Genomic DNA, 57671 nt, shown 5'->3' on the forward strand with positions numbered 1-57671 from the left:
TGCGATCACGCCTCCATCCCCGCAAACAATCCCAAATGCTGATTTAGTAAGAAGAAGAAAACTTCCCGGTTTCAGTTTGCTCGTCTGTTCGGACAAATGTGCCTTTGAAATTTTAAAGGGCTTCCCTTCAAGCGTTGTGTAAGCCGTCGGAAAAGGAGAAAGGCCACGTATTTGATTGAATACATCGCGAGCAGGTCGCCGCCAATCAATTTTTTCTTGTTCACGTGTAATATTTCGTGCATAACTCACCTCAGACTCTTGCTGCGGAATCGCCGTGAATTCCCCAGCAAAAAAAGCAGGTAAAGTTTCCATCAAAAGTGTTGCCCCAACCTCTGAAAGTTTTTGGAACATCACGCCTGTGTCATCTTGATCCGTAATCGGGATCTTGCGCTGGGCAATCATATCTCCTGCATCAAGTTGCTCCACCATATACATAATCGTGACACCCGTTTCTTTTTCCCCGTTCATCACTGCATAATGAATCGGCGCCCCACCTCTATAAGCAGGAAGAAGTGAAGCATGCACATTAATTGCTCCATATTTTTCCGCTTCAAGTAAACGCTTCGGTAAAATTTGACCGTACGCTGCAGTTACAAGTAAATCTGCTTGTAAATCGATAAGCGTTTCAAGTGCTTCCGACTGCCGTAATTTTTCTGGTTGAAAAACAGGAAGTCCGAGTTCTTCTGCCTTCTTTTTCACAGGCGGAGGTGTTAAAACTCGTTTTCTTCCAACTGGGCGGTCAGGTTGCGTGACAACCGCTACCACCTCGTATTTATTTGCCAGTTGTTCAAGAACAGGGACTGCAAAATCCGGTGTTCCCATAAAAATGATTCGTTTCATGTTTGACCTCCTACATTAAAACATATGGCTGAACATCAATTGAAATCGTGAGTCCTTTAGCCTGTTCTTTTTGATAATGATCGAGCAATGTCTTTAGTTCTTTTTTTTAATTCAGGTTCAACTTTATATTTAATCATGCACTGATAGCGATACTTATTATTAATACGACTAATTGTACTAGGCACAGGACCAAGTATCAAAGACTTCTCAGTTAATTTTGTTTGTAAATAGCGACTCATTTCTTGAATTGTTTGAATGGCTTTTCGTTCATTTTGATCGCTTACGCTAATTAAAGTTAAATAATAAAATGGCGGATATGCCCCTCGTTTTCGCATTCTCATTTCATGTTGATAAAAGCCTAAGTAGTCATGTTCTTTTGCAAAACGAATACTGTAATGTTCAGGCGCATAGCTTTGAACAACAACTTCGCCTGGTAGCTCGTGCCTTCCCGCTCGTCCACTTACTTGTGTGAGTAGTTGAAAGGTCCGTTCTGCCGCTCTAAAATCAGGTAAAAATAACATCGTATCGGCATTTAGCACCCCAACCAGTGTGATATTCGGAAAATCGAGTCCTTTTGCAATCATTTGCGTTCCAAGTAAAATATCTGCCTCTTGGTTTTTAAATCGGGTCAATAATTTTTCATGTGCACCTTTTGTCCGTGTAGTATCAACATCCATTCGAATAATCCGCGCTTCTGGAATCAACTTAGTGAGGCTCTCTTCAATTTTTTGAGTTCCCGTTCCGAAATAGCGAATATGTTCACTCCCGCAAGAAGGACAATTTGAAGGGACTTGCTCTTCATGACCGCAGTAGTGACATTTCATCCTGTTTCCAGCTTGATGATAAGTTAGAGAAATGTCACAGTTTGGGCATTCCATAACAAAACCGCAATCGCGACACATGACAAAAGAGGCATATCCACGCTTATTAAGCAAAAGCACAACTTGTTCTTTTCTTTCGATTCGTTCTTTTATTTTTTCAAGCAAATCCACCGAAAATTCCGTGCGATTTTCACTGCGCAATTCTTCTCGCATATCCACCACTTCAACTTTCGGTAACACTTGTTGATTAATGCGTTCTGGCAGTTCTAGTAAGGTGTAAACCTCTTTTTGAGCTCGAGCAAAAGATTCAAGCGAAGGTGTGGCGCTGCCGAGCACAACCGGACAACCGTAACGCTTTGCCCGCCAAATCGCGACATCGCGAGCATGATAGCGCGGATTTTCTTCTTGTTTATAGCTTGATTCATGTTCCTCGTCAATAATGATAATGCCAATATTTTCAAACGGCGCAAAAATCGCTGAACGAGCACCCACTGCCACTTTTGCTTCTCCTCGTTCAATTTTACGCCACTCATCATATTTTTCGCCATGTGAAAGCGCGCTATGCAGCACAGCCACTTCTTCACCAAAACGACTTTTAAATCGCTCTACCATTTGCGGCGTAAGCGAAATTTCTGGAACAAGCACAATCGCTTCTTTTCCTTGTTCGAGAACTTCCGCAATGGATTGCAAGTAAATCTCTGTTTTCCCGCTCCCCGTCACCCCATGCAGTAGAAAGGTTTCAGCACTTCGGGCTGCAAGAATAGCATCAAGTGCTTTTTGCTGCGCCGGCAAAAGAGCGAGCGGCTCACTTTGTTCAAACTGTCTTCCTTTATAGGGATCACGCCCAACAACTTGTTCCGTAATCCGAATAAGCCCCTCTTTTTCTAGGCTCGTAATCGTACTTGCTGAAGCCTTCGTTTTTTCCCGAAGCTCAGAAAGCGGTAAAGTGGCATTTGTTTGCTCGGCAAGAAAAAGTAGAACGCGCGCCTTAGCTTTCGCGTTTTTAGGAAGGTCTTGAATAGTTTCATCTATCCGTTCCACGCTCGCAAGTCGTTCCACAACTTTTGCTTTTTTCTTCACGGCCTTATTTTTCACTTCATAAGCGATTTCAATTTCGCCATCATGTAAGTAACGTTTTAACGCAGGAAGCAATTCGTTTTGTTCTGCCTTTTTGAAATCGAGCGTCTCTGCCCCTTCAAATAAAGCTTCAAGCTCCTCGTCACTTTCGTCAAGCCGAATAAAATACTTTTCATATTTTGCTCGGAGTGCAGCAGGTAGCATTGCTTGATAAACCGAAACACGGAAAGAAAGGGTCTCAGCAGCTATCCAGTCTCCAAGTTCTAGCAATTCTTGATTAAGTACGGGTACAATATCCATCGCAGCATCAATGGTCTTTAATTTATCTGTATCTGCTTCGCTTTGGATTGCAACAACAAATCCCTGTACCTTTCGGTTGCCGAAAGGTACAGAAACACGCGTCCCTACTTGAACAATTTCTAAAAGTTCTGTTGGAATCAAATAGTCAAACGGGCGATCAACTTGTCTAGCCGGAACATCGACGATGACTTTGGCTACTTGGTTCATTTAAGCACTCCCCAATTTTCTTGCAAGTTTTTCCGTGATTTTTTCCGCAACCTCACGTTTTTCTAGAAGTGGCAGTTCTTCTTTGCTTCCGTCTGCTCCATAAATCGTCACGATATTTGTATCCCCTTCAAAACCTGCTCCTTCTCGTGAGACATCATTTGCTACAATGTAATCGGCATTTTTCGCTTCTAGCTTCCGAAGTGCGTTTTCCTCCACATTCTCCGTTTCAGCAGCAAATCCAAACACCACTTGCGTAGCTCGCTTCGTTTTTCCAACCTCAGCTAAGATATCTTTCGTTCGTTTCATTTCAAACGTTTTATCGCCCGGCGTTTTTTTTCATTTTTTGTTCAGAAACATGAGCTGGCGTATAATCTGCAACAGCCGCCGCCATCACAAAAGCGTCTTGCTTATCCGCTCTTTCCATCACTGCCTGATACATATCTTCTGCTGAATCAACAGCAACGACTTCCACTTGATCTGGGAGTAGCGGATTTTTAACAGCGGTCACAACCGTTACATGAGCCCCGCGAAGCAAGGCCTGTTCAGCGACTTGAAAGCCCATTTTCCCACTCGATCGATTGGTTAAATACCGAACTGGATCGATTTTTTCGCGAGTAGCTCCAGCTGTTACGAGGACACGTTTACCAAATAAACTTTTCTCTTCTTCTTGAAAAAAGTGGTGGATGTGGTCTACGATTTTTTCTGGTTCTTCAAGCCGCCCTCTTCCGACATAGCCACACGCAAGGTAGCCTTCTTCTGGCTCGATAAAGCGCACGCCATCCCGGTATAGACGCTCGATATTCCGAACAACTGCTGGGTGCCTCATCATATGCACATTCATAGCAGGAGCTACCCACACAGGGGCTTCCGTTGCAAGAATGGTTGTTGTGACCATATCGTCAGCAATGCCATTCGCCATTTTCCCAATGACATTGGCGGTAGCTGGTGCAACGATAACAAGATCTGCCCAATCCGCTAAATCAATGTGCGCAACAACGGCAGGATCTTTTTCATCAAATGTATCTGTATAGACATCATTTCTGGATAAAACTTGAAAAGAAAGCGGTGGAACAAATTCCTGTGCGTGACGTGTCATCATCACTTTTACATTGGCACCTGCTTGCGTGAGTTTACTCGTTAGCGCTACTGCTTTATAAACTGCAATGCCGCCAGACACTGCAAGTAGAATATTTTTTCCGTTCATGTTTTCCACCCCTCTAGCACAAAAGTTTACTGTTATTATAACATGATTCAGCCAAAGAAAAACGAAACAAATTTCCCCAAAGATAAAGGAAAACTCCACATGCAATCTTTACATGCGGAGTTCATTTTTATACTTCGTGATCATCCAGAACGAGCTTGCCGGCATAAATTTCCTCGAGTGCTTTACCGACATATTTATGTGATTCATAGCTTGGAAGAACACCTGGGTCATTCGTAGCTTGCATCTCGCGAGCACGACTTGCAGAAACCGTCACAAGCGAATATTTAGAATCAATCTTTAAAAGTAAATTATCAATCGATGGATATAACATCATTTTAAAATCCCTCCAGCATATTTTGGTAACGGTGAAGTATCCGTTCCGTTTTTAAATGTTCCGTTTCAACGATACCTTTAATTTTACGTACCGCTTCACTAACAACATCATTTACAACAGCATAATCATAGGAAGCCATCATTTCAATTTCAGCACGAGCTGTTTTCATACGCTCGTTAATGACTTCAAGCGGTTCTGTTCCCCGACCAATCAAACGGTTCTTAAGCTCCGCAAGATCGGGCGGTGTAAGAAAGATGAAGATTCCTTCCGGCATGCGTTCTTTCACCTTCATGGCACCTTTAATTTCAATTTCAAGAAAAATATCAACACCACTTGCTAGTTTTTCTTCTACGTAATCAAGAGGAGTGCCGTAATAATTACCGACATATTCCGCATATTCGAGCATGCGACCTTCTTTAATCGCCGCTTCAAATTGTTCGTGGTTTCTAAAGTAATAATCGACGCCTTCTTTTTCACCTTCACGCGGTTTTCTCGTTGTCATCGAAATCGAATACTCAAATTTTGTCTCCGGATCTTTAAAAATGGCTTCTCGAACCGTGCCCTTTCCGACACCACTCGGACCCGAAAGAACGATCAACAGACCTCTTTCAGCCATGCTCTTTTTCCCTCATTTCTTCATCTATTCCACATTTTGAACTTGTTCGCGGATTTTTTCAAGTGTTGTTTTCATTTCCACGACACTTTGCGTGACTTGAAGAGACATCGCTTTTGAGCCCATCGTATTGACTTCCCGGTTCATTTCCTGAATCAAAAAATCAAGTTTTCTTCCAATCGCGCCTTCCTGCGTAAGTATACTATAAAATTGCTTCAAATGGCTAGCAAATCTTTCAATTTCTTCATTGATATCCGCTTTTTCTAGTAAAAGAGCGAGTTCACTTAGCACGATTTTTTTATCAAACTCCGCACCAACAAGCTTATTAAGCCGGTCTTCGAGTTTTTCACGATAAGCTTTTTCCATTTCAGGAAGTGCCGCTTTCACCGCTTCAAGAAAGCCCTCAAGCTTCACTAAGTGCTCCTTCAAGTAAAGCGCGAGTTCCGCCCCTTCTAGCGAGCGCATGTCATCCAGCCGAGTCACTGCTTTTTCTAAAACAGACGTAATAAGGGCAGGAAGCTCGGGGTCTGCTTCGCTCGATTCATTGACTGTTAAAAAAGCCGGATCACTGAGGAGCGCCTTGAAGTTCACCTCTTCTTGAATCGTATAGCGTTCCTTCGCTTGGCGTAAAAAACGAACATAATGGTCAAGCAATTCCCAGTCTACAGAAAGATGCTGCTGAGCTACTTTTGCCCCTTCAACAGAAAAAAAGCATTCCAGCCTGCCTCGTTTCACTTTTTGTGCAACAACCTTTTTAAGTGAAGCTTCCATATAGTGAAACTGCCTTGGAAGTCTGAACACCGTTTCTAAATAACGATGGTTCACCGCTTTTAGCTCAATCGTCACTTTAAAATCTTCTGTTTCTTTTGAAGCACGTCCGAATCCTGTCATACTTTTGACCATGTATTTCGCCACCTCAATCCTTTTTTCACCCCATTATTATAGCAAAACTGCAGTTAAAATCCTAGTTAAACGTGAATTGAAAGATTTTGTGCTACAATAGATGAAGACTACTTTGGAAAAGGAAGAAAAATAATGGCTTTTGATGCAATGTTCTTAAAATCAATCACTCAAGAAATCAAGGAAAGTGCCGAAAGCGGCCGAATTATGAAAATTCACCAGCCATTTCCGCATGAACTGATTCTTTATATTCGTAAAAACCGCGAAAATAAGCGGCTTCTTATCTCTGCTCATCCGAGCTATTCAAGGCTGCAGTGGACAAGTGATATCCCACAAAATCCTGCTGAGCCTCCCATGTTTTGCATGTTGCTCCGAAAACACTTGGAAGGCGCAATTATCGAAAACATTCAGCAAATTCCAAACGAACGAATTCTCATTTTTGAAATCTTAAGCAAAGATGACATCGGTGAAAAACGCTACGTTGACCTTTATATCGAAATTATGGGGCGACATAGTAATATTACTCTTGTCGATCGTGAGAAAAAAACCATTATCGATTGTATTAAGCATCTCTCTCCCGCTCAAAATAGCTACCGGACGTTACTCCCTGGAGCTCCTTACGTACTTCCTCCAGCAGGGGATAAAAAAGATCCTTTTGAAGTAACACGCGAGGAATTTGAAGCAGAAAACTTTGAAGTTGAGGTGAACCTTTCCAAGCAACTGGTTGGAAAGTTCGCTGGATTTAGCCCACTTCTTGCGGGGGAAATCGTGCTTCGCTATCAGGAAACGAACGATTTATTTCAAGCCTTTTCAAGTGTTGTCGCTGAAACTAGCCGATTCTTGGGAGAAAATGCTTCTCCTAATGAATTTACTCGAGCGGGAAAAAGTGATTACTATTTTATGCCGCTTACGTCCGTTTCAGACCGACAAACATTTCCTTCGCTGAGCGCGTTGTTAGACCACTTTTATAGTGGAAAAGCAAGGCGTGACCGGGTTCATCAAATGGGGCATGACCTCGAACGAATGCTTTCGACTGAAAAGGCCAAAAATGATCTAAAACTGCAAAAACTTGAGCAAACACTAGAAAGATTCGGAAAAAGCGGATCGCTATCGCATCATGGGAGAGCTTCTCACAAGTAATCTTCATCTCGTCAAAAAAGGAATGAAGGAAGTAACTGTTCAAAAATTTTTTACGAGGAAAATTCACCAGAAATGGTGATTCCGCTTGATCTCCAGCTTTCGCCGTCACAAAATGCGCAACGTTACTTTACGCGCTATCAAAAACTGAGAAATTCGGTTTCTCATGTCAATGAACAAATAAAACAAACCAACGAAGAAAATGCTTACCTCGAAGAAATTTTGTCGCAGCTAGAAACTGCTGAGCCCGAAGATGTAGAAGAAATCAGGCAAGAACTGGCGGAGGAAGGCTACTTACGACTTAAAAAATCCAAACAGCCGAAAAAAGAAAAAATGCCGCGCCAAAACTCGACAAATACCGCTCTTCAACCGGACTTTTGATATTAGTTGGAAAAAACAATAAGCAAAATGACTATTTAACGAATAAACTAGCACGAAATCAAGAATTGTGGTTCCATGTGAAAGATTTACCTGGGTCACATGTTGTCATTCAATCAACTGAACCAGATGAAACCTCTATCCAAGAAGCCGCCATGATTGCTGCTTACTATTCAAAAGCACGCCTTTCAGGAAGTGTGCCTGTCGATGCAACACTTGTTAAAAATGTCAAAAAACCAAATGGTTCTAAACCTGGATACGTGATTTATGACAATCAAACCACTTACTTCACAACGCCAGACGAGGATACTGTGCTTAAACTACGTGAAGCTTAAACAAACCCTGCCGCACTTATGCGGCAGGGTTTGTTATTTTCCAATGAAAAATCGATTTTTAGTTTTAGTTTCCGCGAGCTGTTTCAAAAAAACAAGTCGTTCTTGTGGTGTTTTACGCGCATCTAGTGCGGCATCTAACTTGGCAAAAGAGAAGGTATCCGAATCCCGTTTAAAACTAAAATCATCCGTTTCTTGAGTGAGTGAAGCTTCGGTTTCTTTTTCTTTAAAGGCATGGACGGCCGGTCTCATCCAAAAAACGTTGCGTTTCAACACTTTGGCTGGATTTCCGCCGATGCTCGCATTTGAAGGGAATTTCTTCGTCAAAACGGCAAACCCTGCTGCAATCGCCCCCGACCCGATTTGCGTACCCTTCAAAAACTTCGCTTCCTGTCCAACCCAAACATGATCGCCGATAAAAATACTTTGGCTTAAGTTAAGACGCTTCTTTGTTTCGACATCATAAATCAAATGTGGATCAGCATTTCGGAACAATACATCATAAGAAAACATATTATCATCTCCAACGAACAAATGCTTTTGCTCCGAAAGAATAATCCGCGTTTGCCCGTTAAAGGAATTATCTCGTCCAAAATGAAGCACATTGTCATGGTGAAGATCGGCTTCAAGTTGATAAGGCCAAGCAGATTTCGCGAGATAAACCACGGAATTGTTTCCTGCAAACAGCAGTTTTGTATCCACGATTTTGGCTCCATCTTCTACAAAAAGTACATTCCCTGTTCCTTTAAAGCGTACGCTACTATTTAAGAAACAACTAGCTTCTGTTTGATTCAAATGAATGGTATTTGATTGAATGCTTGCGACATCTTGATAACTTTCCACTACTTCCAAGTTTATCCCTACCTTTATCGCTTCGATTTCACGCCTTTATCATACCATTTTTTCTGTTCGCATCTAAATGATAGCTCCTCTAACTAAATAAAAGACTTAATCTCACGATTTCTCGTGTAGCGATAAGAAGCTAAGCTAATGAAAAATAAAGTATAACCGAGTAACACGAGTATATTAAGTCCTAAATCAAGAAGGCTTCCCTCTTGTTGTAACTTGCTCACCGCATCCATGACCCAAAACTGTGGCATAAATTCCGCCATTTTTTGCATGAATTTTGGCATAATCTGAATCGGAATGAGTGCTCCAGATAGCAATGTCGAAAGCGTGAAAATGGTTGTTTGGATAGCAGACAAACTTCTTCTGCTTTTAAAAACGAAGCTAAAAGCAAGCGAAATCGAGATGGCAAAAACAGCAAAGAGCGACAAAATGACAAAGAGTGATCCAAGAGATGTGCCAGGGTCAATTTGAAAAACAAATCGCATCGCCAGTAAACACAACACAATTTCAGCGAGTAAAGTTACAAGCGAAAATAAAGCGGTTCCTAAAATATATTGTCTGCTACTAATTGGGGTAGACATCAATCGATAAAATGTTCCTTCTTCCCTTTCCTTTAAAAGTAGTTCACCAAGGCTTCCTGCTGCGTAAAGTAACATCATACAAAAGAAACCGATAATTTGAGCGGACATGCTCTTAGCTATTTCACTTTCATTCGATAGATTTACATTTTTTATAGTGAGTTGTTCGTTTTGGTAAATGGCAAAGCTTTTGTTAAAGTCTTTTCCTTCGCTCATGCGCTCTATTTTAACTAACTTTTCGAGTTGTGAAGCAAGCATTCGCTCAATTGATTTCGCCGTATCTTCACCTTGCAATGCCTTAACCCTAAAATGAGCCGGCTTCTCGAGTTCAAGTGAGTCATTTGCGCCTTGTTCCATTATAATAAGTGCCTCTTTTTGCCCACCTAAAAGCTCCTTTTCTCCTTGAGCTTTTGAAACTTCGGTCACTTTTACATTCTTTTCAGACTTTAAAAGTGTCGTAAGTGCTGTTGTATATGTGCCTTTGTCTTGATTTGCAACACCTATTTCAATCGTGTCATTCCCAACGCTTGAACCATAAGCAAAGAAATAAATGAGAATGCTCACAATCGGAATGCCTACTAATAGTATAAGTCTCACTTTAGACTTTTTAAGCATCTCGAAGTTATGCTTAAAAATCCACCAAATTGGTTCCATCTTCTTAGGCCCTCCTTCTTTTTTGAACAAACAGCACAAGCAGTAAAAGAATAAATGTCATGCCAAGGTTCATCGTAATTGGGATAATCATTGCACTTAAATCGTGATTATAAAGGATTTCTCGACTACTAATATTCGCCCAACCAATTGGAGAAAACTTCTGTACTGTCGGGGAAATCATCGGGAAATAAGCACCACCAATAAAAGCGAAGATATTCACGATAATTGTTGAAGCCCCAGCAATTGCAGAATTTCCGTTACTAAAGATATCAAGCGACATGCCAAGAAAGACTGAGAAAATACCTAAGCTTAGAAAAATCGCAAAAATAAAGATGCCATATTCGCCCCACTGGACACCAAAAATAAATTGTGAGACTAGCATCAAAATAATTAACGCTAACACTTGGACCGCCAGTTCACCTAAAAAGTTGCCAAACAGAATTTGTGTTTTTCTAACGGGAGCTGTTTCCAAACGAACTGCCGTATTTCTCAGCTTTTCACTACGGTAACTATTAATTCCATATGCCAGTCCCATCATCATTGTCATACTAATCATACCAATCGCATAGTATTCGAACGATGAAATATGGCTACTGTCCGATACTTTTTCAGTAACGATGGCCTCTTTTGGAAGCTTGACTTGCTGAACTGCTTTTTCAATTTGAGCGGGATTAATTTGAGCGGTTCCTTTTATGAAACTGTACTCCGATGAAAAAGCACCTATATAGCTATCAAGCATCACTTTTTCAACGCTATCCGGGTAATTCGTCGCTACGCTCAGTTCCTCATTTTCCGTCCTTACAAAGGCCGTTGCTTGACCATTTCGCACTTTCTTTTTACCCGCCGCTTCACTTTTCACTGCCGTAAAAGTTACATTTTTTGATCCAGCCGCTTTCGCAAACTGTTCAAACGCTTGTCCAAGTTGACTAGAACCATTTTGCTCGTAAACAATTTGCAGCTTAACTGAAGCATCTTGACTAAATGAACCGGAAAGTAAATTCCCGAGAACAAAGATTAAAGCTACCGGAAAAATAAGTGTAAAAATAAAATAATTTTTATCACGTAAAGTTAACTTGATTTGTTTTGCCAAATTGTGAAAAATCATTTAATTTCCTCCTCTTATTCATCACGCAAGTTTCGACCTGTTAAATTTAAGAAAACCGTTTCTAAATTTATTTTTTCTTGATTAACTTCCAAAATCTCAAGCTTTCTTTCAAGTAGTAAAGCTAGGATTTCATTCAACACATTCGTTTCATTTTTAGCGATAATGTTCAAAGTGCTTGTCCCCGTCCAGTTCGCTTGTTCCACACCTTTGATTTGCTCAATCGTTTCCTTTATCCCATCCATTTTTTCCGAGACGACGATATTGACCTCTTTAATATCCGTAACCAAACTAACAAGTTCTTGTTCTGTTCCTTCCGCAATCACCTTGCCATGATCCATAATCGCAATGTAATCACAAATTTCCTCGACTTCTTCCATGTAATGGCTCGTATAAATAATCGTTGTGCCGGTTTTATTTAGCTCGCGGATAGACTCTAAAATATAGTTGCGCGACTGTGGATCAATCCCAACAGTGGGCTCATCCATTACAACTAATTCAGGAGTATGAGCAATCGCGCAAGCAATATTGAGTCGTCGCTTCATGCCACCTGAAAACTTGTCTGGACGCACGTTTTCCTTATCCGAAAGCCCAACAAAGCGAAGTGCATCTCTACTTTTTCCGATTAATTCTGCCCCACGAAAACCGTATAAACCAGCAAAAAACTTCACATTTTCAAGCGCCGTTAATTCCTGATAAATCGCTAAGTCTTGCGGAACAAGTCCAATTTTCTTTTTGATATCAAGGGCTTCTGCCTTTAGAGGTTCTCTAAACAAATGGATTTCTCCTGTTGTTTTTTTGATTAAACCGCATAACATATTAATGGCTGTACTTTTTCCTGCCCCGTTTGGCCCAAGCAATCCAAAAATTTGCCCCTTCTCAATTGAAAAAGAAAGTTGATCTGTTGCGATGACTTGATCAAATTTTTTTGGTCACATCTTTCATTTCCACAATTTTCATTTGGTTTCCTCTCCTCGCGCTTATTTCTTTTATTATAAAAAAAAGTGAGAGTTGCAACTAGTGCAATTTCTCACTTACTTAGCGTGAATTTCTCACGACTTACTGTATTGGAATGACGGTTGTGACTAAAAAGCCGTTTTTGGCACGAAACGTGACGGAACCACCCAGTTTCGCGGCACGCTCTTCCATTCCCACTAATCCTAGACTTTTAGTGAATTGTTCAGGTGCCTTACCATCATTTTGAATTTCAAAACGAATAAACTTATTTAGTACGACTAGACGGACAGAAACTTTTACCGGCTCCGCATGTTTTAGAATATTCGTCAACCCTTCAGTCAAGTTTTGCTGCAAACAATGCCAAATGGGTGGCGTGATTTTTTCAAGTACACCTCGCGCCTCTAAAAACGAACGAATGTGGTAGTCCATTTCAAATTGCTTGAGTTCTTGTTTAAGCCTTGTTACACCTAAGCTTTCTTGCGGAGGTTTTATTTCCTTAAGCGTTTCGCGAATCGATTCAATACCTGCTTGATTAATTTGAATGGCATTTGTTAACAATTCCTCTGCTTTTTGACTATCCTTTTGGAGAATTAGTTTCGCAGCTTCTAACTGAATTAACCCACCTGAAAGCGAATGCCCTAATTCATCATGAATTCGGTGAGAGAGCGCATTCCGTTCTTCGAGTTGAATGAAATATTTATCTTCCAGTCTCTGCGCTTCAAGCATGTCCAGCTGTTCCCTAAGCTTTCCTGCCTTAATCCGTAACCGCTCGACTTCTCGCTCTTTCCTTGTCAGTTGAATAGTCGTTTTAACAAGCAAAAACTGAACAAAAATCGTTCCTAGAAGAAAAAACATATAAATTAATTGAAACCAGTCATCATGTTCTAATATCAGCGGTAAAACCCCTAAAATGCTTAGTATCGTAAGTTTCCTCCAAGAAAAGGCTTGCTCTTCTTGCCTTAAAAAGGTTAAGAGCATCGACGGGAAAAGCAAGCAATAATAAGTTAATCCAAGTGGAAAGCTCACAATCAAAAGGATAAAAAGTCCTAATTGTAGTAGAAGTTGATAACGAGAGAAAAATTCCATGCATATAAGTAGTGTCAAATAGAAGAGGACAAAAGATAAATATAAGGCCATTTTCATGCTTGAAACGTGCAAATAAAATGAAAGCAGCAAAACAGCGAGCCCTGAAAACCCATCCACTATTAATTTATAGCTTCTCATAACGCCCCGCCTTTTTTTCCAGTAAAGTAGAGAATGGCTAGTTGCGTTCTGTGCTCAAGTTCAAGTTTGCTTAAAAGAGCGGAGATGTTGTTTGCGACAGTCCCCTCTGAAATATGAAGGTGTTCCGCAATTTTACGATTCGAATAGCCACTCGCAACCGCAACCAAAATATCTTTTTCACGTGGAGTCAAACTAAACTGGTTTAAATCAACATGTTGTGGCTTACTAGAAAAGCCCGTTTCACGAATTTTATTCCAAATCTCATCTTGAATAATGCTTTGTCCCTTAAAAACACTTCGAATCGCCTGAACGATTTCTTTTGGATCATTATTTTTAAGTAAATAGCCCTTTGCCCCATTTTGAATGGCTTCAAAAATATAAACATCATCATCAAACGTCGTAAGCATAATCACTTTTGTATTTGTTTGTTCCGTTACAAGCTTCGTTGCAAGAACTCCGTCCATGACAGGCATCCGAATATCAAATAAAGCCACATCAATTTGATGTCTTGCGCAATAATCCACGGCTTCCTGTCCATTTTTGACAGCCGCAACCACTTCAATATCTGCTTCCATATTCAAAATAATTTCCATTCCACCTGTAATAAATGAATTATCATCAGCAAGCAGTACTTTGATCATCTACGTACCTCCCTGGAAAGCTTGTTGTATAAGTTAACGCTTCAAAAATCCCGTCAAAACAGAAATCGCAAACGGAATTGCTTCTTCTTTCGGATCAAGTTTTGCATGGTGAAGTCCATACGGAGAATCCACACCTAGCCAAAACATCATACCTGGAATTTCGTCTAGAAAATAGCCAAAGTCTTCTCCTGTCATCGCGGCACTTGCTTCCACGTAAGCATCTGGAAACTCCTGCTTAACGAATTCAACAAATTGTTTCGTTTCAGAAGCATGATTGTATACTTCAAGATAAGCCGAACCTGGCAAAAACTCCACTTCACATTGAAAGGCTTCCTCCATGCCACGCGCTAGTGCTTTAAGGCGTGTCCAAATCAGCTCCATCGTTTCTTTCTTTGCGGTACGAATCGTCCCCTCAAGTAGCGCTGAACCCGCGATCACATTTTGCACATCACCGCCTGTGATTTTCCCTACCGTAATAACCGCCGCATCCATAGGATCCACATTCCGACTGATAATCGTCTGAATTTGACCGACAAACTGACTAGCCGCAACAACCATATCATTCGCCAAATGAGGATAAGCGGCATGCCCGGATAAACCTTTAAACGAAATAAAAAGTTCAGCAGTATTGGCAAACAAGAGCCCTTCTCTTGTCGCAATTTGTCCAACTTGATACTCTGGTGCGATGTGGAGGGCATAAATTTCGTCTGGACGAAAATCTTCAAATTCTGCGCTTTCAAGTAGCGGCTTCGCCCCACCAGGGCCTTCCTCTGCTGGTTGGAAAATAAAGACCAAATGATTTTTCGGTTGATTTTTTGCAAAAAAAGCGAGCACGCCGAGTGCAATACTCATATGAAAATCATGCCCACACGCATGCATCTTCCCCTCATGTTTTGAAGCAAATGGTAAACCCGTTTCCTCTTTAATCGGAAGGGCATCCATGTCCGTTCGGTAACCAATCGTTTTTTCTGGCATAGTCCCGCGAAGTCGAACCAAAATCCCCGTGCGCCAAGTCCTTAATTCCAGAAAATCGCAGTTCAAGTTTTCAATAAAGTCGAGCAAGTAGCGCTGTGTTTGCACTTCCTCAAACCCAGTTTCCGGAATTTCATGTAGTTTTCTTCTAATCTCAATAAATTGATCCATCGCTTATTTGCTCCTTTTCATAAAAAAAGCCGGATTTAGCCTATCACGCCAAATCCAGCCATTTTTCCTATAATTGACGCAAGCCTTGCATGATCTCTGTTTTCGAAGCTGTCTTTGCATCTAGCTCCTTAAGCACACGTGCTGGGATTCCTGCAACGACTGTTCCCGGCTCAACATCTTTTGTGACAATTGCGCCAGCTGCTACGACTGCTCCTTTTCCAACGCGAACGCCTTCTAAAACAACAACATTTGCGCCAATCACAACGTCATCTTCAATCACAACCGGATTAGCGGATGGTGGCTCGATAACGCCTGCAAGCACTGAACCAGCTCCAATATGACAGTTTTTACCAACCGTCGCCCGACCACCAAGCACTACGTTCATATCAATCATTGTGCCTTCACCAATCACAGAACCAATATTGATCGAAGCCCCCATCATGACAACAGCATTATCGTGAATGGTTACTTGATCACGAATAATCGCACCAGGTTCGATCCGCGCATTAACCTTTTTAAGATCAAGCATTGGAATCGCTGAATTTCTACGATCATTTTCAATCACTGAGTCAATAATCTCAGCTTCATATTTTTTAAGAAGGGGTTCAATAACGGCCCATTCACCAAAAATAGTCCCCACTTCATCCTGAATAAACGTTTGAACACCTTTTGGAAAATCTATTTTTGAAAGATTCCCTTTCAAGTAAACCTTGACAGGTGTGCTTTTCTCACTATGTTGAATAAACGAAATAATTTGATGCGCATCCATTTGTTCCATTAACTAATCCTCCTAAAGTTTCATCTTGCTTTAAGTTTGCCATAGCTACAGATGAGTTGCAAGATATTCATTCATCACTTTCATAAAAGCATCCACTTGCGGAAGTGCGAGCGACTGCTCATAGGCAAGCAAAGTCGTTTCTCTCCCAAGAACAGAACCATCTTTTTCAACAAGCGAAATCTCATTAATCCCTTCTGTATCCCCTAAAAGCGTGATTTCTGGCAAAATCGCAAATCCAATGCCGTTTAATGCCATCTGCCGCGAGGTTTCCATTTGATCAACAAACATAGCTTGTTTCGGCATTTTGCCAAAATTTCGTTGCCAATAGTCTTGAATCACTTGATAATAGTTCGAATCACTTCTAAACTGAATAAACGGTCGCTCCGACTCAAAAACCTCTTCAATCCGCTCAATTTCCTGATCCACCAAAACGAGCTTATCCTTGAATAAGGGCTTTCTCACACTTTTCCAGTTTGTTCCCCCACGAACGATCCCAAAATGAACAACTCCTTGTGCAAGAAGCTGATGAACTTCACTACTCCAACCTGTTTGCAGAGAAATCCTGACTTTCGGGTAACGCGCTGAAAACTCCTTCAACACCCGCGGTAAAAACGACTGAGCGACAACGCTTGCGCATGCAATTCGTAGCGTTCCGCGAACCACGCCTTCCATTGCTTCCAAGTTTTCCTGAATCTCACGCTCTTTTTCAATCACACTGGCCGCATGTTGAACGATCGCTTCCCCTTCTGGTGTTAGTAACAATCCTTTTTGTGTCCGTACAAAAATCTTGGTGTTCCATCGGCTTTCGATCGTTTGTAGGCGCTGAGAAAGAGCTGGTTGGCTTAAGAAAAGCTTTTCCGCACTTTTTCGCATATTAAGTTCATCGGCGAGACAAACAAGCAGTTCATATTCTGTTACAATCATGTTCTGTCCTCCACTTTAGAATGAATAAACCGGTTCACTTGTTTTAAAATAACGCGCCGAGTGAGAATCCCTTGAAATTCTCGTTCCTCATTTACAACACTGATAAAAGGGGCATCCACAAGCATACTAACTACACGTTCAGCGTCAAAGTTTTCTTTAACAACAGGGATATCCGTTTGCATAACATCTTCTACTTTCATCGTTTCCAGTCGTTCAAATTCAATCTTTTCAAGTCCTAAAATGGCTTCTGTAATCATTGCAGCACTGATTAAGCCATAAAGTTTAAAATTATAATCCAAAACAGGAATCACAGAATAACCGCATTTTGTTAATACTAAAAGCGCATGCTCTAAGTTATTTCCAAGCTGTACATGAGCGACTTTTTCGGCAGAGATCATATTTTCTTCAAGTTGATTCTTTATAAAAAATCCAAATTGATTTGAAATCATTTTCATCTTTCCTCTTCTCAAGTATTCTCTTGAATCTTTTTCTCTTTTCCTTCAAACGCTTCCACTTAAACATTCGCTTTCATTTTACCATAGTCAGTTGATGATTTCCTCTCTAATAAATCTTTTTTCAGGCAAAAAAAATACTAGAACAGAAAAATCTGTTCTAGTTGTTTCTGCTTAATTTTCTTGTAGAGCTTCGAAAATTTCAATTGCTGTCATATCAATATCATCAAAATTATACTTACTGTTTGAATCGTGAATTTCGATTTCAAAAGACTGGGAAGGCTCGAAATATTTTACCTCGCAAATCACCTTTCCATCTTTTTCAAATCGTCTCGATTGTGTTTCAGCAGCATCATCGTTCTGCATGGCCTCCAACCGTTGAATTATTCCTTTTAACTGAGACATAGTACATTCTCCTCTCAAAATCCACCTGATGAGTTTTGCTCATCCACTACTTAATAATACTATCAAATTTTAGCGCAAATCACACCCAATAAGCAAGCATTCTTTCAAAATTTCACATAATATTTTTTTAGACTGCATGAAGCAAAGCAAAACCGCCTTGATTTTCAAGGCGGTTTCTCTATTATTGATCTGTTTTTTCATTTTTAACAGATTGAAGTCTTAACTTAACAGCTCGCATAATGGTTTTTTTGCGATTAAAACCCTTTACACAAATAGTTTCAGAACCAAGCGTTACGAACACTTCTCCCCATGAGCCACATGGATTAAAACCATAAGCATGCACTTTTAGCAAGCCTTCTCTCGTTGGGAAAAACAACATTTCATAATTTCCAGCCTTTGACATTCGCCAAACTCCTTCCTCCTACAATTTGAGCAACTAGCGATTGAAAATGATTCTCAATTATTATAGTCTTCATTTTACGGGAAAGAAGCAAAATATGCAACTTTTTCTTCAAAAAAAAAGGAGCTTGTTCGGCTTAAGCTCCTCTCTTTCCTTTACAATCCAAATGCCGCATAGAGTTTCTCAAAAAATTCTGTTTCATTCTTGATCTCCCACTTTTCATGATTATCCTCATCACGTTTTAAGCGAAGTGTTACTTTCGTTTCCTTTTTCTTAGCTGGACTGTTTAAATAAATATACTCAAGCATTTCGAAGCTCGTTTGATTAACTAGTTTTTTCATCTCATCATCTGTACTATCAGCCGTAATTTTTGATTCCACGTTTTTTACTAGTTCATCCGTTTTGGCTTGTACAGCTTTATCATTTAAATCAAGCCCCTTAACATTAACTGAAACTACAGCTTCTTTATTGCTTTCTTTTTTCACATCAACTGTATAGCTCGTTGTTTTCTTTAAATGAGCAATAAATTTTTGATTGAGTTGGGTGATTTTTTTCTTTCTCAACCCCACTAAGTTCGCTTTCGACAGATGTCACGAATTCATTTTCATTTTCTTTTTGAATCCGCGTATCATCAAGTCCATAAATCTCTTGTAATTCTGGAACATCTTCTTGATAGATATAACTGTCTACAAGCGCTTTTGTCGATACATCTGCTTTTTCAGGGTGACTACAACTGGCTAGCAGAAAAATCGCAGCACATAATATACCGAAAAAAAATACCTTTTTTCATTTGTTCCTCCTAGTGATGACTCTGATTATAATTTTTCTTTTCTTGGATGATTTTTTTGACGCTCTGAATCTGAAAGATTAGGATCTCCCAATTTTTTCCCGTATTCCCGGTTTTTCTCTCCAATTTCACGGCCTCTTTGGCTGGCACTTGTTGTTGCATCGCTTTTAGAATGAGTTGATCCATTACTACCAGAGGTACTATTTGAACTCCCCGTTTGTGGAGCTTTGTTTGAACCGCTTGCTGCTTGATCTCCCCCTGTAGACTGAGCAGGCTCTTTATGTGTGGCTTTATTTTGCTCAGATTGCTTGCTATTTTCAGCAGCTGCTATTTGCGCTTTCTTTTGTTCAGCCACTTTTTTTTGCTTCCGCTTGTTTTGCTTCTGCTTGTTTTTTTTGCAACTTCTTGTTTTTTCACAGCAACTTTTTCTGTATGGACAGCCTTTACTTTCGATTCTACTCGTGAACGAATTGAATTGATTTTTGCTTGAAGAGCTTCCCGTTGTACTTTTGAAAAACTAGAAAGTGGAGCTGCTTCAACGGGCTGAATGTGACTCAACCCAAAAAAGATTCCTGCTGCAAATACTAAAAACCACATTCTTTTTTTCCTTTTCATGGTGTTTTCCTCCTAAATAATAATTATTTTAACCAATAGTCCGGGGTATAAAATACCTTTTTCCTATTTGGATAATATGCACTTTTAAGTCCATTTTTAGATGGATAATGTCGTAAAGAAGTTTTTGGATTATAAGTAAATAGGTTCCCTCCATTTAAACGAGGAGAGTCCCACCAAATCGAAAAAGCTTTAACCGTTCCAGAAAACTTATCTGTTCCTTTAACCGGCTTCAACCCGACTACCATGGAATGATAGATATAACCACTCATCCATTTTCCATTCACTTGGACACTTGTCTTATACCAATACGAAGAATATTTTCGCACCTGAATTTTTGTCCCCGTTCGCCACATTCGAAGTGGAGTTTTATCATTAAAATTCGTGCTGTGAAGAAGCGGAGCTCCGTCTACAACACTCGCCTTGATACTCGTTGAACTTTGTTCAGCATTAAATGCTTCTTTGTCCCAAGCATCCAATTGATATTGCTTAATTAATGAAATCAGTTTGTTTGCATATTGTGGATCTGTCGCATAACCGTCTTGTTTCAATCTGTTTGCGACAAGTTGATAGTCTTTCACATTAACAATATTTTTATAGCGTGATTTCTGTAAAAACGCTCCATGGTCTTCAATGCTTACATTTTTATTTGGATATTTACGAAATTTAGCTTGTACAGTGATCCATTTTCCATTTTGATATTCAAGCGTTGGCATTACAACATATTGCCCATTATAATCCCCTTTAACTCCAAATAGGTTATGAGCTCGCGTTGCAAGTTCTGATTTTCCCCAGCCACTTTCAAGAATAGCTTGTGCACTTGTAATAGAAGGTAAAATTTTATATTTTTTCCATCCACTGATAGACCCTTGCTTAATACTTGCTAGAAAAGCTGATGTATTTGTTGCAGCACGTGTTTCTCGCGCTTCAGTTGTAGAATAATAGCCTGGACCTAATTCACTGTTAGGTTTTAAAGTGGCTATTTGAGTTTCTTCCGCTAAAACCGGCTGCAATGAAAGAATGGATGAGAAAGCTAAAAAGCAAGTAAGCAAACTGATGATAAGTATTTTTTTTCATTACTTCTCCTTTTTTTATGAGAAAATGACTCGATCGATTCAATCGAGTCATTTTCATTTGTGTATCTATTTTAAAGATTGAATAGCTTATTTAATTTTAAATTCAAATTCGGATTTGTTTGGGAATTCTACTTCATATTTGAATTTCTTGAAGTTGTTTTTTAGTTTAAGTTCGCCAAGTACGTGACTTACGATTTGATTTTTATTTTTAGACTTCATATTGAAATCAGCAAAGATACCTTCAATAATGCGTTGTGCTTTCGCACCTTTCACTTCTACGCCAGTGAATTCATTTTCATATTTCGCTTCAACTGTACCATTTTTCTTCACTTCATATTGTAATTCCACGTCAAAGTTTTTGTACTCGATGTCAACATCAAGTTCTTTAACTGCTAATTTACCTGCAGAAGGTTTCACAGATTCATTGTTGTTTGAGTTATCTTCAACATCGCCACCTGGTGCAACGATTGTTCCGTTGTCATTTCCTTCTTCAGTATTACCTTCGTTTTCTGCATCCCCGTATCCACCAGTATATTCAGTACCGAAATTAATTTGCTCATTCCAAGCTTTATCTACATAAATTACTTTCAGACTCTTATTGCTGCTTGCTGCGATACCGCTCAAGATTCCTTTTAGTTGGTAAGTATACGCACTTACACCTTGAGCAATTTTTGTTGCTTGTGCTTTTGAATAACCTGCATCTACCCAAGTAGCTGCCTTCGTCAATTTGTTATAAACTGAGTCAACATTTTTTGCTGTTAGCGTGATTCCTGTTAGTGTTTGTAAGTCTGACTTGCTGAAAGTCTTGATTGTTTTGTAAGCGTCCTGATAAATAGTGTTTCCTTCTACGCTTGCTGCTTCCGATACTACTGGTGCGAGTGTTGCTACCCCCATTGTAAGAGCTAGCCCTGTTGCTGCTGTAACTTTAACTAGTTTGTTCATAATTGTATTTCTCCTTTATGGTTTTATAGTTTGCATAGTATTGTTTTATTTATACTAGCTGAATTAACTATAACTTGAATAAATAAAAACGTCAACCTTTTTCTACTTATTTTTTTTTATAATAGTATTTTAGTAATTGCCTTAAAGCATTGATAATGCTATACTTATAACTACCTAAACTAATATAAAAAAATGAATAGTATTTCGCAGGAGGAATAAAGAATGCGTCCAACCGCTCAATTTAAAAAAGGCGTTTTAGACATTTGCGTGTTGTACTTATTACAATACAGTGATCAATACGGGTACGATCTTACACAAAAAGTTAACAAACACATCCCGATTACTGAAGGTGCGCTGTATCCTTCTTTGCGTCGACTTGTAAAAGATGGTTATTGTTCCACTTATTTGCAAGAGTCTCCAAACGGTCCTTCCAGAAAGTATTACCATATCACGAATACAGGCAGAGTTTATTTACAAGACATGCTTGAGGAGTGGGACCACTTTGTTACAAGTTTTAAAGACTTACGAGAGGAAGCTGATCAACATGGATAAGCAAAAATTTTTTAAAAGAATTGAATAAAGCAGCTTCAGGTCTTCCAAAAGAAGAACGTGAAGAACTTTTACAATACTATGATGAATATTTGACTAGTGCATTATTAGAAGGAAAAAGTGAAGAAGAGATTCGACAAGAAATTGGTTCACCTACTCAAATAGCGGGTGCCTTTATAGAAGCAAGTAGTGAAGAAGAGATTGAAAAAAAAAGCCTATAAACGCGTGGCAAGAATTGGCTGGCTAAAGCGAACAGGTATTTCTACCTGGTTTGCTTTTCTAGCGTGCCTCCTTTTTCTTTTCTTGTTCGGGGGAATTGCAAGTATTGTTTTTCTCGGAATTGATGTGATTTTGTTTCAACAAATCCATGTTTTCCAAATTTTTTATGGCTCTATTTTGCGCGGGAATTAGCTATTTAGCCTTTTTAGTACTTAAAATTCTCTACAAATTCTATCTCACACGAAAAGGACGATTTTCATGAAAAAACAAATTGGAATTGCTTTTATACTTATTTTCATCGGACTTGCCGGTTTAATTGCCTGCTTTATAGCCAAAAATAGTCAGGATATTGGACAAAACTATTATAAAGAGTGGAATATTTCAGCGAACCAAACTAAAAATCTGCAGATAAGTAGTGAAAAAGATACTGATTTACGTGTAAAGCGTACCTCAGATAACAAAGTTAGTTTGCGGGTAGAAGGAAAAATGGCGAAGGCCGAAGTGAAAGACCTTAAGGCTCTAACTGGAACAAAAAACGCTTTTCATTTAACACTAGGAACAAAGCACAACTGGCTTGAAAAATGGCACCGCCCTCATTACGGAGTTCAAAAAGTGACTTTGCTGATTCCTGAAAGTATGTCACTTGGAGAACTGAAAGCAGATTTGAACAAAGCCAATGTTCGATTGGATAAAGTACAAGGAAAGAAACTTGCGATTACTATTTATGATGGTGAAGTAATCGGCTCACATGGTCGCTTTGATGTCACAAAAATTGATACAAAGAAGAGTTTAACGGATTTGAGCTATTGGGATGGGACTATCTCGATGTTTTCTGAAAAAGGCGATCAATTTCTTAAAGACTCATCAGGCAATTTTGCATTACAAAATCAATCGGGGTTGTCTCAAGTTCATCGTCACGGGGGAACAAAGGGAGAAATTCTTAACTTCTCTGGGAAAGTGATTGCGACGGAATCGCACTTAGATCATTTAACGATCAATTCCACTGAAGGAACGGAAATCGTGCAGGGCCTTCGTGGCGATCTTCTCCTCAGTACGAAGAAAGGAAAAAGCATTTTGCGGGATAATCGTGGTGAGCAGCTGGTTAGTAGCGAAAATGGTGATGTGATTGTGAGTCAAACCCATTTGATGAAAAAAATGAATGTGAAAAGTAAGAAAGGGCTAATTAAGTTAACTTTAAACAAGTCCTATCAGAAGCAGCCTATCACAATTAATGCCCCACTCGGTTCAGTCGAATCTGATTTTCACTGGCAATCCAAGCAAAAAAAATGCTCAGATCGTATTAACAACAACGAAAGGTGAAATAAAAGTTTTTCAGGAAGAATAAGGCTACCTTTGGAAAAACTACGCTACAAAAAAGTAGCGTAGTTTTTTTTCTTCGCACAAATTGCTATAGCCTCTCCCCACTTTCTCGTTAAAAATTAGGGTTTTAACTATTTTTTTAAAATCTCTATTAAAAATTCTTCATCTTTTTTCGCTTTCGTGATAAAATGAACTTGACTGATAATGATTCTCAGTAGATGGGCAACATAGGAGGAAAAAATATGCAACTGAATGAAGCAGCTGTTGGTGATCACGTTACGATTACGCATTTAAATGTTTCAAGCGACTTGCTTAAAAAACGGCTTCTTGCACTTGGATGTGTGGAGGGTTGTGAACTTTGTATCAAACAAAAGGGGTTTTTTTCGTGGTCCCTGTACTTTCGAAACAAAGGGGCAGCACATTAGTATCAGAAACTGCGATGCCTGTGAAATCATGGTAGAACTTCATGGGAAATAGCAGGTACTGTTTACTTGGCAATCCCAATACGGGGAAAACATCTTTATTTAATGCACTTACTGGTTCTTATGAATACGTGGGGAATTGGAGCGGTGTCACGGTTGAGAAAAAAATCGGAACGCTACGCGAGAAAAAAGGCAAATTAGTCGATTTACCTGGCGTTTATGATTTAAATCCGATTTCGCGTGATGAAAGCGTCGTTGCTCGCTTCTTATATGAAGAGTCTTTTGATTCTATGCTCAATATTGTAGATGCTTCACAAATTGAACGAAACTTGAATTTGACGGTGGAGCTACTCGAATACGGAGCACCTGTCGTTATGGGACTTAACATGGTGGATGTGGCTCTTTCTCGGGGTATTAAAATTGATATTCCTCGCCTTACAAAAATACTCAAGATCCCTGTTCTTCCTGTTATTGCTCGCTCGGGAAAAGGAACGGACGATTTGCTTTCGGCTCTTACAGAAAAACATCCCGCGCCTCAAAAACCTTTGCTTCTGCAGTACGGCGAATTAGTGGATGAAGCTATTTCCAAACTTTCTGGGTTATTTTTGGGTATACGCGTAAAGAAAGAACAACGCTGGCTTGCCCTTCAGTTTTTGAGTAAAAACCCTGTTATTCACGAAAAATTACAAGCAGAATCTTTTTATGAACAAGCGGAACAAATTCGACTTGAAGTCGAACAAAAGCTTGAAGTTCCACTTGCCGAACATATTCATAAAGTTCGCTCTGCCTTTATTGCAGATATCTGTTTAGAAGCTGTTATTTACACGAAAAAGGCACACCTTCCTTTTTCTGATAAGCTTGATAAACTAGTCACGCACCGTTTTCTCGGGATCCCAATTTTTCTTGCCATCATGTGGCTTGTTTTTCAAACCACCTTTGCTTGGGTTGGAACGCCCATTTCTGACTGGCTCGACAGCATTATCAATGGTCCTTTCAAAGAAGGTGTCGCAAGTTTTCTCACTTCAATCGGAGTCATTGATTTTCTCGTCAAACTTGTCACTGATGGTATTATTGCCGGAGTGGGCGGTGTCCTAGTCTTTATCCCACAAATTTTGATTATTTTCTTTTTCATCTCGCTACTAGAAGATTCCGGTTATATGGCACGAATTGCCGTTGTCATGGACCGGATCATGGAACTATTTGGGTTAAATGGGAAATCATTTATTCCCATGATTATTGGATTTGGTTGTAATGTTCCTGGCATCATGGCCGCTCGTTCGATTGAAGAATCCAAGGAACGAATGATCACGATTTTAATTACACCATTTATGTCTTGTTCCGCACGACTTCCTGTATACGCTTTATTTGCCGGTGTTTTTTTTCGCTAAATATCAAGCGCTTGTAGTGTTGTCACTTTATGTGATCGGAATCATTATGGCTCTTCTCATTACAAAGCTACTATCAAAAACGATTTTAAAAAAATGAAAACTCTGTGTTTGTCGTTGAATTGCCACCCTACCGTATCCCTTCGCTACGCACATTATGGCGAAGCACTTGGGAAAAAGGAAAAGGTTTTCTCAAGAAAGCTGGAACATTTATCTTTGCTGGTTCAGTGCTCATTTGGCTACTTAACTATGCAGGGCCTAGTGGCTTTGATGTTCCAATGGGCCAAAGCTTCCTAGCTATAATCGGCGGGTTTCTTGCGCCAATTCTTGCACCTCTAGGTTTTGGAACTTGGCAAGCTGGAGCCACATTAATTCCAGGTTTTCTTGCAAAAGAAGTTATTATTTCAACCATGGCGATTATTTATTCGGTTAGTGAAAATAGCCTAACCCAAATCGTCATGCAGTTTTATACGCCTCTTTCTGCTTATGCCTTTATGTTATTTATTTTACTTTACATTCCTTGCTTGGCTACTGTTGCGGCGATTCGAAAAGAAACTTCTTCCTGGAAATGGACGATTTTTGCAATCATCTACCCGCTTGTAACAGCTTATGTACTCACGCTGATTTTCTACCAAGTAGGACGTTTATTTTTCTAAGAAAGGATGACAAAAATGCTTACTCTTTTACTCAATATCTTGCTTGGGGCATTCATTTTCGGCTACACCGCCTATGCGCTCATTCGTTTTGTAAAGCGTAGCAAGAAAGGTAAGTGTGCGGCCTGCGAACTTGAAGAGACTTGTGAACATGAAACTTCTTTACCTCGTCATCTAAAACCTTAATAAACAAAAACCGGAATTTGGCGAGTAGGCTAAATTCCGGTTTTATTTGTCGTAAGGACGATACTTATCTCGAAGAGCTGTTTGCTTTTCGCGTCGAAGTTCAAGGTCTATCCGGTGAAAGAGCGTCATCTTTCCTTTCTTGCAGAAAGGAATCTTATGACGTTTAGCTAGTGACAAAAGCGCTTGCTTGGAAATCCCTAAAAACGCTGCTGCTTCTTCAGATGTCAAAAAAGTTTCATTTAACCACATTCGATCTTTTTCTTGCGAATTTATTTCCATCCGAGCACCTCTTCTCTTTTCTAGTTTAGAAAAACAAACGAGTTTTTTCAAGTAAATCATTAACAGTTTCCCCAAAAAACGCTATACTTAAAGAAAATATACAGATGAGGTGATCGATTTGAATCCTGTTATTCTTCAAATGATGAAACATCGCTCCATTCGTTCTTACAAAGCGGGTGAAACCATTCCAGATGAAAAACTTGACCAAATTATTCGGGCGGCGCAAAGTGCACCTTCCTGGATCAACGGTCAACACTATTCCATTATCGGTGTAAAAGATAAGGCACGGAAGCAAAAGCTTGCAGAATATACCAAAAATCCTTATGTGGCTGATTGCTCTGTTTTTCTCGTTTTCGTTGGCGATTTTTATCGTGTGGAACTTGCAAGTGAAAAACATCAAAAACACTTTACAACAAGATCAGAGGAAGACTTGTTGCTTATCGCTTCTGTTGATGTTGGACTAGCTTGTCAAAATGCGTTAACAGCTGCTGAAAGCTTAGGCTACGGTACTGTTTGCATCGGTGGAATTCGCCGCAATATTTCGGATGTAGCAGACTTTCTTGGACTTCCAGAAATGACGTTCCCAATTGTCGGTCTTTGTATCGGGGTTCCAGATCAAGATCCACCTGTGAAACCGCGTCTACCTAAGGAAGCTGTTTATTTTGAAGAAGTCTATCAACCGGACACTTTACCGCTTCTTGAAGCCTATGACAAAACTATTATTCCCTTCTCAAAACGCGAGGGAAGCATTGGATTCACAGAACGAATGGCAAATTTTTATGACAAACCTTATTATAGCGGGATTACAGAGTTTTTGAAAAAGCAAGGATTCCTAAAGGGTTCCAAGTAGCTTTTTTACGAAGGCTAGTATATACTTTTAATCGAAAATGAGCTTTAATGGCTCAAATTTGGAGGTTAGACGATGGAAAAGGAAGCACTATTTTTAAAACCTGTTTTTCAGGAGCGCATATGGGGCGGTACGAAGTTGCATGACTATTTCGGCTATCAAATTCCGACAGATAAAACTGGTGAAGATTGGGCCATTTCTGCTCATCCAAATGGTCCTTCGACGGTGAAAAATGGGACCTATCAAGGGGAAACTCTGGATACACTTTGGAAAACGCACCCCGAACTTTTTGGAAATCCAAGTGAGCCTGTTTTTCCTCTTCTCACTAAAATTTTAGATGCGAATACGGATCTTTCTGTGCAAGTGCATCCCGATGATGCCTATGCGAAAGTACATGAAAATGGAGAGCTTGGGAAAACAGAGTGCTGGTATATTATTGATTGCGCAAAAGATGCGGAAATCGTTTATGGGCATAGCGCGGAGTCGAAAGAAGCCTTTACCGAGATGGTTCAAAATGGCGAATGGGACAAATTACTCCGCAAAGTAAAGATTAAACCAGGTGACTTTTATTATGTTCCTAGTGGAACGATTCATGCGCTTGGAACAGGTACGCTTGTCCTAGAAACTCAGCAAAGTTCGGATACGACTTACCGGGTTTACGATTATGATCGCACGGATAAAGATGGAAATAAGCGAGAACTTCATCTTGAAAAAGCGATTGATGTGACGACGATTCCGCATGTAGATGCCAAGCTAGATATTCAAACAGAACAACGTGACCATGCGTCAATCACAACCTTTGTTTCCAATTCGTTTTTCAGTGTGTATAAATGGGAAATAGCTGGTAAAGCTTCATTTGAAAAGATAGCTCCTTATACACTTGTCAGCATTTTAGATGGCAAAGCGGAACTTATCATTGATGGCAAAGCGGAAACTATTCAAAAAGGAGATCATTTTATTTTACCTTATGCCGTTACAGATTGGACAATTGATGGCAACGTGACAGCTATTGTTTCAACACCCCCACTTCATCATTAAGTTTCTAGCTCCTCTTCGGGGGAGTTTTTTTGTGCATGATTTCCTGAGCCTTTTTCACTGTGGTAGTCCCACCTCCTGTTCCAGTCATGAAAAAAGACTTTGAACTCGAGGTGTGATAAAATTAACATTAAGTGAAATAACATACATAAAGGAGTGTCTTGCATGAATGAAGCTGTAAAAACGTTAGATGGTTGGTACTGTCTACATGATTTCCGCTCGGTAGATTGGACGAGCTGGCGCGAACTTTCAGAAGCTGAACGGTCACGGATTTTAACGGAATTTAGTAAATTTCTTTCTGAACTTGAACTAACTAAAAATATTGGGGAAGGCGAGCAAACTTTTTACTCTATTGTTGGTCAAAAAGCCGATTTTGTCTTTTTCTTGCTTCGCCCAACGCTTGAAGATATCAATGCGATTGAAAACCGCTTGAACAAACTAGAAATTGCAGATTTTCTTATTCCAACTTATTCTTATGTTTCGGTTGTTGAGCTAAGTAATTACTTAGCGGCGCACATGGCAGGTGACGAAGATCCATATGAAAATAAACACGTTCGTGCGCGTCTTTATCCAGAGCTTCCACCGAAAAAACATATTTGTTTCTATCCGATGAACAAAAAACGTGAAGGTAATGATAACTGGTACATGCTCGACATGGAAGAGCGTCGCCGAATGATTCGCGATCATGGTTCAATTGGTCGAACTTATGCAGGTAAAGTCAATCAAATTATTGGCGGATCGATCGGTTTGGATGATTACGAATGGGGCGTAACTTTATTTGCAGATGACGCGCTAGATTTCAAACGAATTGTAACAGAGATGCGCTTTGATGAAACAAGTGCTCGATTTGGCGAATTTGGAGCTTTCTTTGTTGGAAACCTCCTTCCACTAGAAGAAATTGAAGCTTTCTTTAAAATTTAAAAGATACAGGCGCGTCCCGTAGTGGGACGTGCCTGTTTTTATTTTGAAGGTTGAATCAAGACGTTGCCACACTGATATTTTTTGCGCTACAATAGAGCAGAAAAAAAGCTTCAGCATTCAAACAAACTAGTCAAGATGACGAATTTGTAAGGGTGGCGTGTCTTTTTGTCATCTTATAAGCAGGCAGAATGATACGTTTTGCAGTAAACTGATACTGGAGATCTTTTTAGGAGGAAGCTATTATGGAACCCGTTTTAGAAGCCAAACATGTTCGTAAAGTTTACGGAAGTAAGGGAAATGTGTATACTGCACTCGCGAACATCAGTCTAGAAATATACGAAGGCGAATTTGTTGGAATCATGGGGCCTTCTGGTGCCGGAAAGTCCACACTTTTGAATGTGCTTTCAACAATTGACCAACCGACATCCGGCGAAGTAATGATTAATGGTCGTGATTTAGAAGACATGGATGAACAGGAAATGTCTTTATTTAGACGTAATCAGCTTGGCTTTATTTTTCAAGACTACAATTTACTGGATACTCTTTCACTTCGCGAGAATATCATTTTACCACTTGCGCTTGCCAAACATTCAGTTGCAGAAATTGAAGAACATCTTGATTTCGTTGCTGATGTTTTTTCTATTCGGCCTATTCTTGATAAATATCCAACCGAAGTATCTGGTGGGCAAAAACAGCGCACCGCTGCAAGCCGAGCGATTATTGCAAACCCTAATTTAATTTTTGCTGATGAACCCACGGGCGCGCTAGATTCAAAATCAGCAGCGGATTTGCTTGAAAGTTTTTGCAGTCTTAATGAAGAAAGAAAATCGACCATTTTGATGGTTACTCATGACGCTTTTGCAGCAAGTTTCTGCAAACGGATTTTATTTATTACAGATGGAGAAATTTATACAGAAATTTATCGTGGATCAAAAACTCGCAAAGAGTTCTTCCAGAAGATTTTAGATATTTTAGCTAAACTCGGAGGAAATATGAATGACATTATATGATCTAGCTAGAAAAAATATTAAGCATAATTTTATCCACTATTTTCTTTATTTTGCTTCTATGAGTTTTTCTATCATGATCTACTATACGCTCGTGGTTCTTTCCAAGGATCCGACTGTGACGGCAAGAATTAATCGCTCTGAACGGCTATCGGCTGCTTTTACAGCGGCTTCTATCATTCTATTGATTTTCATCATTATATTTATTTTATACTCCAATAATTTTTTTATGCGTAAGCGAAAAAAAAGAAATTGGGCTTTATAATCTGTTAGGTCTGCGAAAATTCGAAATTTCTCGGATGCTTTTTTATGAAAATTTTATCATGGGGATTGGCTCCCTCGTTATAGGCATCATTCTTGGAACTTTTCTTTCCAAGCTTTTTGTAGCCATTTTATTACGCCTTATGAACGATGCCCTTCCAAGTCGCTTTATTTTTTCTTGGAGTGCCGTTATCAATGCTAGCCTTGTTTTTGTTTTAGTAACCCTCATTACTTCGCTTCTCAGTTTCTGGACTATTTACCGAAATTCATTATTAGATTTATTTCATTCGGAAGCAAAACGTGAAAAGGCACTGAAACCCTCACTTTTATGGACATGTATCGCCCTTACTTTCATCATTACCGGCTACGTCATTGCTTTGCAGCCATTAACTGTCCAAAATTCGATTTGGAGCATACTTGGGGTCCCCCTTACGTCTTTACTTATTTTATTTTTCACCATCGTGGGCACTGTTCTTTTCATTAGTTTTTTCTTACCATATTTTTTAAAAAAAATTACGCACTCGAAAAGCTTCATTTTATCGTGGGACGAATCTTGTAACAAATGCACAGCTTTCTTTTCGCATCTCTTCAAATGCCAAGACGCTCTCTGTCATTGCGATTTTAAGTGCGATCACGCTTTCTGCAATAGGAGCCATTGGCAGCGTTTATTATAACATCAATCAAAGTGTGCAAAAAGAAGTTTCGACCTCATTTGAATATACGATTCCATCAGATTCTAAAAAAGCAAACAAAGCACTAGCAGTTGTTGAGTCAAATCCTTCTCACCCTGTTACATTTAAACAAGCAACCACTATCTATCTTTTGAAACCAGATAAACCTACAAAAAAAAATAAACGATATTTTCCTTTATGAAGATCAGTTTCAGGTGATGAGTGAAAGTCAATATAAACGGCTTTTCCATGAACTTTATCCCAAGGAAATGTCTACAAATTTAGGTAAAAAAAAGGCGCTTTTCATTTTACCTACGAGTGTAGCTGAGCTAGACAAAATAAATCAAAAGCCAGCTACGATTCATCTTGGCAAATCAAATACATTTCAAGTGAGTTACGATAGCCGCGCAGTCTTACAGAGCCTATATGGTGGCATCCTCGTTTTACCTGATGGGGCAATCAAATCACTACATCCAGAAAAGTATCTTCACATCCAGTCCATTAATATTTCAAATGAAAAACAAGCCTTCGATCTCAGTAAAAAACTAGAAGCGCAGCTTTCCTCAGATGCTGGTCTTCTTAGCTATCCTGAAACATATCGTTATGTCATGAACACCATGGGCGTTTTATTATTTATCGGATTGTTTATTGGACTTGTTTTTTTTAGCGGCAACAGGTTGTATTATTTATTTTAAACTTTTGACAGAAGCCTATAGTGACAGAGAAACTTATGTCATTCTTAAAAAAATTGGCGTAACAAGAAAAGAAATTCGCTTCAGCATTGCAAGACAAGTTCTAATTATTTTTCTGATTCCACTTGTTCTTGGTATTATGCATAGTAGCGTTGCTCTACTTTGTTTAGCCAACTTAATAGAAGTGGACTTAACACGTCCTGTTATTCTAACCACAGTGATCTATACCTTGATGTATATTATCTATTATCTCCTAACCGTAAACAGTTACACTAATATCGTGATTGGGAAAAACAAATAAAAAATCTCTCCAAATTGCGCCTTCACTTGACACAATTTGGAGAGAAATAAAAAAAACGGAAAGCGTGCTTTCCACTTCGATGTCCCCTTAAAAATCCTTTTGAAACCCCATTCGTTCTAATTCCCAATACAGCAGTTTTCCTTTGTCAGTAATAAAATATGTCTTCTTTGATTGAATAAACGGTTGTTTGCGAATCACAAAGCCCTTCCACTCCAACCAGTAAATCGTGAGTAAGAGTTCGTTACGAGAAGGATAGCTTTTATCATGACTTATTAGCGCATCAAACCGTTCTTCTTGGAAGTTTACGAAATAAAAATTGGGATCATAGACATAGTTCAACGTAATCCACTTCAATTTTTCTGTTGGTTCTTTCAAAATGCGCTCACCCTAATATGCTTGATTTAATCCTATTATAGCAAAGCCGGCCAATAAAAGGAATTTTTGTTTTCGAGAAAATTTATTTGAGCAATCTTCCATTAAAAATTTTTTTAATGGAAGCCACAAGTTATTTCTATTTGCGAACAGAAATAAAAACTTGCAATTTTTCGATAACCCGATATAATTAATGTCTAGACATGCATGTCTAGACATTAATTAAAAGGTGGTTTTATCATGACTAATTATACTTTGATTACTGGCGCTTCATCTGGCATTGGAAAAGCATTTTCGGCTTACTATGCTAAAAATAAGGAAAACTTAGTTTTAATTGCACGCTCGAAAGAAATATTACAAACAATGAAAGCCGAGTATGAAAAAAAAGTTTAACATTCAAATCAAAATTTTAAATGTTGATCTCGCTCAAGAAAGTGCTCCACAAAAAATCTTTAAAGAAATCCAAAATCAGAATTTACTTATCGATCGTTTAATAAACTGCGCTGGCTTTGCTACAAGTGGAAATGTCTATGATACAGACTTCTCAAAGCAACACCAACAAGTAATGCTCAATGTCACCAGTTTATTTGATTTAACAAAGCTTTTTGTAGATGGTATGATTCAAAGAAATCGTGGACAAATTATTAATATAGCCTCCAGTTCTGCCTATCACCCAATCCCGACAATGGCTGTATATGCAGCAACAAAGGCTTTCGTTTTATCGTTTACAGAAGCCCTAAGCCTTGAATGTCGGGACAAAAATGTCCAAGTATTAGCGATTTCTCCTGGAGCGACTGATACAAATTTCTCTTCCGAAAGCGGTGGGGTAGCAGTCGGTAACTTACGAACTCCTGAAGGCGTAGTAAAAGCAAGCATCGAAGCTTTGGAGAAAAAGAAAATATCCAAAATCGACGGTTTCAATAACTATTTTACAAGCGCTATCCTTCCCCGCCTCCTTACGAGAAATAGAATGGCCAATCTTGTTTATGGTATAATGAAAAAGCAACTTAAATAAGTAAGAGAGGTTGAAATCGTAAATGGATAAGATAGAAGAACTGAGATACCTAATTAAAGCTGCGGACAGAGAAGGAGAAGACATTTATCGCAAAATGTTAACTTCTTTGCATATCACGCCTAGCCAAAATGAAGTATTAAAAATACTCTCGTTTAAAGATGGTCTTTCCATTTCCGAAATTGGTGATCTTTTAATTTGTGGTTCTGATAGCCCTAGCCGCATTGTTAAACGACTAATTGACAAAGAATATGTTGTTAAAAAAGGAAACCCTAAAGATGTTAGAAAATCCGCCATTCACCTTACTCGTTCAGGTGCAGCGATTTTAAAAGAAGCCACAAAAATTGAAGATCAATTTAATACACGTATTAGAACTTTACTCGCTGACCAAATTGATATTGATTTATTAATAAGCGTCCTAACTAAGCAAATTGAAGGTACAAAAACAGAGCAGCAGATAAACCAACGAAAAAAAGTTTTAGCTTCACTCTTTTAGTTTCTTTCTTCGCATGCTCGTAGGTAAAAAAACAGACTTCCCCTTTTTAAGGATAGTCTGTTTTTTGAGGACTTTGACGCTTTCCTCTTACATACAGGGAAAGCGTCAAACAGTCGATTTCTTTACTGTTGTTTTTGGTGAAGGGAGCGCTACAAAGGAAAGACCTTTTCCAAAAAGAAATAACTTCACATTTTTCAAACGCCAGTAACTAACAATTTAAATGCTCCAACTCCTTTTGGCAATGATAGCTCGCCCCAAGCAAGTTTGCATCATTGAAAAATTGCGCTGGTAAAATTTTAGGGTGAACCTTGTGATGGGGTCGATGCCTCAAAATTCGTTCAAGTGAATCTTGCAACATTTGGATAAAAAATGGGTTTTCGCTAACAGCCCCTCCAATTAAAATGATATCTGGATCTAAGATGTACTGTAAATTAATTATACTGGCAGCCAAATAATCCATTCGCTGCTGATAAAACTCTTTTACTTCTTGATTTTGTTTCATGACTTCAAATAAAATTTCCCCATTTTTTTCTAAGCCAAATTGCTGTTCTGCGTCTTTTAATACGGCTTGAAACCCAATTCGTCCACCGAGTGTCTGAAAAGAATCATCAGCAGGATTATTCGCAATTAACTCATAGCCAAGTTCCCCGGCATTTAAATTAGCTCCATGTAGAATATTGCCTTGAATTGCAATCGCGCCGCCAACAGCAGAACCGATGACATACATCGCCACATTTTGAATCCCCTTAGCGCTACCTAGCCATAATTCTCCTAGGAGGGCACAATTCCCATCATTTTCAATGAAAACGGGTTTTTGAACTCGTTTTTGAAGATCGACAACAAGTGGTTTTCCGATAATATATGAAATGGCGGAAGAACCTGTAAGGATCTTTTTCACTTGGTTATAAATTCCCGGCACACTAAGTCCGATAGCACGGGCTGCTTGATGGTTATGTGAAGCTTTTTCCAGATAATCAAGCAAATCAAGATAGTTACGAGGAGTTGATTGCACTTTTTTGAAAGACAATTCTCCAGAACTATTTACTAATGCCTGTTTCACTGTTGTTCCGCCAAGATCGAACACAAGATCAGCCATTCTTTCCAACTCCTCCATAAATAGATCGATGCCCTACAGCCATAATTTGATACTGACAAAATCATATGGAGCAATCTCCTGCTGTTCTTGTAGCGGTTGCTCTTGTACGTTTACAAAACAAACTTTGCTAAATTTTGATGTGTCCAAACTACCAATGGATAAAACACGTTCTGTCGGATTTTTCAGCCGTAAAATAAAGGCGTTTTGGTCATACAATGATGGCATAAATGTGCTGTCCCAAGCCTCTGATTCACTTTGTAAAAGCGAAAACTCCTGAATCGTCTCTTCTGCTTTTTGATGAGTTTGAATCTTATTATCTAATCGATGAATAAATTTGTTTAGCATTTGATTTTGATAACACATGGATTCATCCACGTATTCTTGCTGTTCTTCTGAAACAACAGATGAATCAAATGTGCCCTTTTGAACGGAGAAGGCAAATTCAAATTCCAATTCTCCTAGAAGTTCTGCCAAAGGCGTCGGCATCATTATATGCCCCTTTTTGGTAGTGTCTCCTGAGGCACGACCTGGCCGGTATAATAGGTTTGGCTTTCCAAGCTGACTGGTACTTGCAAATAGGGTTAGGTATAGTTTGGATTGTTGAAATTGATATTCTTTAATCCCTTTTCCGAAAGCTGTTATAGTTTTCTCCTCGTCATAAACTGAAACACTTTTATCAAACGGTTCTAAGTCAATCGGATATTCTACATACTTTTTGTGCCAGTCCTTGAGTTCTCCCTGCAAGTTTTCTCGCCCGATAAATCCAAATGGCAGTGACGCCATAGTGTTTCGATTTTCTACCTCTGTACGAATAACTACTCGCAAACGGTGGCTTAAAATCTCATTTTGAACAATTAATTTGCATCGAATAACCGAACTGTCTTGACGAAGTTCCATTTCAAGCTTCATTTTAAGTTCGCCAGTTTCTTCTGTTTCTCCACATCTTGCTGCGAGGTCTTTCGGCAATTGAAAGTTCCCCGATAAATACATGATTTCAACTAATTCTGATTTTTTCACTGCATCCACTTTTAATCCAAGTAAAGTAGGCTTTTCATTTTCTAGTGGTGAAAAATCATACGTATCTCCATTATTTCCAGTATCTTCAAATGCTAAGAAGTTCTCAATTTCCGTACCCTCACTGGTTTTTAATAAGAGTCCAGTTTTTGTTTCTTGAATCCGGTAATACTTGTTTTTAATTTCTTTCTCAGAGACAGCTTCAAGCTCTGAAAATGGGTTCTCTGCTTTTTCGATTTCTAAAACTTTGAATCCCATTGCTGGAATTTCAATATTTGCTAGAACAAATAGGCGATAATAAGGGGCTTCATTGATATATTTGGGTCCTTCTGGTGTTTCTAGCAAAAGATTATCTTTTCCTTCAAAATAGATTTCATTCAATATAACAGCTTCTTGCTCCCCTTTAAAACGAATCATTTTATCAGAAGCCAGAAAATCAATTATTTTATACCCGTTAAAAGCTTTTGACGTCGTATTAAAGACAATCACTTGATTCGCATTTAATCCAAGTTTCTCTGACAAACGTTTCGCCAAATAATTTTCAAATCCGCTCGCTAACTCATCTGCTTCCTTCATTCGGTGTAAAATGTCTTTTGCTACGTCATCCGATACGCATCCGCCCATCGAATCATGCGCATGTCCTTCAAGGAGTTTCTTCCACGTTTTAATGAGTAGTTCGGTTGAAAGCTCTATTTCATGTGCTTTCGCAATCGCAAGTAACGGCTCCACACGTTTTGTTAACTTTTGCTCAATTAAATAGTTCAACCGCTTAATGTCATAACGTACAGAACCAATGGATTTATGCGCTCTTGTTGTACAAGGCTCCCTAAATTCACCTTGATATTCAGGTAAATCCGTTTGGTTTCTAAGCGTCTCTAAAAAGGCTTCATAACTGCTTTGGAATAAATAATAATCGACCTTTTTATTTATACGCTTTATCGTCTCTGGTAAATTGGGAATGATTTCAAGCTGATCCCCACCTGATGGAAGTAGTAGATTCTTGTTATCCGTCCATTTTTCAATCCGCTTTAATGCAGGAAGCAAACGCTCTTCGAGATAGTCATCGGAATCATTTAAAAAAGCAGCCGTTCCGTATCCATCCACAAGATTTGCCGCAATAATTTTCTTTTCACCTAACCCTTTCCAAATAAAATAAGGTGATTGGACTTGTGTTGCAAGATTGAGTCCCCGCCAAAAAACAATATTATCAATTCCACAGTTTTGTAAAAGCGTTGGCATTTGCGCATTAAATCCAAATGTATCAGGTAAATAACCAATTTTCATTTCCTCTCCGTAGCGTCTAGAATCACGAATGCCTATTGCAAGATTACGAAGAAAGGATTCTTCTCCAACGAAAAAAGCATCTGTCTGCGTGTACCAAGGGCCAATAGCTAGTTGCTTTTTTTTTCACTAACTTTTGAATTGTCTCAAGTTTTTCAGGGTGAAGTTCGAGATAATCATCGACAATGGAAGACTGCCCGTCAAGACAAAACTTCGCCTCCGAATTTTTTTCAAGCTCCGATAAAACATCAGAAAATAAATTATCACTTAACAAAAGCGCATCCATCGTCGTGAAATACCACTCTCTATCCCAGTGTGAATGACTGACCACATGAACCTTCTTTTTCACCTCATTTCACCCCCAATTTCTGGCAAATCAATCGATAAATCTCATTTTGTGTTTGGCTAGCCTTTATTCCTGAACGAAACTCATCATCGATTAATGCTCGAGACAAAAGTGCTAAATATTTCAAGTGCTCATCAGCAGCTTTTTCAGGAATCAATAACACAAAGGAATCAGTAATTGGATTCCCGTCAAGACTATCCCAAGGAATTGGGGCTGTTTTAAAATACATTAGTTTAGGAGAATAAACCGTATCATTTTTACAATGAGGAATAGCAAATCCTTCTTGGAATCCGGTTGTTTGTTGCTGTTCTCTTTCTAGCAAGCCTTTGATACAAGCTTCTTTTGAAGAAACAAGTTCTTTTTCCGCTGCCTTTTCTGCAACGATCTTCAAAAACGTATTTTTATCTGTCAGCCCTTCCTCTATAAAAAAGATATTTTCTTCCGCAAAAATTTCATTCATCTTTTGAACCCCTCCAAATTCGACTAAAGATTTCAATTATCCAACCTGTTGTAATTCATTTTTTCGTTTTCTAAGCAGGAATCGATATAGTAACGCATTTAAGAAAGCCGCAAATAAAATAGCAACTATCCAGAGTAACCAAGACATTTCAGGCCCCGTTGTATAACCAACGAAAGCACCTAGAGGAGAACCAACTCCTCCATAAAACTGAATCCCCATTGAAGCAACAAGTGCACCTGATACTGCAGAAGAAATGGTATTTGCAATGATAAGTGATGGATGGGCGGCGGCAAATGGAATCGCTCCTTCTGTTACCCCGACCATGCCCATAACTAAAGCTGATGAACCAAGTGTCCGCTCTTCTGTTGTGAAATATTTTTTAAATAGAAGCGTAGCAATACCCGCTCCGAGTGGCGCAACAGCAATAGCTGCTCCTGTTGCCGCTTGAGGAATAGCGTTAACACCAGTTGGGCCAAACTGATTCATTGTATCAACAAAAATAGCAGAAGAAACGAGCAAAGCAGTTTTATTGATAGGTCCACCCATGTCGACACCCATCATTCCACCTAGAACTGCTCCGTAAATGATTGGTGCAGCAGCATTATTAAGTGTCAAATCATTAATAAAGCTATATAAAGAATTCATTAACCCTGCAATCGGTTGTCCAATCAAATAATAGATCACTACAAAAGAAATAAAAGTAGCTATAACGGGGATAATTAAAATGGGGACAATAGGTTTAATTAGCTCGGGCCATTTAATTTTTTTCAGTGCTTTCACCATAAATCCAACACCAAAACCGACTAAAATGGCTCCGATAAATCCAGCCCCTGTTTCAGCTCCTAGAAATTTCGGATCATTGATAATATAGCCTGCAATGAATGCCGGAGCAACAGCTGGCTTGTCTCCAATTGCTCGGGCAACCCCAGCAGCAAAAATCGGAATCATCAAGGTGAAACCGACTTTACCTAAATCAAATAACTTGGAGAAAAATTCACCGCTTGCTGTATCACTAAATCCCCAAACAACTAGATCGGCATTATTAGGATCTGGATGAAAGGCCATTGTATTAGCAATCGCAAGAAGTAGACCAGCAGCAATCGTAACAGGAATCATATCTGAGAGCCCAGACATTAGATATTGGACAAATTTATTCGATGAAGTCCCAATCTCCATTTTCCCGCCTACTTTTGTTCCCTTTCCCCCATGAATCGTTGCTTTCTCCATGGCTTCACTCAACAAGACAGAAGCATCTTTGAGTGCATGGTTTGTATCTGTTTCAAATAACTTTTTACCGATAAAACGAGATTTATCAATGGCAATATCCGAAGCAATAATAACAAGATCGGCTTCTGCAATTTCTTTTTCAGTTAGCGCATTCTCTGTTCCAATCGTTCCCTGTGTCTCAATTTTTGCGTCTATACCGAGTTCTTCAGCTGCCTTTTCGAGTGCCGCTTGAGCCATATACGTATGTGCAATCCCTGCAGCACAAGCGGTTACCCCCACAATTTTTTTCATTTTTATCCCTCCAAGTTAAATTGACATAAAAGCGCTTTCATGATAGAGTTTAACTGTAAAAGAATTTTTTTTCAATACCAATTTTAAATTTGAGAATTTGTTCTCAAAAAATCGGAGGTCTAAATATGAACGAAGTACTAAATCGAATCAAAAGATCCTACGAATCATTTACCGCCAATCAGCAGGACATTGCTAAATTTTTACTCAAACAACCGGAACAAATTGAAAAATTAAATGTTCGAGAACTTGCAAAAGTTACAAGAAGCGCCCCAAGCGCCATTATCAATTTTTCAAAACGCTTAGGTTATAAAGGCTATTCTGAGATGAAATATGAGTTTCTAAATAATCGTGAAGACTTATCTTCCTTTATGGTTCCCTATATGGCAGTGAATAAGATCAAACAAACCAGCTCTTTCAAGCAAGTGGCAGATAAACTATATCAAGCAGAAAAAATCTACCTTCTTGCTTATCAAATGTCTCAAATTCCCGCTAAAGACTTTTACTTCAAAATGCATAAAATCGCACCTAGTAAAATTGTTTTTTTCACTTCTTTTGAAGACCAAATACGTAATTTACCCATTATTAAAGATGGAGATGTAGTACTGATGATTTCAAACAGTGGCGAGTGCGAGGAGATTCTTTCTGCAACACCACTTTTACCTAGTGAGTGTTGTAAGATCTTACTTACAAATGGTGTGAAATCAAACTTATCAAAACATGCGGATATCGAACTTAGCCTAGGCATCTTGGAAGACGATCCACTTTTGTTTAAAGAAATTCCGACTCTTTCTCGAAATGCTCTTCTTTATGCACTTGATGAATTGTTCAAAATGATACTTGAACAGGATTACGAGAATAACCTAAAAAAAAATTAGACAATCCAGTAAATTTTTTTTTGAATAAACGTTAGCAAGTAAAATAGAGCTTATCATTTGAGTTATTCATTTTTCTTGGATAGGAGAGGTCGCTAAATTTATATTAATTAAGAGGAAATGTGTCTAGACAATATCACGAAAATCAGCCCGCACATTTTTCCAACACACATGTAAAAAGGCTTGACAAAACCGGCTTAAGTGAAACAGCAATTCAACAAAGAATTGGACATGTGAAAGGTTAAAAAATCACAAAAATTTACACTCACTCTGATGAAGTCATAAGAAAAGACACAATTAATATTTATTTAGAGTACAAAAAGGGCAAAAAATCTGATTTTTATAGTGAGGGATTTTGTGAGGGACAGCCCAAAAATTGAACAAAAAAAAGACGCTCAACCCTTGCTATAAGGGAAAGCGCCAAACAAAAAGGGAGTTTAAGGTAAGAAAGGATGACCCACTACTAAAAAGGGAGAAAAAGTAATAAGCCATCGTTGCTTACTGTTTATTTACCCGCTTTTTTTCAATTAAACCGTTTTTTTTTACTACAAAAACATTAACATTACTTAACAATCAAGCGAAATTATGTAATTAAAGTTACAAAACAGATAAATTGATTGACTCAATATCTACTAAAAAATGAGTTTTGTCTAGCTGCTCCAATGATTAAACACAACCAGCCTGCGAGGAATGCAAAACCACCAAAAGGAGTAATGGCTCCTAAAATTGAAATTTTCGTGATGCTAAGTGCATATAAACTTCCTGAGAACAAAATGATTCCGATAGAAAATAGCACAGCAGCAGAGGCATATAAACGACTTCTTTCTTTCATCAATAATTGACCGCAAACTAAAATCCCGACAGAATGGAACATCTGATACTGTACTCCTGTTTCCCAAGTCGCTGCATTAGCTCCTAAAATTCCCTTTAATGCATGCGCTCCAAATGCTCCAATCGCAACGGAAAGCATCGCAAAAATACCGCCCGTAATCAACGCTTTTTTCATACTACTTCACACCTCCTAAAAATCGAATAATGAATCACCGTTTGCTCCATCCTCAAAATCCATTTTTTCACTTTTTTCCTTTTGAATTTGCGGCGGACGGCTGCCCGTCATTTTTTCCCAAGTCAAATCCTCAGGAACCGCCGCTTTCTTGCCCTCATTTTCTGTTAAAAGCACTTCCGCTAGAACTTTCAGTGCACTTAGATGTATTTTGCGCTCCGTTTCATTCGAAGCTTCTTTTGCGGAACTTAATTCCTGCTCCATCTTTTTTAAAACAACTTGTATATCTACTTCCACTTGTTTACCCTCCAGGAATTTCTTTGATAATTTTGGCAGGATTTCCGCCAATGACCACATTATCGCCAAAACTTTTGGTGACAACTGCACCTGATGCCACAACGACATTATCGCCAAGCGTCACACCCGGATTAATAATTGCTCGTCCACCTATCCAAACATTATCACCAATTGAAACGGGCTTTCCAAATTCTAAACCGCTATTTCGTTCAACTGGATCAACTGGGTGTGCGGCTGTATAAATATGTACCCCGGGCGCAAACATACAATTATCCCCGATTTTCACTTCACAAATATCTAAAATGACGCAATCGAAATTAGCAAAAAAATGTTCACCTACAGAAATATTAGAACCATAATCCACACGAATGCAGGGTTCTACATTTAACTCTTTCCCCGTACTTCCAAACAGTCTTTTCAGGAGCTCTGCCCTTGTTTTAGGTTCAAGCGTTTCATTGATTTCTCTTGTTAATTTGCGTGCTCGTCTTCTTGCATAAACGAGCTCTTGATCTGACGGGTCATAAAACTCACCCGCAATCATTTTTTCCACCTCGGTTTTCATCCACACACCCCGTTCCGAATTTACTTCTTTCATTATAACGAAATTCCTGAAGCGAAGCAAAAATGCTTCATTTTCGTACAAGAAAACTGCAATTTCATTTAGAGATCTGAGAAAAAATACCCTAAGGATACTAGAGTTGATACCTAAAAGCTTCTATGTGAAATTTGCTTTACAATATAAAAATACTACACTATAATAATGTAAAGTAAAGTTTACAAGGGATGTGATTATAGGAGTGCTTTATAATCTTATCAAAAAGCATCGTGAAGAAAATCAAATCTCTCAAGAAGAATTAGCGCATGTAGTTGGAGTCTCTAGGCAGACCATTCACGCCATTGAAAAGGGTAACTATAATCCTAGTTTAGAGCTTAGCTTTAAGTTATCGATTTATTTTAACAAAAGCATCGAAGAATTATTTCAATATAAGAGGTGACATTCATGAAAAAATTACATTATCAATGCTTGCCAAGTCCTTATCTTTTTAGTATATGGCTTTTTTTTTAGGCTATGTTATGCAAGGGCTTTCTGTCACACAATCTAATTTATCAGACATACTACCTTCCTTGATAGGTGGTTTAATGGGATGTTCCTTTGCATTAATCTTTGGATTTTCGCGTATAAAAAAACGATTAGATCAAAATGAGGATGATGAACGATATGTTCAAAGTAGAAGTAAATTTTCGTTTTACTTCTTAATCATCCTTTTTGCCACTATTCCCTTCCTATTATTTCTAATAAACTTCAACGGGCATTTTATTATTCATACAAAAAATATTGCACTAGTTGTTTTTATCCTACTGATAGTCTACAGCTCAGGGTTATATATTCTTAAGAAAAAATAAGAAGCATAGTGCTTCTTATTTTTTCACTTTAGAGTAAGTTGTCTTCACAGCTCCTCTCGAAAAGTTATTTTTATTATTTGAAAATTCATCCACTACTTTGTAGTAAGCATAATTTTTATCTGTCTTTCGATAAATGCTTTGCCGCATATACGAATATTTTTTAATATACGAAATGCCAACAGTTTGGGCAACTACCCCTGCTATAGCAGCCCCTTTATGAATTGCAGCTAGTCCACCATTCATTAAAGCTGCATAAGCAGTATTGGTAAACTTAAGACTAACTATCTTCCGGGATATTAAACTATATTTAGAACCTCCACCACTAAATGCCTGATTACTTCTAAGCAAAGAACTTCTATCTGCCGATTCTATCTTAACAATCTTATCGTTTTTCACAAAATAATCAAAACTTCCAATCACCTGTAAATCTATTTCTCCGTCATGATTATTTATTTCCTTTTTCATCAAATTATCTTTCTCTTCATATGAACTATCTTCTGCCAATACATGTGTTACAGGAAACAGTGTGGAAAACAAAAAAAAAAATGATTGCCACCATTTGTGCTATACATGTTACTCTTCTTTTTTTCATAGTTGCTACCTCTTTTCGTTGAGTTTTATTACAGCCAGAGTATAGCATAAAAAAGGTTTTCAAAACAAAAAAATTTCATAAAAACCTGTTTTTTTGTCGTGAATGACTAAATATCGTTGTTTTCCACTTTTTTTTTGGATTATACAAAGAATTTTATTTTTCATAAGTTGAGTTTCTTCACAAATTCCACAAAAAAAAGATAGTTACTCATTTTAGATGTGTTTATATTACTGCAAATTCCCTCAAAAAGTGCTATGCTAGTGATGGGTCAAGGAAAACACAGGAGGAATCTTATTTATGATCAAAGTTATTGCTTCTGACATGGATGGAACGCTTTTAAATTCGGATATCTGTGTGACGGAAGAAAATGTCAAAGCCATTGAACACGCACGCGGAAAAGGCATTCACTTTGTCCTTTGTACTGGGCGAATGTACGATGATGCTATGCGTCTTATTAATGAAGCTGGTTTATTTGCACCGGCGATTTGTATGAACGGCGCTGAAATTCGCGATGAACATGGAAAAATTCTACTACAACATGTTATCGACAAAGATCTTGCCAAAAAGACATTCCAAATTTTAACTGACTTAGGCATGTACACTGAGATTTTCACTAACATTGGTCCGGTTACTGTGGACCGTGAAAAAGGAAAAGCTTTTATGATCGAGATGTTTCAAAAAATCCATCCAGAATCAACTGTCCAAACGATTACAGAACAAATTGAAAATCGTTTTGAAGCGAAAAACATTCATGAAATTAAAGATCCCGAACGAATTTTTAGTAATGACGAGATGAAAATTTTAAAATTCATTACTTTTTCTGCGGATCCTGACGTTTTAAAACAAGCCCGTGAAGCTCTTAATGTTTCTAATGAACTGGCCATTACTTCTTCTTTTTCGGATAATATCGAAATCACAAACCATGAAGCTCAAAAAGGAATTTCCCTGCAATACTATGTGGAAAAACTCGGTGTTTCGCTTGAAGAAACTTTCGCAATTGGAGATAATATGAATGATATTTCCATGCTTAAAATGGCTGGTTATAGTGTTGCTATGGGTAATGCGGAAGATAAAGTGAAAAAAGAAGCTAAATTTATAACGACGACAAATGATGAAAATGGGGTTGCAGCAGCCATTTATAAAATGCTCGAAACCAATTCCTAAGAATAATTTGGAGGGAACAAAAATGACAATCAAAAAAAACGTTAACAGTAGCAGGCTCTGATTCGAGTGGCGGAGCTGGTCTTCAAGCTGACTTAAAGACGTTTGAAGAATACGGTACATTCGGTTTTAGTGCAATCACAACGATTGTAACAATGGATCCTGATAACAACTGGGCACACGGAGTAACACCAATTGATGCCGGGCTTGTTCGCGATCAGCTTAAGACCATCCTTTCTGGCGGTCCAGTGGATGCCATGAAGACTGGGATGCTTGGTTCTGTAGATATTATTCAAGCTACTCGAGAAGCGATCGACCGCTATCAACTCAAAAATGTGGTTATTGATCCGGTTATGGTCTGTAAAGGAGAAGATGAACTCATTCAGCCAGAAAATGCGGAAGCAATCCGGGATTTACTTCTTCCTGTTGCAACTGTGACGACACCAAATCTATTTGAAGCCGGTCAGCTTTCTGGTTTTGGAAAACTTGAAACCGTTGAAGACATGAAGCGTGCAGCTGAAAAGATTAACCAACTTGGTGTTAAATATGTCGTCATAAAAGGTGGAAAAGCACTCGAAAGTAATAAAGCGATCGATTTGCTTTATGATGGCAAGGACTTCACGATCTATGAAGTCGAAAAGGTGGATACAGATTATAACCACGGAGCTGGTTGCACATTTGCTGCAGCGATCACTGCGGGACTTGCCAAAGGGATGACTGTTCCTGAAGCAGTTCAAAAAGCAAAGGATTTCGTGACAGCCGCGATTCAAAATGGTTTTGCTTTAAACAAATTTATCGGTCCTGTTTGGCACGGTGCCTATAATCAGGCTGAAAACCAAATAAAATAAATTAGCGAAAGCTCACTTTAAAAAAAGCTAAATCGACTTCGATTTAGCTTTTTTTTATTTCTTGCATCAGCCATTTCATGTATAATGGAGGTGATCTGATTTTAAGGAGGATTTACATAACCATGGAGCAAAATCAAGAAAAGTTTTCCAAATCAACATCTGAAAAAAATTATTTTTGGCCGATCATGATTTTTTCAGCGGTTGCTGTTGTTATTATCTTATTACTATTCTTTTCACCCATCGGCTATCAAGGGAAAGTCCATTTTGATTTAACGATTTTACCACGAATGAACGCTATTTTTAACAGTTTTACTTTTGTCTTTTTTATTAATTGCACTTTGGGCGATCGTTGTAAAGAAAAATGTGAAACTTCACCGTGGCTTCATTTTGGCCGCTTTCACTTCTACCCTTTTCTTTCTCGTCACTTATTTGAGCTTTCACTTCCTCTCTTCTGAACCAAACACATTTGGAGGAACTGGATTTATCCGCCCGATTTACTTTTTCATTTTAGTGACACATAGTTTTCTTGCCGCTGTTGTTGTTCCACTTGCTCTATTCGCTCTTGTTTGGGGCTGGACGATGCAAGTTGAAAAACATAAAAAAAATCGTACGCTGGACGATGCCAATTTGGCTTTATGTGAGTTTAACTGGCGTGCTCGTTTATCTCTTTATGGCTCCTTATTATTAAACACTAAAAACCCCAGCCAACTGACGGCAGGGGTTTTTTAGCTGCGCAATATTTATTTTTTGGCATTTGGAACCGTATCAAGATTGGCATCACTATCTCCTTCAACGCCATCTGGCAGGTTCCATAAAAAGCGGCTGACAAGCGTGTCTACTTCTGCATTTTCATGAAGTCCGCTGTGTGTTACATCCGGTCCTGCAACGACTCGCTCTTGATAGGCACCTTTAGGGAAAAAGTTTTTCGCATAAAAAACACTGCTTACTTTAACGAGACCATCAGAACCTGAATTGTTCCGATTTCCGGCAACCGCTAAAACTTGAATGTTTTTGGGGATGCTAGCTTTTTCTTTCACAAGAAGTTGTAAAGCAGCCGAGCCGACTTTTAAGTCATGTGCCGCCGGATCTTTTTGGAGTTTAAAATAATTTGCCTTATCAATTCCCGCAAAAGGCGTTGCGATCGCAATGAATTTTTGAGGAACCGGGTAAGCCGCATCAACAGGGGTTTTTTCCAAGTAGCTTAAAATAGCTAAACCTCCCATTGAATGTCCAACAAAATTAATTGTCTTCACCTGCTCGTATTCTCGTAAATATCGCATGGCTTTTTGTAACCAAATCGTTTGTCTTGCGAGGCTCGCGCGGTTATCTTCAAATAAAATTTGAACGGCCGAATCCCCGTCTTTTTCATATTTTCCAATTCCACCAGATACATCTAGCTCGCCGTTTTCAGCAACCACTATTCGCATGGCTATCTTCTTACCACCTGATTCGTAACCAAACCGGTTCAACATATGTCCGAATGAATTCACTGTTCCTTTATAGCCATGTACAAAAACAGTTGGAATAATTGTTTCCTTTACTTTTGCTTCACTTTTTTCCTGTGTTTTCCAAAAGTAAATGCCAAGCACAGCTGCGCTAATAATTAAAACGGCGGCCAGCAAACCTAAAATTTTCGCTTTTTGCAAGGTGACACTTCCTTTATTTACAAACTAGGAACAATCACTTTGATAAGGTTCATCTTTTGAAACCATAAAGATTTTTGTGACTGCTTTTTCCTCCACGACAACAGCATTCAAACTGCCACCAAACACTGCCCCGCCGTCAATATCCATTCTAGTTTGATCTTGGGATAGCCAAATTCTACTCGATCCATCGCTATGTAAGTTCTGAACAGGTGTATGCCCGAAAATGAAAACTTTTCCAGTTCGATTTTCTCCAAACAAAAAGGGCTCACGAATCCAGTAAAAATCACTAGGTTTTGTATCATACCAGTTTTCACAATTAAAATCAACTCCAGCATGAACAAAAACATATTGATTCATTTCATAATAGAGAGGTCTTGATTCAATAAAGGCGATTAAATCCCCTGACTCTTCCATAACTTTTTTTTGCCAGTTCTTCTGGAGTTGCTAAATCATCTACATTTTCAAGGAGAAGTGATTGAATCGTTTCCATACCACCTTGACTGATATAATAACTCATCTTCTCAGCAGGATTTTTCAACCAGTCGAGTAGCATAGCTTCATGGTTTCCTTTCAAGACTACGACATCCGCTTCATCATATAGTTTTTTCACAAGTCGTAAAACCGCGCCCGGATTCTCACCTCGGTCAATTAAATCACCCACGAATAAAAGTTGTTCTCGCTCTTTATTCCAGTTTTTCAGCATCTTTTCAAGTAGTGAAATCTCCCCGTGGACATCTCCAATCGCAAAAATCGGCTTCATCGCCTCTCCTCCTTTTCTTGTCAGATGGAACAAAAACGTCCCAATAAATCTGGACGTTTTCATTTTTATCATTTTCTTCTCATCAGTCGATTGGATCTTTACGAAGTTTTTCCTCAATTTCTTTAATTTCGCGCCGAATGCTTCCAAGGCGCATTTCTGAACTGTTGATCGGTCCATTTTGAAGCATCGGATCTTCAAAGCCTTCTGGATCAGCAACAACTTCTTGGTATTCACGTCGCAACTCAATTAAGCGGTCTTCTAAATCTTGCCTGCTTTTCTCGTTCATTTTGCCACCTCCACTTTGGAAAACTCTTCTCTTCCTTTTCCCCAAAAAATAAAAAACAACCCTTTTTTTGAAAAATAATCGAACAAATGGATAAAAATACGTTTTTACTGTATTTCATTATCATTTTATGCTATTTTTAGGATGATATTAGTGAAATTTTACAAAAAAGGAAGGAAGATGATAATATGCAATCTATTTCAGAACTACGTCGTTCTGCACGTGAATCACTCCGAGGCAAATGGGGACTTGCCATCGGCGTATTTATTCTGAGCTATCTCATTATCGCCGCCGGAAGCTCAATTTTAGGATTCATTCCGATTCTAGGCTGGCTCGCTAGTTTTCTTTTAATTGGACCGCTTACAATCGGAGTCAGCTGGTTCTATCTCTCTTTAAGTCGAAAAGAGCGTCCAGATGTCGGCTATATGTTTAGTGGCTATAATGACTTTGGACGAACCTTGCTCGCTTATGTACTTGTTTCAGTATTCACCATGCTCTGGTCATTACTCCTCATTGTTCCCGGCATTATTAAAATGTATTCTTATTCGCAAACCTACTATATATTACGTGACAATCCAGATATTTCAGCACTCGACGCCATCACAGAAAGTCGACACATGATGAATGGTTATAAAGGAAAACTTTTTGGACTTTCCCTCACCTTCCTACTTTGGTATCTGATTCCAGTAGTAATCTTTATCATTGGTATTGCTGTAATGGGAACTGGTGCAGCCTTTTCCGATATGTTCTACTATGGAGAGAACGGGAGCATTTCCATTATTTCAGTTGGCTCGATCATTGGTGGAAGTTTTATCTTACTGCTTGGCTTCCTTGCTTCTATCGCTATTTCTATTTTCATCTATCCTTACTCCCAAACAGCTTACGCAATCTTCCACGATGACTTGTATAGCGAACTCGAACAAGATTTAGCAGAAAATGATTTTTACGACGAAGACTTTACAGAAGAATCAGCAGAAGTGCAAGAGGATCTTGGCTCCGAACCAAGCGAAAAAAAAGACGCAAGAAACAAAAGAAGAAGATGACACCGAAAATGACAAAAACAAATAAGCTACTTGTAGCGGATGACACCTTTTCAATTCGAAAAGCAATGCCAGAAGATGCACAAGCCTTAGAAGAATTAATGCTTGAAACGGCTCATTGGCTAAAAGAAAAAGGCTCCTCGCAGTGGAACGAGATTCTCCAGGGAAAAGATGTTCACAATCTTAGTAAAAAAATAGCAGCTAACGAAGTTTTCCTCGTCCAAAGCCAAGATGGACAAGTCGCTGGAGCCATGATTATACAAGAATCCCCAAATGACTGGGACAAAGCGCTTTGGGAAGAAGAAGCATCTAATAAAGCTCATTATTTACATCGCTTGATGGTTGCCCGTGCATTTAGCGGGCAACATCTGAGTCAAGCCATGATTCAGTTTGCTGCAACTTTCACCATTTCCGAACAAGTTCCAAGGTTACGGCTTGATACAAAAAAAGACGTCCCTGTTCTTAATCAACTTTACCAATCAGCTGGGTTCACGTTAAAAGGTATCCAAAATGGTTACTCACTCTATGAAAAAATTTTAATTAATCCATAAAAAAAGGACTATCCCCCCTTTAGCTCAGGGGAGAGGTAGTCCTTTTAAATTCGAGTTTAACGAAAAGCATTGGCGCCATAGCTTAGTAAGAGTGTCTTGATTTCATCACTAGCTTCTAAGTAGCGGCGTTCTTTGAGTAGAGCAAGAATGCTATTTAATTGCTTGATGTTATGTTCTCGCATTTCCTCTGAAAATTGATTGATTGGATCTGCTGAGAAATAGTTAATGTTGAAAAATACTTTTTTTTGTCATTTCCTTGTAGTAAGGATTTCCGGAGTAGTTGATCAAACGCAAGAAAAACTGATGTTCATTGAAAATATATTCATCCATGTCACGCAAATAAGAAGCACGATCCATAGATTGTATACATTTTTCTAGTTCGTCAATATCAATTTCTTCCTCAGTTTGTTCAAGTTTTTCAAGCGTTGCTTTAATAAATAATTCAACAACTTCAAGTAATTGCACATAACGTGTGGAATCGACAAGTGAGTCTTTTACAACCACGCCGCTGTAGGTTCTATAGTCCAAGATGCCTTCTGCAACAAGTGCTGTGATAGCTTTCCGAATAGGTGAACGACTAACCCCTAGTTCTTTTGAAAGTCTTTCTTCCGTTAGATGTTCATTGGGCTTCAATTCACCATTCTTGATTTTTTCAATAACACTGTAATAAACAACTTTATCGAGGGTCTTATAGTCTCGTTTACTTTTCAATTTATAACGCTCCTTCAATCGGTGAACTTTCTCATATTATACCACATGCGATAGATGAAACAAAGCTGATTTTTTAGGCTTTTTCAGAATCTCTAAAAAAAAGACGATGAAAAAACCTCAAAAAACCGCTCAAATGATACATAGTTCCCATATACCCATGAAAAAGAGCCCCGAAACGAATTTTTGACAACTTTTTGACACTTTTTCAATTCAAACAAATTTTTATTGTTTCAAATTCCTTTTCACATTGTATACTAAATTTAGCGTTTAGTTAATGAATGAGTTTACTTCGTTTTGCTTTGGCCGAGAGTTTCGGCACAACTCGATCGAGTGGTTTTTTCAAAAGAGTTCCAATCAAAATGAATATAATCATAAAGCCAAACAAGACACCTATATCTAAATAAGCACCTGGCCAGTAGATTCCGCCAACGCTTTCGCGGATTAAGTTCACAGCATAAGTGAATGGCAAGAATGGATAAATCGCTTGGAAAAACGGCGGTGACACTTGAATCGGGAAGTTTCCACCCGCGCCAGAAATTTGTAAAACAAGAAGAATAATCGCGATCCCTTTTCCGACATTGTTAAATAAAGAAACAAGCGTGTACACGATCGTCATGAAGACCATACTGATGAAAAGACTAAATATAATATGCCAAACTGGTTCACGAATATACACATGGAGCAAGAAAATATTTCCGAGTGTAACGAACAAGGCTTGCATAAATCCAATGGAGAGAAAAGTTAAAAGTCGACCAAAATAGCGATGAATATTCGTAAAGATCCCACCTGGAACTTCAACATCCACCCGGAGAAGTGAGATAACAAGTAGAGCTCCTACCCAAAGACAAAGCGCTGTGTAAAACGGTGAGGAAGCAGAGCCGTAATTTGGAATTTTGTAATACTCCGTTTGATTTAGCTGTACCGGGCTCGCGATAAAGTCACTGTCCTTATCCGCATCATTTCGAAGGAACGAGATAATTTCTTGCAAATTATATTCCTTATCAAAATCATTTATCTTAGAAGCCGCTTGATTGATTGCTTTTTCAAATGTAGGCAGCTCATTTCGCGAAAGATCAGCTGCGATCGTTACTGCTTTTTCAAGCTCAGGCATCTTTTCTTTGATCAATTTGGAAGCCGCTTGTAACTCTTTTTCAAGATTCGGAAGATCATTTCGAACAAAATCTCCTGCTCGGTGTAGCTTCGTTTTAATAGCCGGGAAATCATTGCGGTAAAAAACAGCCGCTTGATTGATTCCAGAAATCACTTGATCGAGTTTAGTATCAATCAACTGAGAAGTATCCTTCAAGATTTTTTCAATTTCCGGCAGTTTAGCTTGAAACTCTTTCAAATAAGCTTGACCTGTTTGAAGAGTTTTCTTCGAGTTTTTCAAAACATCAGCAATTTCCGGTATTTTCCCTTGAGCCGTTTTCAAAAGCTCTCCAGATTTCGCTAAATCCGCCTTGATTTGACTAAGCCCCGCCTTGATTTTTGGAACAATCGTGCTATCATATTTTCCAAGAATTTGGTCTAGCTTGCCGCTAATTTGCTTCGCCTCGCTGTTCAAACGATCTACGAGCTCTTCGGCCGGTTGTTTGCCGGCCTGAACGTCTTGCTTCAACTTCTTAACCGTTTCTTTTTGCTCAGCAAGTAGCTGTTTCACTCCCGATAAATCAGAAATAAAGCCATCTAAAGGATGATTGGGAAGCGTCTCGTTAAGCTCTGTCAACAAATCAATTTGTTTCGTAAGAAGCCCTTCTAAGTCCGTCATTTGTTTTTCAATTTGATTTAGCGCTTTTAGAGCCTCTTCAGGCGTCAAGTTGCCATCCTTCAGATCCCCTGTGATCGCGACAACATTATCCGCAACTTGTTTCATTAGCGTCAAATTCGTTTTAATCGCTGGCGCTACCGTATCAAAAGAGGCATCCACTTGATCTGCAAATTTCGAAACTTCACTTGCGTACCGACTACCATCCGAAGCGATTTTTTGTACTTCTGGAAGCGCCTCTTCCGCTGTATTAATGATCCCAAGTGCCTGACTGGATTCATCCAAGGCATCATTCAAGGTTTTTTTCACCGTACCAAAGTTTGCCTCTACTTCGTTAATTCCCGCCGCCACTTTGCGAATTTCCGGTATTTTCGTTTGCAGAGTTAAAATTTCACCGCCCAGTTCATCCATTTTCGGAATGGCTGCTTCTACTTTTAAAAGTTCAGAAGCCGCTTCATTCAGCTCTGGTATGCGGTCACTTAATTCTTCCACCTGTTGAGCTTTTTCCTTGATGTCCGGAAGTTTCGACTCAATTCGCTGTGCCTCTTCTCCCATTTTGTTCATTTCTGGGATTGCATCTTGAACAGCAAAAACTTTATTTTTCACTTTTCGAATAGTCGGCAGCTCATTTTCAAGGTCAATCCCCGCCTCGTTAAACTCAGCAAGAACCGATTTACTAACAGTCCCCACAAATTCACTGCTAATTTGATTCACAATCGTTGAAGCCCCAGCATCCGTCATCTTAGGCGCTATCGCATTGATTTTTTCATTTACCGAATAATCAATTTGCGGTTTCTTAGCGTCATCAGTCACAACCGATACCATATCCTTCGAAAAGTCAGCTGGGATGTGGATTGCCGCATAATATTTCCCACTTTTTACACCCTTTTGTGCTTTCTCGTTGCTGACAAAAGTCCATCCTAATTTATCATTTTTCTTCAATTCTTTCTTAAGTTCAGTTCCCACATTCACTTTTTGATCTTTTCCAGGAACTGAAACCTCAGCACCTTTATCATCGATGGAAACCGCTACTTTGATTCCTTTGGTATTAGAATACGGGTCCCAGAGCGCTTCAATGTTGAACCATGCATAAAGCGAAGGCAAAATGATTAGAGCAATCACAAGGAGAAGTGCTAGTGGCGCTTTAAAGACACGTCGCCAATCTAAAATAAAAATTCCAAATACCTTTTTTTATTTTAATCCCCTCCTATCTAAATGTTTGCACGATAAATTTATTTATTAATTCTTTCACGTTTTTTCTTGCTTCCTCGTAACTTCCACTCTGCAGATTTTTTATAACCAAACTCATTCCTTGCTCCGTTTCTGCAGCCAAAATAAGAGGTAATACTTTGATTTCCTTTTGTGCTTTTAGATCAAAATCGTTTTCTAGCACTTGAATAAAACGGTCAGCATAACTATTTTGCATAAGATGAACAAAGCTTTTGAGTGAATCAAACAAAACTTCGATGTAAAGAGTTTCCTGCTTTTTTTGCAAATGCTTTTGAAGAATTTCTTTTTTCTCTTCAAACCGTTCAGCTTCAAAAGTAATTCGCTTATTTTCCAATTTAGAAATCGTCTGAAGAACTAGTATTTCAACGATTTCAAGTAGCGAGACAAAATGACTTGCTGTCATTTCACTTTCAATGACTGTCGCTCCCCGATTAACCTTTATTTCTAACAATTGTTCGGCTTCAAGTCGTGCGATCGCCTTCCTAACAGGTGTCCTTGAAATATGTAACTCACTCGCGATAGAAGCTTCAGAAATATGATCGCCAACCCGTAGTTTTCCGCTTAAAATCTTTTCTTTGATCGTTGCGTAAGCTAATTTTTCAAACGTTTCTTTTTCAGGCACTCAGCCTTCCTCCTTCTTTTAAAAATACTTTTTCCTCCAAAAAACGAGGGTTACAACAAGCGTTACGACAAGAATAAATATCATAATAAGTGAAAAAGCATGGGCATACTCGGCAAATGGCAATTTCACGTTCATACCGTAAATACTTCCTATAATTGTTGGGAGAGACAAAATAATCGTAAATGATGTCAAAAACTTCATGACCATGTTCAAGTTGTTGGATATGACAGAAGAAAAAATATCTGACATCCCACTAATGATTTGCGTATATGTATCTGTCATCGCAATAGCTTGTTTGTTTTCGACAAGAACATCTTGCAACAAGTCACGATTCCCTTTATCCCACATAAAATGGCCTACACTTGCAATCTTATCTAAAGTTGCCTTATTAGATTGTAGAGCAGTAGCAAAAAACACAAGACTTTTTTGAACAGCCATAAATGCATATAACTCTTCATTTTTCATCGATTGTTTAATTTTTAATTCTAGTTGATTCGTTGAACGAATGATTTCATTCAAGTAACGCAAATAATAGAAAGATACAGCATAGAGAATCGTAAGTAAAAACTGCCCACGCTTTTGTGTATCGAAGTATTTTTCTGTTTTATCCGTTCCAACATTTTCTAGTACTGGTATTTTCTTGAGTGTAACCGTTATAATCACTTCATGTGTCAAAATAATTCCAATTGGCAGAGTTTCATACATTTTATATCCCATTTCATCTTTTGAAACATACGGACAGTCTACAATCACAAGTGAATGTTTAAAGGTTTCAACCTCTCGCTCCATCTCTACCCGTGAGCGTTCCTCCGTATCGAGTGCATCGAAAAAATAGTCATGCGGAATCCCATATTTTTCACATAACTGGTCAACTTCTTCATCCGTCGGTGCCGTTACTTTAATCCAGCAGCTTGAATTTGGTGCATCAATCTGTTTGATTTTATGCTGCTCATCTGTTTCAAAGAACTCAATCATATTTCTTCCCTCGCTTCATAGAAACTCTCCTTCTATATTAGCAATTTTTCCGCGTATTGTCGCTTTTATTTGTTTATTACAACAGATGCTATCTTATCACTCAATACAAAAAGATGCAAAGACGTTTACTACTGAAACATCTTTGCATCACTTAGTTATTTATTTAGCTGACTGTGCCGCTTTCCGTATAAGAAATAAATCAGTAAACCAATTGCGAACCAAATCCCACATACGAGCCATGTGAGGGGTTGGAGTCGCGTTATTAGGAACAAGCAAAGTAAGGTTGAGACGATCGGCAAGACAGGATAAAATGGTGTTTTAAAGCCATCTTGCGACACTTCTTTATTTTTTCTAAGGAATAAAATTCCAAATGAAACCATCATGAAAGCAAACAGTGTCCCCATATTAACAAGCTCTGCTAAGCGGCTTAAAGGAACCACACCTGCAAAAAAAAGCGATAATCGTTGAATAAATCCATGTATTTTTCACTGGCGTATGATGCTTAGGATTCACTTCTGCCATCATTTTCGGGAGCAAACCATCACGACCCAGTGCGTATACAAGTCGTGTTCCACCATAAAGCATCACGAGAATAACGGTCAGCATTCCAATAACAGCACCGAGTGAAATGATCCCCGCAACCCAGTTTTGGTCAATCAACTGCAATGCAAAGGCAACAGGATCAGAAACATTTAAATTCTTGTAAGATGCAATCCCCGTAAGGACCACAGAAACTGCCATATAAAGTATCGTACATACAAGAAGTGAACCGATGATTCCAATCGGCATATTTCTTTTCGGATTTTTCACTTCTTCAGCTGCACTGGATACAGCATCAAATCCAAGATAGGCGAAAAAGACAAGAGCCGCGCCATTTAGAACCCCAGAAAAACCAAATGGCATGAAAGGCTGCCAGTTAGATGGTTTTACATAAAATACACCTACAATAAGAAATAACAGGATAACTCCAATTTTAAGAAATACGATCATTGTATTAACGCGTGTTGATTCTTTGATTCCTCGAGTTAGTAAGAAAGCCACTAAAAAGACGATTAAAATAGCTGGAATATTAATATAAGTCCCGTTTGCAGGATCAAAAGAATTGGAAAATGCGGCTGGAATTTCGATATGAAACCCTCTCAAAAAGGCATTTAAATAGGAAGACCAACCACTTGCAACAGAAGCCACTGCTAGCCCGTACTCAAGCAAGAGCGCCCATCCAAGTAGCCACGCAATAAATTCACCAAAAATCACATAACCATAAGTATATGCGCTTCCTGCAACAGGTACAGCAGAAGCAAATTCAGAATAGCACATCGCTGCAAGTGCACAAACAACGGCCGCAATGACAAATGAAAAGACGATGGCAGGTCCTGAATGAAGTGCAGCAACAGTTCCAGGTAAAATAAAAATTCCGGTCCCAACAATGGCCCCCACACCTAGTAAAATTAAATCCATTCCATTTAAGGTTTGTTTTAATTGGATACTTCCACTTTTATTTTTGTGAATTAAATCATGGATCGGTTTTTTTCTAAAGATAGACAAACTTTTTCACACTCCCTCTACTTCAATACAACTTTTTTCTATCATACATTTTTACACGTTAAAGTTCAATAGCATTAAAGAAATAAAATTATTTTTTATTTGACGAGAATATTTGTACTTATATCGGGTTTGTTGTAAAATAGCTATAATTGGAAAAGTTGCCTTTGTGCAAATCCATTATTTTAAAATAGAAAGAGGCTATAGCATTGCTAATCATTTATCTTCTTTTAATCGTTGGTCAATTTGCATTTGCTTATTTTCAAATTTTTCAAGACCCAAGCTTTTTTTAGCTTCATAGCAGATTTGGCTTTCGTTTTTCTCATTCTTCTATTCGTTCATGCATTTGTCAAAGAACG

Annotated in this window: 59 protein-coding genes and 11 pseudogenes (2 of these 70 cut by a window edge); 27 read left to right on the forward strand and 43 right to left on the reverse strand. The window is 38.7% G+C overall.

Annotation, left to right across the window (positions count from 1 at the left end; genetic code table 11):
- From fmt to MAQA_RS01075, 6 genes and pseudogenes are all read right to left on the reverse strand, one after another.
- Positions 1-840, reverse strand: the 5' portion of a protein-coding gene (fmt, locus tag MAQA_RS01050) for a methionyl-tRNA formyltransferase (RefSeq protein ID WP_036070490.1). It extends 102 nt beyond the left edge of the window; 840 of the gene's 942 nt are visible here — the first part of the coding sequence; it begins with the start codon at positions 838-840; its stop codon lies beyond the left edge, outside the window.
- Positions 841-850: 10 nt separating this feature from the next.
- Positions 851-3245 (reverse strand): annotated as a pseudogene (gene priA, locus MAQA_RS01055) (primosomal protein N').
- A pseudogene (gene coaBC / locus MAQA_RS01060) lies at positions 3246-4449 on the reverse strand (bifunctional phosphopantothenoylcysteine decarboxylase/phosphopantothenate--cysteine ligase CoaBC).
- Between the two features lie 127 nt (positions 4450-4576).
- Positions 4577-4780, reverse strand: coding sequence for a DNA-directed RNA polymerase subunit omega (rpoZ, locus tag MAQA_RS01065; RefSeq protein WP_115753733.1), 204 nt, complete (start codon positions 4778-4780; stop codon positions 4577-4579).
- A 4-nt stretch (positions 4781-4784) separates the two neighbouring features.
- The gene (gmk, locus tag MAQA_RS01070) at positions 4785-5399 is read right to left on the reverse strand and encodes a guanylate kinase (RefSeq protein ID WP_036070493.1); all 615 of its coding nucleotides are present in this window, start codon (positions 5397-5399) and stop codon (positions 4785-4787) included.
- A gap of 24 nt (positions 5400-5423) precedes the next feature.
- Entirely contained in the window at positions 5424-6299 is an 876-nt protein-coding gene (locus tag MAQA_RS01075; RefSeq protein ID WP_036070495.1) for a YicC/YloC family endoribonuclease, read from the reverse strand.
- A gap of 132 nt (positions 6300-6431) precedes the next feature.
- On the opposite strand from MAQA_RS01075, the pseudogene MAQA_RS01080 reads away from it, so the two are divergent.
- Positions 6432-8146 (forward strand): annotated as a pseudogene (locus tag MAQA_RS01080) (Rqc2 family fibronectin-binding protein).
- 33 nt (positions 8147-8179) lie between these two features.
- Here MAQA_RS01080 and MAQA_RS13395 read toward each other — a convergent pair.
- The 17 genes and pseudogenes from MAQA_RS13395 to MAQA_RS01160 form a co-directional block, all read right to left on the reverse strand.
- Entirely contained in the window at positions 8180-8995 is an 816-nt protein-coding gene (locus tag MAQA_RS13395) for an acyltransferase (protein WP_052008387.1), read from the reverse strand.
- An 83-nt stretch (positions 8996-9078) separates the two neighbouring features.
- Positions 9079-10224, reverse strand: coding sequence for an ABC transporter permease (locus MAQA_RS01090; RefSeq protein ID WP_077913515.1), 1146 nt, complete (start codon positions 10222-10224; stop codon positions 9079-9081).
- 4 nt (positions 10225-10228) lie between these two features.
- A complete protein-coding gene (locus tag MAQA_RS01095; RefSeq protein ID WP_036070497.1) occupies positions 10229-11329 on the reverse strand; it encodes an ABC transporter permease in 1101 nt (366 codons plus the stop codon).
- A gap of 14 nt (positions 11330-11343) precedes the next feature.
- Positions 11344-12286, reverse strand: a pseudogene (locus tag MAQA_RS01100) (ABC transporter ATP-binding protein).
- A gap of 99 nt (positions 12287-12385) precedes the next feature.
- Positions 12386-13507, reverse strand: coding sequence for a sensor histidine kinase (locus MAQA_RS01105; protein ID WP_036070499.1), 1122 nt, complete (start codon positions 13505-13507; stop codon positions 12386-12388).
- A complete protein-coding gene (locus tag MAQA_RS01110; protein WP_036070501.1) occupies positions 13504-14148 on the reverse strand; it encodes a response regulator transcription factor in 645 nt (214 codons plus the stop codon). Before MAQA_RS01110 ends, MAQA_RS01105 begins: the two co-directional genes overlap by 4 nt.
- A gap of 33 nt (positions 14149-14181) precedes the next feature.
- Positions 14182-15291, reverse strand: coding sequence for an N-acetyldiaminopimelate deacetylase (locus MAQA_RS01115; protein WP_036070503.1), 1110 nt, complete (start codon positions 15289-15291; stop codon positions 14182-14184).
- 67 nt (positions 15292-15358) lie between these two features.
- Complete coding sequence (gene dapD, locus MAQA_RS01120) at positions 15359-16069, reverse strand: 2,3,4,5-tetrahydropyridine-2,6-dicarboxylate N-acetyltransferase (RefSeq protein WP_036070506.1); 711 nt, start codon at positions 16067-16069, stop codon at positions 15359-15361.
- A 45-nt stretch (positions 16070-16114) separates the two neighbouring features.
- Complete coding sequence (locus tag MAQA_RS01125) at positions 16115-16993, reverse strand: LysR family transcriptional regulator (protein ID WP_036070508.1); 879 nt, start codon at positions 16991-16993, stop codon at positions 16115-16117.
- Positions 16990-17442 (reverse strand): cyclic-di-AMP-binding protein CbpB, encoded by a 453-nt coding sequence (gene cbpB, locus MAQA_RS01130; RefSeq protein WP_036070979.1) that lies wholly within the window; start codon positions 17440-17442, stop codon positions 16990-16992. Before cbpB ends, MAQA_RS01125 begins: the two co-directional genes overlap by 4 nt.
- 177 nt (positions 17443-17619) lie before the next feature.
- The gene (locus MAQA_RS01135) at positions 17620-17850 is read right to left on the reverse strand and encodes a YkuJ family protein (RefSeq protein WP_036070511.1); all 231 of its coding nucleotides are present in this window, start codon (positions 17848-17850) and stop codon (positions 17620-17622) included.
- A 181-nt stretch (positions 17851-18031) separates the two neighbouring features.
- The gene (locus MAQA_RS01140; protein ID WP_036070513.1) at positions 18032-18253 is read right to left on the reverse strand and encodes a hypothetical protein; all 222 of its coding nucleotides are present in this window, start codon (positions 18251-18253) and stop codon (positions 18032-18034) included.
- 152 nt (positions 18254-18405) lie between these two features.
- The gene (locus tag MAQA_RS01145; RefSeq protein ID WP_159099944.1) at positions 18406-18813 is read right to left on the reverse strand and encodes a DUF5105 domain-containing protein; all 408 of its coding nucleotides are present in this window, start codon (positions 18811-18813) and stop codon (positions 18406-18408) included.
- A gap of 252 nt (positions 18814-19065) precedes the next feature.
- Positions 19066-19392 carry a hypothetical protein gene (locus MAQA_RS13400; RefSeq protein ID WP_052008388.1) on the reverse strand — a complete coding sequence of 109 codons (327 nt, stop codon included), beginning with the start codon at positions 19390-19392 and terminating at the stop codon, positions 19066-19068.
- The gene (locus tag MAQA_RS13405; protein ID WP_052008389.1) at positions 19365-19652 is read right to left on the reverse strand and encodes a hypothetical protein; all 288 of its coding nucleotides are present in this window, start codon (positions 19650-19652) and stop codon (positions 19365-19367) included. Before MAQA_RS13405 ends, MAQA_RS13400 begins: the two co-directional genes overlap by 28 nt.
- A gap of 23 nt (positions 19653-19675) precedes the next feature.
- Positions 19676-20662 (reverse strand): glucosaminidase domain-containing protein, encoded by a 987-nt coding sequence (locus tag MAQA_RS13410; RefSeq protein ID WP_159099945.1) that lies wholly within the window; start codon positions 20660-20662, stop codon positions 19676-19678.
- Positions 20663-20812: 150 nt separating this feature from the next.
- Positions 20813-21667: a YusW family protein gene (locus MAQA_RS01160; RefSeq protein ID WP_036070517.1), complete on the reverse strand. Its 855-nt coding sequence runs from the start codon at positions 21665-21667 to the stop codon at positions 20813-20815.
- 222 nt (positions 21668-21889) lie between these two features.
- On the opposite strand from MAQA_RS01160, the gene MAQA_RS01165 reads away from it, so the two are divergent.
- From MAQA_RS01165 to MAQA_RS14040, 7 genes and pseudogenes are all read left to right on the forward strand, one after another.
- Positions 21890-22219 carry a PadR family transcriptional regulator gene (locus MAQA_RS01165; protein WP_036070519.1) on the forward strand — a complete coding sequence of 110 codons (330 nt, stop codon included), beginning with the start codon at positions 21890-21892 and terminating at the stop codon, positions 22217-22219.
- 20 nt (positions 22220-22239) lie between these two features.
- Positions 22240-22437, forward strand: coding sequence for an HAAS signaling domain-containing protein (locus MAQA_RS15025; protein ID WP_241463004.1), 198 nt, complete (start codon positions 22240-22242; stop codon positions 22435-22437).
- Positions 22418-22627: a hypothetical protein gene (locus MAQA_RS15030; RefSeq protein WP_241463005.1), complete on the forward strand. Its 210-nt coding sequence runs from the start codon at positions 22418-22420 to the stop codon at positions 22625-22627. The genes MAQA_RS15025 and MAQA_RS15030 overlap by 20 nt, the downstream gene beginning before the upstream one ends.
- Before the next feature lie 66 nt (positions 22628-22693).
- Positions 22694-23755, forward strand: a complete 1062-nt coding sequence (locus tag MAQA_RS01175) for a DUF4097 family beta strand repeat-containing protein (protein ID WP_036070521.1) — start codon at positions 22694-22696, stop codon at positions 23753-23755.
- A 242-nt stretch (positions 23756-23997) separates the two neighbouring features.
- Positions 23998-24232: pseudogene (locus tag MAQA_RS01180) on the forward strand (FeoA family protein).
- Positions 24222-26218: pseudogene (gene feoB, locus MAQA_RS01185) on the forward strand (ferrous iron transport protein B). Before MAQA_RS01180 ends, feoB begins: the two co-directional pseudogenes overlap by 11 nt.
- 15 nt (positions 26219-26233) lie before the next feature.
- Complete coding sequence (locus MAQA_RS14040) at positions 26234-26401, forward strand: FeoB-associated Cys-rich membrane protein (protein WP_077913517.1); 168 nt, start codon at positions 26234-26236, stop codon at positions 26399-26401.
- Positions 26402-26443: 42 nt separating this feature from the next.
- On the opposite strand, the gene MAQA_RS01190 is transcribed toward MAQA_RS14040, so the two are convergent.
- The gene (locus tag MAQA_RS01190) at positions 26444-26680 is read right to left on the reverse strand and encodes a helix-turn-helix domain-containing protein (RefSeq protein ID WP_036070985.1); all 237 of its coding nucleotides are present in this window, start codon (positions 26678-26680) and stop codon (positions 26444-26446) included.
- A 139-nt stretch (positions 26681-26819) separates the two neighbouring features.
- On the opposite strand from MAQA_RS01190, the gene MAQA_RS01195 reads away from it, so the two are divergent.
- From MAQA_RS01195 to MAQA_RS15050, 8 genes are all read left to right on the forward strand, one after another.
- Positions 26820-27530, forward strand: coding sequence for an NADPH-dependent oxidoreductase (locus MAQA_RS01195; protein ID WP_420911918.1), 711 nt, complete (start codon positions 26820-26822; stop codon positions 27528-27530).
- Positions 27531-27602: 72 nt separating this feature from the next.
- Positions 27603-28565 carry a mannose-6-phosphate isomerase, class I gene (gene manA, locus MAQA_RS01200; protein ID WP_036070526.1) on the forward strand — a complete coding sequence of 321 codons (963 nt, stop codon included), beginning with the start codon at positions 27603-27605 and terminating at the stop codon, positions 28563-28565.
- 162 nt (positions 28566-28727) lie between these two features.
- Complete coding sequence (gene hemQ, locus MAQA_RS01205) at positions 28728-29483, forward strand: hydrogen peroxide-dependent heme synthase (protein WP_036070529.1); 756 nt, start codon at positions 28728-28730, stop codon at positions 29481-29483.
- A 242-nt stretch (positions 29484-29725) separates the two neighbouring features.
- Positions 29726-30493 carry an ABC transporter ATP-binding protein gene (locus MAQA_RS01210; protein WP_036070532.1) on the forward strand — a complete coding sequence of 256 codons (768 nt, stop codon included), beginning with the start codon at positions 29726-29728 and terminating at the stop codon, positions 30491-30493.
- Positions 30480-30755, forward strand: coding sequence for a hypothetical protein (locus MAQA_RS15035; RefSeq protein ID WP_241463006.1), 276 nt, complete (start codon positions 30480-30482; stop codon positions 30753-30755). Before MAQA_RS01210 ends, MAQA_RS15035 begins: the two co-directional genes overlap by 14 nt.
- The gene (locus tag MAQA_RS15040; protein WP_338151603.1) at positions 30742-31425 is read left to right on the forward strand and encodes an FtsX-like permease family protein; all 684 of its coding nucleotides are present in this window, start codon (positions 30742-30744) and stop codon (positions 31423-31425) included. Before MAQA_RS15035 ends, MAQA_RS15040 begins: the two co-directional genes overlap by 14 nt.
- Positions 31426-31640: 215 nt before the next feature.
- Positions 31641-32117: a hypothetical protein gene (locus MAQA_RS15045; protein ID WP_241463008.1), complete on the forward strand. Its 477-nt coding sequence runs from the start codon at positions 31641-31643 to the stop codon at positions 32115-32117.
- Entirely contained in the window at positions 32077-32415 is a 339-nt protein-coding gene (locus tag MAQA_RS15050) for an FtsX-like permease family protein (RefSeq protein ID WP_241463009.1), read from the forward strand. Before MAQA_RS15045 ends, MAQA_RS15050 begins: the two co-directional genes overlap by 41 nt.
- An 87-nt stretch (positions 32416-32502) precedes the next feature.
- On the opposite strand, the gene MAQA_RS01220 is transcribed toward MAQA_RS15050, so the two are convergent.
- Positions 32503-32790, reverse strand: coding sequence for a DUF3116 family protein (locus MAQA_RS01220; protein WP_036070535.1), 288 nt, complete (start codon positions 32788-32790; stop codon positions 32503-32505).
- Between the two features lie 237 nt (positions 32791-33027).
- On the opposite strand from MAQA_RS01220, the gene MAQA_RS15960 reads away from it, so the two are divergent.
- Genes MAQA_RS15960 through MAQA_RS01230 form a run of 3 tightly spaced genes read left to right on the forward strand, consistent with a single transcriptional unit; the run spans position 33028 to position 34295 of the window.
- Positions 33028-33180, forward strand: a complete 153-nt coding sequence (locus MAQA_RS15960) for an SDR family NAD(P)-dependent oxidoreductase (protein WP_206537502.1) — start codon at positions 33028-33030, stop codon at positions 33178-33180.
- Positions 33164-33802 carry an SDR family NAD(P)-dependent oxidoreductase gene (locus MAQA_RS01225; RefSeq protein WP_206537503.1) on the forward strand — a complete coding sequence of 213 codons (639 nt, stop codon included), beginning with the start codon at positions 33164-33166 and terminating at the stop codon, positions 33800-33802. Before MAQA_RS15960 ends, MAQA_RS01225 begins: the two co-directional genes overlap by 17 nt.
- Positions 33803-33824: 22 nt before the next feature.
- Entirely contained in the window at positions 33825-34295 is a 471-nt protein-coding gene (locus tag MAQA_RS01230) for a MarR family winged helix-turn-helix transcriptional regulator (protein ID WP_036070537.1), read from the forward strand.
- Positions 34296-34503: 208 nt separating this feature from the next.
- Here MAQA_RS01230 and MAQA_RS01235 read toward each other — a convergent pair whose 3' ends face one another.
- From MAQA_RS01235 to MAQA_RS01250, 5 genes are read right to left on the reverse strand one after another with little or no spacing between them, the layout of a single operon-like run.
- Positions 34504-35391: an ROK family protein gene (locus MAQA_RS01235; protein WP_036070539.1), complete on the reverse strand. Its 888-nt coding sequence runs from the start codon at positions 35389-35391 to the stop codon at positions 34504-34506.
- Between the two features lie 33 nt (positions 35392-35424).
- Positions 35425-37794, reverse strand: a complete 2370-nt coding sequence (locus tag MAQA_RS15965; RefSeq protein ID WP_277619924.1) for a glycoside hydrolase family 38 N-terminal domain-containing protein — start codon at positions 37792-37794, stop codon at positions 35425-35427.
- Positions 37733-38035, reverse strand: coding sequence for a glycoside hydrolase family 38 N-terminal domain-containing protein (locus tag MAQA_RS15970; protein ID WP_206537505.1), 303 nt, complete (start codon positions 38033-38035; stop codon positions 37733-37735). Before MAQA_RS15970 ends, MAQA_RS15965 begins: the two co-directional genes overlap by 62 nt.
- 1 nt (position 38036) lies before the next feature.
- Complete coding sequence (locus tag MAQA_RS01245) at positions 38037-38492, reverse strand: PTS sugar transporter subunit IIA (RefSeq protein WP_036070987.1); 456 nt, start codon at positions 38490-38492, stop codon at positions 38037-38039.
- A 36-nt stretch (positions 38493-38528) separates the two neighbouring features.
- Complete coding sequence (locus MAQA_RS01250; RefSeq protein WP_036070541.1) at positions 38529-40010, reverse strand: PTS fructose transporter subunit IIC; 1482 nt, start codon at positions 40008-40010, stop codon at positions 38529-38531.
- Positions 40011-40135: 125 nt separating this feature from the next.
- On the opposite strand from MAQA_RS01250, the gene MAQA_RS01255 reads away from it, so the two are divergent.
- Complete coding sequence (locus MAQA_RS01255; protein WP_036070544.1) at positions 40136-40885, forward strand: MurR/RpiR family transcriptional regulator; 750 nt, start codon at positions 40136-40138, stop codon at positions 40883-40885.
- A 619-nt stretch (positions 40886-41504) separates the two neighbouring features.
- On the opposite strand, the gene MAQA_RS01260 is transcribed toward MAQA_RS01255, so the two are convergent.
- The 3 genes from MAQA_RS01260 to MAQA_RS01270 are packed head-to-tail and all read right to left on the reverse strand — an operon-like array spanning position 41505 to position 42744.
- Positions 41505-41888, reverse strand: a complete 384-nt coding sequence (locus MAQA_RS01260) for a DUF423 domain-containing protein (RefSeq protein WP_036070547.1) — start codon at positions 41886-41888, stop codon at positions 41505-41507.
- Between the two features lie 15 nt (positions 41889-41903).
- Positions 41904-42182, reverse strand: coding sequence for a YwdI family protein (locus MAQA_RS01265; protein ID WP_036070550.1), 279 nt, complete (start codon positions 42180-42182; stop codon positions 41904-41906).
- A 4-nt stretch (positions 42183-42186) separates the two neighbouring features.
- Positions 42187-42744 carry a maltose acetyltransferase domain-containing protein gene (locus MAQA_RS01270; RefSeq protein WP_036070990.1) on the reverse strand — a complete coding sequence of 186 codons (558 nt, stop codon included), beginning with the start codon at positions 42742-42744 and terminating at the stop codon, positions 42187-42189.
- Positions 42745-42979: 235 nt separating this feature from the next.
- Here MAQA_RS01270 and MAQA_RS01275 point away from each other — a divergent pair, with 235 nt between their 5' ends.
- Positions 42980-43177, forward strand: a complete 198-nt coding sequence (locus MAQA_RS01275; RefSeq protein ID WP_036070552.1) for a helix-turn-helix transcriptional regulator — start codon at positions 42980-42982, stop codon at positions 43175-43177.
- Positions 43178-43601: 424 nt separating this feature from the next.
- Here the strand turns inward: MAQA_RS01275 and MAQA_RS01285 are convergent, their stop codons facing one another.
- On the reverse strand, positions 43602-44090 hold the full coding sequence (locus MAQA_RS01285; protein WP_149023271.1) for a hypothetical protein: 489 nt from the start codon (positions 44088-44090) through the stop codon (positions 43602-43604).
- A gap of 385 nt (positions 44091-44475) precedes the next feature.
- Between MAQA_RS01285 and MAQA_RS01290 the strand changes: the two genes are divergently transcribed.
- From MAQA_RS01290 to MAQA_RS01300, 3 genes and pseudogenes are all read left to right on the forward strand, one after another.
- Positions 44476-45342, forward strand: a complete 867-nt coding sequence (locus MAQA_RS01290; protein WP_036070558.1) for a Cof-type HAD-IIB family hydrolase — start codon at positions 44476-44478, stop codon at positions 45340-45342.
- 32 nt (positions 45343-45374) lie between these two features.
- Positions 45375-46187, forward strand: a pseudogene (gene pdxK, locus MAQA_RS01295) (pyridoxine/pyridoxal/pyridoxamine kinase); the annotation flags it as partial.
- Between the two features lie 122 nt (positions 46188-46309).
- Positions 46310-46875 (forward strand): annotated as a pseudogene (locus MAQA_RS01300) (DUF420 domain-containing protein).
- A gap of 52 nt (positions 46876-46927) precedes the next feature.
- On the opposite strand, the gene MAQA_RS01305 reads toward MAQA_RS01300, so the two are convergent.
- The 3 genes and pseudogenes from MAQA_RS01305 to MAQA_RS01315 all read right to left on the reverse strand — a co-directional run bounded on the left by MAQA_RS01305 (position 46928) and on the right by MAQA_RS01315 (position 48879).
- A complete protein-coding gene (locus MAQA_RS01305) occupies positions 46928-47833 on the reverse strand; it encodes an alpha/beta hydrolase (RefSeq protein ID WP_036070561.1) in 906 nt (301 codons plus the stop codon).
- 24 nt (positions 47834-47857) lie between these two features.
- A pseudogene (locus MAQA_RS01310) lies at positions 47858-48593 on the reverse strand (metallophosphoesterase).
- An 82-nt stretch (positions 48594-48675) separates the two neighbouring features.
- Positions 48676-48879, reverse strand: coding sequence for an Lmo0654 family protein (locus tag MAQA_RS01315; RefSeq protein WP_036070562.1), 204 nt, complete (start codon positions 48877-48879; stop codon positions 48676-48678).
- Between the two features lie 185 nt (positions 48880-49064).
- On the opposite strand from MAQA_RS01315, the gene MAQA_RS01320 reads away from it, so the two are divergent.
- The gene (locus tag MAQA_RS01320) at positions 49065-49919 is read left to right on the forward strand and encodes a DUF975 family protein (RefSeq protein ID WP_077913520.1); all 855 of its coding nucleotides are present in this window, start codon (positions 49065-49067) and stop codon (positions 49917-49919) included.
- A gap of 8 nt (positions 49920-49927) precedes the next feature.
- Positions 49928-50467 carry a GNAT family N-acetyltransferase gene (locus tag MAQA_RS01325; RefSeq protein ID WP_052008417.1) on the forward strand — a complete coding sequence of 180 codons (540 nt, stop codon included), beginning with the start codon at positions 49928-49930 and terminating at the stop codon, positions 50465-50467.
- Between the two features lie 56 nt (positions 50468-50523).
- On the opposite strand, the gene MAQA_RS15975 is transcribed toward MAQA_RS01325, so the two are convergent.
- The 6 genes and pseudogenes from MAQA_RS15975 to MAQA_RS01350 form a co-directional block, all read right to left on the reverse strand.
- The gene (locus MAQA_RS15975) at positions 50524-50649 is read right to left on the reverse strand and encodes a hypothetical protein (RefSeq protein ID WP_277619923.1); all 126 of its coding nucleotides are present in this window, start codon (positions 50647-50649) and stop codon (positions 50524-50526) included.
- 40 nt (positions 50650-50689) lie between these two features.
- Positions 50690-51178, reverse strand: coding sequence for a GntR family transcriptional regulator (locus tag MAQA_RS01330; RefSeq protein ID WP_241463010.1), 489 nt, complete (start codon positions 51176-51178; stop codon positions 50690-50692).
- 271 nt (positions 51179-51449) lie between these two features.
- Positions 51450-54119: a YhgE/Pip domain-containing protein gene (locus MAQA_RS01335; RefSeq protein ID WP_036070564.1), complete on the reverse strand. Its 2670-nt coding sequence runs from the start codon at positions 54117-54119 to the stop codon at positions 51450-51452.
- 31 nt (positions 54120-54150) lie between these two features.
- Positions 54151-54795, reverse strand: coding sequence for a GntR family transcriptional regulator (locus MAQA_RS01340; RefSeq protein ID WP_036070568.1), 645 nt, complete (start codon positions 54793-54795; stop codon positions 54151-54153).
- An 18-nt stretch (positions 54796-54813) separates the two neighbouring features.
- Positions 54814-55770, reverse strand: a complete 957-nt coding sequence (locus MAQA_RS01345; RefSeq protein ID WP_036070570.1) for a magnesium transporter CorA family protein — start codon at positions 55768-55770, stop codon at positions 54814-54816.
- Between the two features lie 155 nt (positions 55771-55925).
- Positions 55926-57315, reverse strand: a pseudogene (locus MAQA_RS01350) (amino acid permease).
- Between the two features lie 206 nt (positions 57316-57521).
- Between MAQA_RS01350 and MAQA_RS01355 the strand changes: the two are divergent.
- Positions 57522-57671: pseudogene (locus tag MAQA_RS01355) on the forward strand (LTA synthase family protein); it runs 1687 nt beyond the window's last position.

The sequence above is a fragment of the Listeria aquatica FSL S10-1188 genome, from assembly GCF_000525795.1.
GTDB lineage: Bacteria > Bacillota > Bacilli > Lactobacillales > Listeriaceae > Listeria > Listeria aquatica.

Bases quoted from the DNA above. Each gene is read 5' to 3' on its own strand.
- MAQA_RS01345 (WP_036070570.1), bottom strand. From the start codon at position 55,770: ATGATTGAGTTCTTTGAAACAGATGAGCAGCATAAAATCAAACAGATT.
- MAQA_RS01270 (WP_036070990.1), bottom strand. From the start codon at position 42,744: ATGAAAACCGAGGTGGAAAAAATGATTGCGGGTGAGTTTTATGACCCG.
- MAQA_RS15975 (WP_277619923.1), bottom strand. From the start codon at position 50,649: ATGCGAGAACATAACATCAAGCAATTAAATAGCATTCTTGCTCTACTC.
- MAQA_RS01235 (WP_036070539.1), bottom strand. From the start codon at position 35,391: ATGGCTGATCTTGTGTTCGATCTTGGCGGAACAACAGTGAAACAGGCA.
- MAQA_RS01125 (WP_036070508.1), bottom strand. From the start codon at position 16,993: ATGATTGTAACAGAATATGAACTGCTTGTTTGTCTCGCCGATGAACTT.
- MAQA_RS01245 (WP_036070987.1), bottom strand. From the start codon at position 38,492: ATGAATGAAATTTTTGCGGAAGAAAATATCTTTTTTATAGAGGAAGGG.
- MAQA_RS01105 (WP_036070499.1), bottom strand. From the start codon at position 13,507: ATGAGAAGCTATAAATTAATAGTGGATGGGTTTTCAGGGCTCGCTGTT.
- MAQA_RS01115 (WP_036070503.1), bottom strand. From the start codon at position 15,291: ATGGATCAATTTATTGAGATTAGAAGAAAACTACATGAAATTCCGGAA.
- hemQ (WP_036070529.1), top strand. From the start codon at position 28,728: ATGAATGAAGCTGTAAAAACGTTAGATGGTTGGTACTGTCTACATGAT.
- cbpB (WP_036070979.1), bottom strand. From the start codon at position 17,442: ATGATTTCAAATCAATTTGGATTTTTTATAAAGAATCAACTTGAAGAA.
- MAQA_RS01175 (WP_036070521.1), top strand. From the start codon at position 22,694: ATGAAAAAACAAATTGGAATTGCTTTTATACTTATTTTCATCGGACTT.
- MAQA_RS01140 (WP_036070513.1), bottom strand. From the start codon at position 18,253: ATGTCAAAGGCTGGAAATTATGAAATGTTGTTTTTCCCAACGAGAGAA.
- MAQA_RS01250 (WP_036070541.1), bottom strand. From the start codon at position 40,010: ATGAAAAAAATTGTGGGGGTAACCGCTTGTGCTGCAGGGATTGCACAT.
- MAQA_RS01315 (WP_036070562.1), bottom strand. From the start codon at position 48,879: ATGAACGAGAAAAGCAGGCAAGATTTAGAAGACCGCTTAATTGAGTTG.
- manA (WP_036070526.1), top strand. From the start codon at position 27,603: ATGGAAAAGGAAGCACTATTTTTAAAACCTGTTTTTCAGGAGCGCATA.
- MAQA_RS01195 (WP_420911918.1), top strand. From the start codon at position 26,820: ATGATGAAACATCGCTCCATTCGTTCTTACAAAGCGGGTGAAACCATT.
- MAQA_RS01135 (WP_036070511.1), bottom strand. From the start codon at position 17,850: ATGTCTCAGTTAAAAGGAATAATTCAACGGTTGGAGGCCATGCAGAAC.
- MAQA_RS01095 (WP_036070497.1), bottom strand. From the start codon at position 11,329: ATGATTTTTCACAATTTGGCAAAACAAATCAAGTTAACTTTACGTGAT.
- MAQA_RS01325 (WP_052008417.1), top strand. From the start codon at position 49,928: ATGACAAAAACAAATAAGCTACTTGTAGCGGATGACACCTTTTCAATT.
- MAQA_RS01160 (WP_036070517.1), bottom strand. From the start codon at position 21,667: ATGAACAAACTAGTTAAAGTTACAGCAGCAACAGGGCTAGCTCTTACA.
- MAQA_RS15035 (WP_241463006.1), top strand. From the start codon at position 30,480: ATGACATTATATGATCTAGCTAGAAAAAATATTAAGCATAATTTTATC.
- MAQA_RS15960 (WP_206537502.1), top strand. From the start codon at position 33,028: ATGACTAATTATACTTTGATTACTGGCGCTTCATCTGGCATTGGAAAA.
- MAQA_RS01290 (WP_036070558.1), top strand. From the start codon at position 44,476: ATGATCAAAGTTATTGCTTCTGACATGGATGGAACGCTTTTAAATTCG.
- MAQA_RS01255 (WP_036070544.1), top strand. From the start codon at position 40,136: ATGAACGAAGTACTAAATCGAATCAAAAGATCCTACGAATCATTTACC.
- MAQA_RS01190 (WP_036070985.1), bottom strand. From the start codon at position 26,680: ATGGAAATAAATTCGCAAGAAAAAGATCGAATGTGGTTAAATGAAACT.
- MAQA_RS15045 (WP_241463008.1), top strand. From the start codon at position 31,641: ATGAGTGAAAGTCAATATAAACGGCTTTTCCATGAACTTTATCCCAAG.
- MAQA_RS13405 (WP_052008389.1), bottom strand. From the start codon at position 19,652: ATGAAAAGGAAAAAAAGAATGTGGTTTTTAGTATTTGCAGCAGGAATC.
- dapD (WP_036070506.1), bottom strand. From the start codon at position 16,069: ATGGAACAAATGGATGCGCATCAAATTATTTCGTTTATTCAACATAGT.
- MAQA_RS01090 (WP_077913515.1), bottom strand. From the start codon at position 10,224: ATGGAACCAATTTGGTGGATTTTTAAGCATAACTTCGAGATGCTTAAA.
- MAQA_RS01230 (WP_036070537.1), top strand. From the start codon at position 33,825: ATGGATAAGATAGAAGAACTGAGATACCTAATTAAAGCTGCGGACAGA.
- rpoZ (WP_115753733.1), bottom strand. From the start codon at position 4,780: ATGTTATATCCATCGATTGATAATTTACTTTTAAAGATTGATTCTAAA.
- MAQA_RS01225 (WP_206537503.1), top strand. From the start codon at position 33,164: ATGAAAAAAAAGTTTAACATTCAAATCAAAATTTTAAATGTTGATCTC.
- MAQA_RS14040 (WP_077913517.1), top strand. From the start codon at position 26,234: ATGCTTACTCTTTTACTCAATATCTTGCTTGGGGCATTCATTTTCGGC.
- MAQA_RS01210 (WP_036070532.1), top strand. From the start codon at position 29,726: ATGGAACCCGTTTTAGAAGCCAAACATGTTCGTAAAGTTTACGGAAGT.
- MAQA_RS01260 (WP_036070547.1), bottom strand. From the start codon at position 41,888: ATGAAAAAAGCGTTGATTACGGGCGGTATTTTTGCGATGCTTTCCGTT.
- MAQA_RS01165 (WP_036070519.1), top strand. From the start codon at position 21,890: ATGCGTCCAACCGCTCAATTTAAAAAAGGCGTTTTAGACATTTGCGTG.
- MAQA_RS01075 (WP_036070495.1), bottom strand. From the start codon at position 6,299: ATGGTCAAAAGTATGACAGGATTCGGACGTGCTTCAAAAGAAACAGAA.
- MAQA_RS01320 (WP_077913520.1), top strand. From the start codon at position 49,065: ATGCAATCTATTTCAGAACTACGTCGTTCTGCACGTGAATCACTCCGA.
- MAQA_RS01110 (WP_036070501.1), bottom strand. From the start codon at position 14,148: ATGATCAAAGTACTGCTTGCTGATGATAATTCATTTATTACAGGTGGA.
- gmk (WP_036070493.1), bottom strand. From the start codon at position 5,399: ATGGCTGAAAGAGGTCTGTTGATCGTTCTTTCGGGTCCGAGTGGTGTC.